Annotated in this window: 47 protein-coding genes (2 of these 47 cut by a window edge); 25 read left to right on the plus strand and 22 right to left on the minus strand. The window is 75.5% G+C overall.

The features are described from left to right. The 5 genes from A2CP1_RS08520 to A2CP1_RS08540 all read right to left on the minus strand — a co-directional run. Positions 1-956: the 5' portion of a tripartite tricarboxylate transporter substrate binding protein BugD gene (locus tag A2CP1_RS08520; protein WP_245530017.1), read on the minus strand. It extends 25 nt beyond the left edge of the window; the window shows 956 of its 981 coding nt (coding positions 1-956); its start codon is at positions 954-956; the stop codon falls past the left edge of the window. 11 nt (positions 957-967) lie between these two features. Further along, the gene (locus A2CP1_RS08525; protein ID WP_012632968.1) at positions 968-2,470 is read right to left on the minus strand and encodes a tripartite tricarboxylate transporter permease; all 1,503 of its coding nucleotides are present in this window, start codon (positions 2,468-2,470) and stop codon (positions 968-970) included. Between the two features lie 7 nt (positions 2,471-2,477). Continuing rightward, entirely contained in the window at positions 2,478-2,930 is a 453-nt protein-coding gene (locus A2CP1_RS08530; protein WP_232288401.1) for a tripartite tricarboxylate transporter TctB family protein, read from the minus strand. A gap of 363 nt (positions 2,931-3,293) precedes the next feature. Continuing rightward, the gene (locus A2CP1_RS08535; RefSeq protein WP_041450657.1) at positions 3,294-3,566 is read right to left on the minus strand and encodes a DUF2277 domain-containing protein; all 273 of its coding nucleotides are present in this window, start codon (positions 3,564-3,566) and stop codon (positions 3,294-3,296) included. A 7-nt stretch (positions 3,567-3,573) separates the two neighbouring features. Then, positions 3,574-4,368, minus strand: coding sequence for a hypothetical protein (locus tag A2CP1_RS08540; RefSeq protein WP_012632971.1), 795 nt, complete (start codon positions 4,366-4,368; stop codon positions 3,574-3,576). Positions 4,369-4,636: 268 nt separating this feature from the next. On the opposite strand from A2CP1_RS08540, the gene A2CP1_RS08545 reads away from it, so the two are divergent. Continuing rightward, on the plus strand, positions 4,637-6,139 hold the full coding sequence (locus A2CP1_RS08545) for a CoA-acylating methylmalonate-semialdehyde dehydrogenase (protein ID WP_012632972.1): 1,503 nt from the start codon (positions 4,637-4,639) through the stop codon (positions 6,137-6,139). Between the two features lie 17 nt (positions 6,140-6,156). On the opposite strand, the gene A2CP1_RS08550 is transcribed toward A2CP1_RS08545, so the two are convergent. Continuing rightward, positions 6,157-6,447, minus strand: a complete 291-nt coding sequence (locus A2CP1_RS08550) for a DoxX family protein (RefSeq protein ID WP_245530018.1) — start codon at positions 6,445-6,447, stop codon at positions 6,157-6,159. 201 nt (positions 6,448-6,648) lie between these two features. Then, positions 6,649-7,437, minus strand: a complete 789-nt coding sequence (locus A2CP1_RS08555; RefSeq protein WP_012632973.1) for an MBL fold metallo-hydrolase — start codon at positions 7,435-7,437, stop codon at positions 6,649-6,651. A gap of 88 nt (positions 7,438-7,525) precedes the next feature. On the opposite strand from A2CP1_RS08555, the gene A2CP1_RS08560 reads away from it, so the two are divergent. The 9 genes from A2CP1_RS08560 (at position 7,526) to A2CP1_RS08600 (ending at position 19,825) form a co-directional block, all read left to right on the plus strand. Next, the gene (locus tag A2CP1_RS08560; RefSeq protein ID WP_012632974.1) at positions 7,526-8,434 is read left to right on the plus strand and encodes a LysR family transcriptional regulator; all 909 of its coding nucleotides are present in this window, start codon (positions 7,526-7,528) and stop codon (positions 8,432-8,434) included. 38 nt (positions 8,435-8,472) lie between these two features. After that, positions 8,473-9,324, plus strand: a complete 852-nt coding sequence (locus A2CP1_RS08565; RefSeq protein ID WP_012632975.1) for a hypothetical protein — start codon at positions 8,473-8,475, stop codon at positions 9,322-9,324. A gap of 297 nt (positions 9,325-9,621) precedes the next feature. Continuing rightward, on the plus strand, positions 9,622-10,905 hold the full coding sequence (locus A2CP1_RS08570; RefSeq protein WP_245530019.1) for a two-component system sensor histidine kinase NtrB: 1,284 nt from the start codon (positions 9,622-9,624) through the stop codon (positions 10,903-10,905). After that, positions 10,880-12,271 carry a sigma-54-dependent transcriptional regulator gene (locus tag A2CP1_RS08575; protein WP_012632977.1) on the plus strand — a complete coding sequence of 464 codons (1,392 nt, stop codon included), beginning with the start codon at positions 10,880-10,882 and terminating at the stop codon, positions 12,269-12,271. The genes A2CP1_RS08570 and A2CP1_RS08575 overlap by 26 nt, the downstream gene beginning before the upstream one ends. A gap of 178 nt (positions 12,272-12,449) precedes the next feature. Then, positions 12,450-13,772 (plus strand): TolC family protein, encoded by a 1,323-nt coding sequence (locus A2CP1_RS08580; RefSeq protein WP_012632978.1) that lies wholly within the window; start codon positions 12,450-12,452, stop codon positions 13,770-13,772. A gap of 49 nt (positions 13,773-13,821) precedes the next feature. Further along, entirely contained in the window at positions 13,822-14,955 is a 1,134-nt protein-coding gene (locus A2CP1_RS08585; protein ID WP_012632979.1) for an efflux RND transporter periplasmic adaptor subunit, read from the plus strand. A gap of 1 nt (position 14,956) precedes the next feature. Next, positions 14,957-18,100, plus strand: coding sequence for an efflux RND transporter permease subunit (locus A2CP1_RS08590; RefSeq protein ID WP_012632980.1), 3,144 nt, complete (start codon positions 14,957-14,959; stop codon positions 18,098-18,100). A 23-nt stretch (positions 18,101-18,123) separates the two neighbouring features. Continuing rightward, positions 18,124-18,699 carry a hypothetical protein gene (locus A2CP1_RS08595; protein WP_012632981.1) on the plus strand — a complete coding sequence of 192 codons (576 nt, stop codon included), beginning with the start codon at positions 18,124-18,126 and terminating at the stop codon, positions 18,697-18,699. Between the two features lie 166 nt (positions 18,700-18,865). Further along, the gene (locus A2CP1_RS08600) at positions 18,866-19,825 is read left to right on the plus strand and encodes a chromosomal replication initiator protein DnaA (RefSeq protein ID WP_012632982.1); all 960 of its coding nucleotides are present in this window, start codon (positions 18,866-18,868) and stop codon (positions 19,823-19,825) included. Positions 19,826-19,831: 6 nt separating this feature from the next. On the opposite strand, the gene pdxR is transcribed toward A2CP1_RS08600, so the two are convergent. After that, positions 19,832-21,274 carry a MocR-like pyridoxine biosynthesis transcription factor PdxR gene (pdxR, locus tag A2CP1_RS08605; protein ID WP_041450473.1) on the minus strand — a complete coding sequence of 481 codons (1,443 nt, stop codon included), beginning with the start codon at positions 21,272-21,274 and terminating at the stop codon, positions 19,832-19,834. Between the two features lie 80 nt (positions 21,275-21,354). Between pdxR and A2CP1_RS08610 the strand changes: the two genes are divergently transcribed. Together A2CP1_RS08610 and A2CP1_RS08615 are read left to right on the plus strand one after the other, a co-directional pair. Continuing rightward, the gene (locus A2CP1_RS08610; RefSeq protein WP_012632984.1) at positions 21,355-21,786 is read left to right on the plus strand and encodes a cupin domain-containing protein; all 432 of its coding nucleotides are present in this window, start codon (positions 21,355-21,357) and stop codon (positions 21,784-21,786) included. Continuing rightward, positions 21,783-22,235 (plus strand): MauE/DoxX family redox-associated membrane protein, encoded by a 453-nt coding sequence (locus A2CP1_RS08615; protein WP_012632985.1) that lies wholly within the window; start codon positions 21,783-21,785, stop codon positions 22,233-22,235. Before A2CP1_RS08610 ends, A2CP1_RS08615 begins: the two co-directional genes overlap by 4 nt. Positions 22,236-22,264: 29 nt before the next feature. On the opposite strand, the gene A2CP1_RS08620 is transcribed toward A2CP1_RS08615, so the two are convergent. Further along, positions 22,265-25,387 carry an amidohydrolase family protein gene (locus A2CP1_RS08620; RefSeq protein WP_012632986.1) on the minus strand — a complete coding sequence of 1,041 codons (3,123 nt, stop codon included), beginning with the start codon at positions 25,385-25,387 and terminating at the stop codon, positions 22,265-22,267. 199 nt (positions 25,388-25,586) lie between these two features. Between A2CP1_RS08620 and A2CP1_RS08625 the strand changes: the two genes are divergently transcribed. The 5 genes from A2CP1_RS08625 to mdh all read left to right on the plus strand — a co-directional run bounded on the left by A2CP1_RS08625 (position 25,587) and on the right by mdh (position 31,399). Beyond that, positions 25,587-25,925, plus strand: a complete 339-nt coding sequence (locus A2CP1_RS08625) for a cupin domain-containing protein (protein WP_012632987.1) — start codon at positions 25,587-25,589, stop codon at positions 25,923-25,925. Positions 25,926-26,060: 135 nt separating this feature from the next. Next, entirely contained in the window at positions 26,061-26,519 is a 459-nt protein-coding gene (locus A2CP1_RS08630) for an ester cyclase (RefSeq protein WP_012632988.1), read from the plus strand. 111 nt (positions 26,520-26,630) lie between these two features. Then, complete coding sequence (locus tag A2CP1_RS08635; protein WP_041450474.1) at positions 26,631-27,941, plus strand: SAM-dependent methyltransferase; 1,311 nt, start codon at positions 26,631-26,633, stop codon at positions 27,939-27,941. A gap of 238 nt (positions 27,942-28,179) precedes the next feature. Then, positions 28,180-30,411, plus strand: a complete 2,232-nt coding sequence (locus tag A2CP1_RS08640; protein WP_012632990.1) for an NADP-dependent isocitrate dehydrogenase — start codon at positions 28,180-28,182, stop codon at positions 30,409-30,411. A 37-nt stretch (positions 30,412-30,448) separates the two neighbouring features. After that, positions 30,449-31,399 (plus strand): malate dehydrogenase, encoded by a 951-nt coding sequence (gene mdh / locus A2CP1_RS08645; RefSeq protein ID WP_012632991.1) that lies wholly within the window; start codon positions 30,449-30,451, stop codon positions 31,397-31,399. 84 nt (positions 31,400-31,483) lie between these two features. Here mdh and A2CP1_RS08650 read toward each other — a convergent pair whose 3' ends face one another. From A2CP1_RS08650 to aceA, 4 genes are all read right to left on the minus strand, one after another. Further along, entirely contained in the window at positions 31,484-32,710 is a 1,227-nt protein-coding gene (locus A2CP1_RS08650; protein WP_012632992.1) for an FAD-dependent oxidoreductase, read from the minus strand. 281 nt (positions 32,711-32,991) lie between these two features. Continuing rightward, positions 32,992-34,095, minus strand: coding sequence for a WD40/YVTN/BNR-like repeat-containing protein (locus A2CP1_RS08655; protein ID WP_012632993.1), 1,104 nt, complete (start codon positions 34,093-34,095; stop codon positions 32,992-32,994). A gap of 3 nt (positions 34,096-34,098) precedes the next feature. Next, positions 34,099-34,368 (minus strand): MoaD/ThiS family protein, encoded by a 270-nt coding sequence (locus tag A2CP1_RS08660; RefSeq protein WP_012632994.1) that lies wholly within the window; start codon positions 34,366-34,368, stop codon positions 34,099-34,101. Positions 34,369-34,457: 89 nt separating this feature from the next. Continuing rightward, a complete protein-coding gene (gene aceA, locus A2CP1_RS08665) occupies positions 34,458-36,704 on the minus strand; it encodes an isocitrate lyase ICL2 (protein WP_012632995.1) in 2,247 nt (748 codons plus the stop codon). Positions 36,705-36,879: 175 nt separating this feature from the next. Between aceA and A2CP1_RS08670 the strand changes: the two genes are divergently transcribed. Together A2CP1_RS08670 and A2CP1_RS08675 are read left to right on the plus strand one after the other, a co-directional pair. Beyond that, positions 36,880-37,839, plus strand: coding sequence for a 5'-3' exonuclease (locus tag A2CP1_RS08670; RefSeq protein WP_012632996.1), 960 nt, complete (start codon positions 36,880-36,882; stop codon positions 37,837-37,839). Further along, complete coding sequence (locus A2CP1_RS08675) at positions 37,836-38,270, plus strand: hypothetical protein (protein WP_012632997.1); 435 nt, start codon at positions 37,836-37,838, stop codon at positions 38,268-38,270. Before A2CP1_RS08670 ends, A2CP1_RS08675 begins: the two co-directional genes overlap by 4 nt. Positions 38,271-38,349: 79 nt before the next feature. Here the strand turns inward: A2CP1_RS08675 and A2CP1_RS08680 are convergent, their stop codons facing one another. Next, entirely contained in the window at positions 38,350-39,873 is a 1,524-nt protein-coding gene (locus tag A2CP1_RS08680) for an ammonium transporter (protein ID WP_012632998.1), read from the minus strand. A 272-nt stretch (positions 39,874-40,145) separates the two neighbouring features. Here A2CP1_RS08680 and A2CP1_RS08685 point away from each other — a divergent pair, with 272 nt between their 5' ends. Next, a complete protein-coding gene (locus A2CP1_RS08685; protein ID WP_012525704.1) occupies positions 40,146-40,484 on the plus strand; it encodes a P-II family nitrogen regulator in 339 nt (112 codons plus the stop codon). Between the two features lie 89 nt (positions 40,485-40,573). Here A2CP1_RS08685 and A2CP1_RS08690 read toward each other — a convergent pair whose 3' ends face one another. Then, positions 40,574-43,270, minus strand: coding sequence for an OmcA/MtrC family decaheme c-type cytochrome (locus A2CP1_RS08690; RefSeq protein WP_012632999.1), 2,697 nt, complete (start codon positions 43,268-43,270; stop codon positions 40,574-40,576). Between the two features lie 239 nt (positions 43,271-43,509). After that, a complete protein-coding gene (locus tag A2CP1_RS08695; RefSeq protein WP_012633000.1) occupies positions 43,510-44,139 on the minus strand; it encodes a nitroreductase family protein in 630 nt (209 codons plus the stop codon). A 76-nt stretch (positions 44,140-44,215) separates the two neighbouring features. Between A2CP1_RS08695 and A2CP1_RS08700 the strand changes: the two genes are divergently transcribed. After that, positions 44,216-45,121, plus strand: a complete 906-nt coding sequence (locus tag A2CP1_RS08700) for a LysR family transcriptional regulator (protein WP_012633001.1) — start codon at positions 44,216-44,218, stop codon at positions 45,119-45,121. Positions 45,122-45,130: 9 nt separating this feature from the next. Here the strand turns inward: A2CP1_RS08700 and A2CP1_RS08705 are convergent, their stop codons facing one another. Continuing rightward, positions 45,131-46,375, minus strand: coding sequence for an MFS transporter (locus tag A2CP1_RS08705; protein ID WP_012633002.1), 1,245 nt, complete (start codon positions 46,373-46,375; stop codon positions 45,131-45,133). Between the two features lie 82 nt (positions 46,376-46,457). On the opposite strand from A2CP1_RS08705, the gene A2CP1_RS08710 reads away from it, so the two are divergent. After that, positions 46,458-47,348, plus strand: coding sequence for a LysR substrate-binding domain-containing protein (locus A2CP1_RS08710; RefSeq protein WP_012633003.1), 891 nt, complete (start codon positions 46,458-46,460; stop codon positions 47,346-47,348). An 18-nt stretch (positions 47,349-47,366) separates the two neighbouring features. Here A2CP1_RS08710 and A2CP1_RS08715 read toward each other — a convergent pair whose 3' ends face one another. The 5 genes from A2CP1_RS08715 to senA all read right to left on the minus strand — a co-directional run bounded on the left by A2CP1_RS08715 (position 47,367) and on the right by senA (position 52,928). After that, positions 47,367-47,750: a tautomerase family protein gene (locus A2CP1_RS08715; protein WP_012633004.1), complete on the minus strand. Its 384-nt coding sequence runs from the start codon at positions 47,748-47,750 to the stop codon at positions 47,367-47,369. Positions 47,751-47,848: 98 nt separating this feature from the next. Beyond that, on the minus strand, positions 47,849-49,750 hold the full coding sequence (locus A2CP1_RS08720; RefSeq protein WP_012633005.1) for an ATP-binding response regulator: 1,902 nt from the start codon (positions 49,748-49,750) through the stop codon (positions 47,849-47,851). Further along, positions 49,744-50,727, minus strand: coding sequence for an ABC transporter substrate-binding protein (locus tag A2CP1_RS08725; RefSeq protein ID WP_012633006.1), 984 nt, complete (start codon positions 50,725-50,727; stop codon positions 49,744-49,746). The genes A2CP1_RS08720 and A2CP1_RS08725 overlap by 7 nt, the downstream gene beginning before the upstream one ends. 126 nt (positions 50,728-50,853) lie before the next feature. Then, positions 50,854-51,807, minus strand: a complete 954-nt coding sequence (gene senB, locus A2CP1_RS08730; RefSeq protein WP_012633007.1) for a selenoneine biosynthesis selenosugar synthase SenB — start codon at positions 51,805-51,807, stop codon at positions 50,854-50,856. Beyond that, a complete protein-coding gene (gene senA, locus A2CP1_RS08735) occupies positions 51,804-52,928 on the minus strand; it encodes a selenoneine synthase SenA (RefSeq protein WP_012633008.1) in 1,125 nt (374 codons plus the stop codon). The genes senB and senA overlap by 4 nt, the downstream gene beginning before the upstream one ends. A gap of 134 nt (positions 52,929-53,062) precedes the next feature. Between senA and A2CP1_RS08740 the strand changes: the two genes are divergently transcribed. From A2CP1_RS08740 to A2CP1_RS08750, 3 genes are all read left to right on the plus strand, one after another. Continuing rightward, positions 53,063-54,442: an FAD-dependent oxidoreductase gene (locus tag A2CP1_RS08740; protein ID WP_012633009.1), complete on the plus strand. Its 1,380-nt coding sequence runs from the start codon at positions 53,063-53,065 to the stop codon at positions 54,440-54,442. A gap of 107 nt (positions 54,443-54,549) precedes the next feature. Then, positions 54,550-55,410, plus strand: a complete 861-nt coding sequence (locus A2CP1_RS08745) for a pirin family protein (protein ID WP_012633010.1) — start codon at positions 54,550-54,552, stop codon at positions 55,408-55,410. A gap of 359 nt (positions 55,411-55,769) precedes the next feature. Next, a protein-coding gene (locus A2CP1_RS08750) for a PKD domain-containing protein (protein WP_012633011.1) crosses the window boundary here: on the plus strand, positions 55,770-56,816 show its 5' portion. The gene runs 861 nt beyond the window's last position; only the first 1,047 of its 1,908 coding nucleotides appear in the window; it begins with the start codon at positions 55,770-55,772; its stop codon lies off the right edge, out of view.

A 56,816-nucleotide genomic window follows, 5' to 3' on the forward strand; every position in this document is an offset into this window, starting at 1 on the left:
AGCACCTTGTTCCAGCGCGCCACCTCGCTCTCGACCAGCTTCTGCAGCCCCTCCGGCGTGCGCGCGGCGGTGTTGGAGAGGTCGCCGCCGAGGTCGAGCAGCCGCTTGCGCGTGGCCGCGTCGTCGAGCGACGCGAGCAGCGCCTGGGAGAGCCGCTTCACCACCGCCGGCGGCGTCCCCTTGGGCGCGAACACCGCGTTCCAGGCCGTCACCTGGAACTCCGGCAGCCCGCCTTCCTTGGTGGTGGGCACGTCGGGCAGCGCCGGCGAGCGCTCGGGCAGCGCCACCGCGTACGCCTTGATGGTGCCGGCCTGGATCTGCGGCACCAGGTTCACGATCTGGTCGCACATGTAGTCCACCTGGCCGGCCACCAGGTCGTTCAGCGCGGGCCCGGTGCCGCGGTACACCACGCGCGTCGGCTTCGCGCCGAGCAGCGAGTTGAACAGCGAGCAGGTGGTGAACGAGACCGAGCCGACGCCGGCGTGCGCCTCGTTCAGCTTCTCCGAGTCCGCCTTCACCTTCGCGACGAACTCCTTGAAGTCCTTGGCCGGGAAGTCCTTGCGCGCGACCACCACGATGGGCGTGCCGGCGGCGAGCCCGATGGGCGCGAAGTCCGTGCGCGGATCGTACTTCAGGTCCGGGTACACGGCCGGCGCGGCGCCGTGCGTGCCCATGTGGCCCATCATGATGGTGTAGCCGTCCGGCGCTGCCTGGGAGGCGCGCAGGATGCCGGTGGTGCCGCCGGCGCCGGCCACGTTCTCGATCACCACCTGCTGGCCGAGCGTGCGCGACATGTGCTCGGCCACGATCCGCGCCACCACGTCGGTGGGGCCGCCCGCGGCGAACGGGACGATCATGGTGATGGGGCGCTCCGGGTAGGCGGCGCGGGCCGGGGTCGCCGCGAGCGCGGCGGCCGCGAGGAGCGGGACGGCGAGCCGGGCGGCGGCTCGGTGCATGCGATTCGGGCTCATTCGACGAACACCTCCTTGCGGCGCGTGCGCACCGCGGGCAGCACTGCGAGGACCAGCACGACGAGGGCGAGCGCGAGGAAGGCCGCGCTGATGGGACGCTGCACGAACGCGGCGGCGCTGCCGCGCGAGATGGCGAGCGCGCGCCGCAGGTTCTCCTCCATGAGGCGGCCGAGCACGAAGCCGAGCAGCAGCGGCGCGGTCTCGAGGTCGAGCCGCACGAACGCGTAGCCGGCGAGCGCGAACGCGGCGGTGAGGAGCACGTCGGCGGCGGAGTTGTTCACCGAGTAGATCCCGATGCAGGAGAAGACCAGGATCGCGGGGAACATGAGCCGGTAGGGCACCTTCAGGAACCGGACCCACACGCCCACCAGCGGCAGGTTGATGACGAGCAGCATCAGGTTCCCGATCCACATGCTGGCGATGACGCCCCAGAAAAGCTGCGGGCTGCGCGTCATCACCAGCGGGCCGGGCACGATGCCGTGGATGGTCATGGCGCCGACCATGAGCGCCATCACCGCGTTGGGCGGGATGCCCAGCGAGAGCAGCGGGATGAAGGACGTCTGCGCCCCGGCGTTGTTGGCCGACTCCGGGCCGGCGACGCCCTCGATGGCGCCGCGGCCGAAGCGGCGCGGGTCGCGGGCGAGCCGCTTCTCCACCGCGTAGGACGCGAACGGCCCGAGCACCGCGCCGTTGCCGGGAAGGATCCCGAGGATCGCGCCGAGGAGGCTGCCGCGGACGATCGGCAGCGCCGAGCGCCGGAGGTCCTCGCCGCTCGGCAGCAGCCGGCCGATGGGCCGCCGCACCACGTCGCGCTGCTCGGTGAGGTCGAGGTTGCGCAGCACCTCGGCGAACCCGAACACGCCCATGGCCAGCACCGCGAAGTCGATGCCGTCGGCGAGCGGCGACCAGCCGAACGTCATGCGCTCGGCGCCGGTCTCGAGATCGGTGCCCACCGTGGAGAGCAGCAGGCCGAGCAGGATCATCACCAGCGCGCGCGGCACCGAGCCGCGCGCGAGCACCACGGCGAACGCCAGGCCCGCCAGCATGAGCGAGAAGTACTCGGCCGGCCCGAACAGGAGCGCCACGCGCGTGAGCGGCGCGGCGAGCGCGGCCACCACCAGCGTGGCGACGCACCCGGCGAAGAACGAGCCGATGGCGGCGATGCCGAGCGCGGCCCCGGCGCGCCCCTGCTTCGCCATCTCGTGCCCGTCGAGCGTGGTGACCACCGCGGTGACCTCGCCCGGGATGTTCACCAGGATGGCGGTGGTCGAGCCGCCGTACTGCGCGCCGTAGTAGATGCCGGCGAGCAGGATGATCGCGCCGGTGGGCTCCACGCCGTAGGTGATGGGCAGGAGCATGGTGATGGTGGCGATGGGGCCGACGCCGGGGAGCACGCCCACCAGCGTGCCGATGAGGCAGCCCACCAGCGCCAGCCCGAGGTTCTGGAGCGTGAACGCGACCGAGAAGCCGAGCGCGAGGTGCGAGAGCAGGTCGCCCATGCCGGCCCTAGAGGCGGAACCCTGGGAGGATGAGCACCGGGATGGGCAGCCCGAGCGCGAAGCGGAACAGCCCGGCGCAGGCGACGGTGGTCACCACCGCGAAGATGGCCAGCTCCTTCCAGCGCACCTCCGGCGAGGCCGCGCCGCCGAGCAGCATCACCAGCGGCCCCGCCAGCGCGAGCCCGACCGTGCGGATGGTGAGCGCGAACGCGATCACCGCGAGCGAGATGAACACCGGGCCGCGCAGCGACCAGCGGCCGATCGGCTCCCCGTCCTTCAGGAACGCGGCGGCGATCAGCGCCAGGCCGGCGAGGCCCAGGATGGCCGCGACGGCGCGGGGGAGCATGCCGGGGCCCATGGCGCGCAGCCGGCCCGGGTCCAGGTCGCCGGTCGCGAGCAGGGCCACCGCCGCGATGCCGGCGACGAGCACGCCGGCCGCGAGATCGCGCGGCGCGCGCACGTGCGGGCCTCGGCGGGCGGGAGCGGGGTGCTCCGTGTCCTCTTCCAAGCGGCCTCCGGTGCCGCGGCCCGAGGCGAGCGAAGGGCCGGACGGCGAGCAGGGGGTAAACGGATGGTTCGATGATGCTGAACGGCGCGGCCGGGCGCGCCGTCCCGCGTGGGGCCCGCGAACGCACGACGCCTGCGACGCAGCGGGTCATGGCGCGGCCGCGCCGGTCGTGCAGGCCGGGGGCGGCGAGCGGGCCACTTCGAAGGCGACCCGCAGGACGCCGCTCACCCGGTTCAGCACCCGGGGCCCCCAGGCTCACCGGGCTGCGCCCGCGGCGCGAGCGCGGCCCACACCGCCCCGATCCGGGGGCTCGGATCACGGAGCGTGGAAGCGGCGCGCGGCGCGGGCGCGCGCCTTCTCGCGCTCGCCCTCGCGCGTGCGGACGGCGGTGCGCGCGCGCAGGGCGCCGAGCAGCCGGCGCGTGGACGCGGCCACCTCGTCCACCGCCCGGCCGAACGCCTCCGCGTCCGCGGCCGCGGGCTCCCGCACCCCGCTCACCTTGCGCACGTACTGCAGCGCGGCGTCGCGGATCTCGCCGTCGGTGGTGGGCGGGTCGAAGTTGTGGAGGACGCGGATGTTGCGGCACATGCCGCGGTCATAGGGCGCGGCCGCCGGCGCGGCCACCCCTGCGCGGGCGCGCGGGGAGGGTAGGGGTCGTGGCCTGCGCCCTGGCCCGGGCAGCCTCCGCGGCGGCGCTCGCCGCCTCGGCTTCGGCCCGGGCCGCCTGCATGGCGCGCTGCGCCCGCTCCACCTCCTGCGCCGCGCGGCGCAGGCGCTCGGCCGCCCGCTTCCGCGCACGCTCCAGCCGCTCCGCCTCGGCCCAGGCGCGCCGACGCTCGCGCTCGCGGCGCGCCGCCTCGGCCCGCGCGCGCTGCCCGGCGCGGTCCTGCTCGCGCGCATCCCGGGACCGCCCGCGAGGCGGCGGCTCCGGCGCGGCGCCCGCCTGCGGCGCGAGCCCGCCCAGCAGCGCCAGGCCACCCGCCTCGGGCAGCCGCTCCAGCACGCCGGCCCGCAGCGCGGCCCGCTCGGCCGGCGCGGCGGTCGCTGCCGCCCGCAGCCCGCGCTCCACCGGCCCGAGCTGCGCCGCCGCGGCCCCGCGTCCCGCGGCGTCCGCGATGGCCCGGACCGCCCCGAGCGCCTCGGCGATCGCGTCGTGCAGCGCCGCCGCCGCCTCCCGCAGCGCGCCGCCGTCGCCGCGCACCGCGCGCGCCTGCGCCTGCCGGAGCCCGTCGCCCGCCTCGAGCACCGCCGCGAGCGCCTCGGGCCGCTCGCGGGCGAGCGCGTTCAGGAGCCAGGCCGCGAGCGGCGGGCGCCGCAGCCGGCGGACCCGGGCGGCCTCCGGGCTGCGCTCGCCGTCGAGCTCGCGCGCCAGCGCGTCGCGGCGGGCCACGAAGTCGGCGGGCGGTGCGGCGAACAGGGCGCGGACGCGCGCGTCGGGGCCCGCGGCAGCTTCGATCGGTCGGGATCTGGTGCGTCGGGAGGCCACGGCCGGCGCCGGGGCGCCTGCGCCAAACGTGGGGCCGACGACGTCGCGCCGGCACGGCCGCGGGGCTCGGCGCCCCATCCGGCGGGCGGGGCCGGGACGACGTCGAGCGCGGGAGCGGGCATCATTACCGCGTGGCATGCGGCCCCACTCGCCGCCCTCGGAGGGACCTCCCGTGACCGCTCCCCTGCTCGACCTCTGGATCGCCGGCCGGCGCACCGCCCCCCGCAGCGCCCGCACCGGCGAGGTGTTCGACCCTGCCACGGGCGAGGTGGTCCGGCGCGTGCCGCTCGCCGGCGCCGACGACGTCGCCGCCGCGGTCGCGGCGGCGAAGGCCGCGTTCCCGGCGTGGCGCGACACGCCCCCGCTCCGGCGCGCCCGCGTGCTGGCGCGCTTCCGCGAGCTGCTGGAGGCGAACCGCGACGCGCTCGCGGCGCTGGTGTCGGAGGAGCACGGCAAGACGCTGGCGGACGCGGGCGGCTCGGTGCAGCGCGGCATCGAGGTGGTGGAGTTCGTGTGCGGGGCGCCCCACCTGCTGAAGGGCGAGCGCGCCGAGGACGCGGGGCGCGGCATCGACGTGCACTCCACGCTGCAGCCGCTCGGCGTCTGCGCCGGCATCACCCCGTTCAACTTCCCGGCGATGGTCCCGCTGTGGATGTTCCCGGTGGCGATCGCGTGCGGGAACGCGTTCGTGCTGAAGCCCTCGGAGAAGGTCCCCTCCACCAGCCTGCGGATGGCGGAGCTGTTCCACGAGGCGGGGCTGCCGGAGGGCGTGCTGAACGTGGTGCCCGGGGACGCCGAGGCGGTGGACGCGCTCCTTGCCCACCCGGACGTGGCGGCGGTCTCGTTCGTGGGCTCGACGCCGGTGGCGCGCCACGTCTACGAGACCGCGGCGAGGCACGGCAAGCGGGTGCAGGCGCTCGGCGGCGCGAAGAACCACGCGGTGGTGCTGCCCGACGCCGACCTCGGCTTCGCCGCCGACGCGCTCGCGGGCGCGGCGTACGGCTCCGCGGGCGAGCGGTGCATGGCCATCTCGGCGGTGGTCGCCGTGGGGGAGGCGGCCGATCCGCTGGTGGAGGCGCTGGCGGAGCGCGCGCGGCGGTTGCCGGTCGGGCCCGGGACGGCGCCGGGCGTCGAGATGGGGCCGGTGATCACCGCGGCGCACCGCGACCGGATCCGCGGGTTCATCGACGCCGGCGTGCGGGAGGGCGCGCGGCTGGTGGTGGACGGGCGCGCGCGGGAGGTGCCGGGCGGCGGGCGCGGCTTCTTCGTGGGCCCGACGCTGTTCGACCGCGTCACCCCGGAGATGTCGATCCACCGCGAGGAGATCTTCGGGCCGGTGCTGGTGGTGCTGCGCGCCGCGAGCCTCGACGAGGCGCTCGCGCTGGTGAACCGCAACCCGTACGGCAACGGCACGGCCATCTTCACCCGCTCCGGCGCCGCCGCGCAGCGCTACGCGCGCGACGTGGAGGTCGGGATGGTGGGGGTGAACGTGCCCATCCCCGTGCCCATGGCGTTCTTCTCCTTCGGCGGCTGGAAGGCGTCCCTGTTCGGCGACCTCCACGTGCACGGGCCGGAGGGGATCGCGTTCTACACGCGGAGCAAGGTCGTCACGAGCCGCTGGCCCGCCGGCGCCGGCGAGGCGCGCGGGCACTTCGCCATGCCGACGCACGCGTAGCCGCGGCCGCGTGCACCTCAGGGCGCGTCCTTCCCGCGCAGCCCGTCCAGGCTGAAGCGGCCCGGCCCGGCGGCGGCGAGGTAGAGGAACACGAACGCGAACAGCGCCGCGGGCGTGCCCTGGTTCAGCACCGGCCAGAAGCCCTGCGGCGCGTGCCCGTAGAAGTAGGCGACCGCCATCTCGCCGGAGAGCAGGAACGCGACCGGCCGGCTGAACAGCCCCACCAGCAGGAGCGCGCCCCCGAACGCCTCGATGGCGCCGGCGATCCCGGCGAGCGACGCGAGCGGCGCGGTGCCGCCGCCGGGCATGACGGGGCCGGGGGAACGCGAACAGCTTCGCGGTCCCGAACTGCAGGAACAGGAACGCGGCGACGATCCTGAGCACGCCGAGCAGGTGCGGGGCCCAGGAGCGAGCCCGGGGCGCGAGGTCGGGGTAGTCCATGGCTGCCTCCTTCGCCGGGAGAGGTAGCCGCGGCGCGCGCGCCGTTCCGTGGAATCCGCCGGGCGCGGTCAGGCCCCGGGCGCCGGCACCGCGATCTCGGCCGTCTGCCCGCGCGCCAGCGGCACGAGACGCGCCTGCTGCCCCAGCGCCGCGAACGAGCGCTCCAGGTCGGAGGCGGACTCGGTGAAGTGCGCCCAGCCCTCGTTGTGCACCGCCACCAGCGCCGCGCCGGGGAACGCGCGCGCGGTCTCGAGCGCGTCGTTGACGCTCATGGTGAGGTGGAAGGGGCCGCGGGTGCGGGCCGCGCCGGTGAACATGAGCACCACCGCCGGCCGGAAGCGGCGCGCCACCTCCGCCACGCCCTCGTAGAACACCGTGTCGCCGGTCACGTAGACGAGGTCGCGCCCCTCCGGCTCGCTCACCACGAAGCCGGTCACCTCGCCCGAGAGCGGCTCGATGCCGGGCGGCCCGTGGCGCGCCGGCGTGGCGGTCACGAGCAGCGCGCCGGGGCCGGCGGCGAGGAGGCGCCGCTCCCACGGCGCCAGCCCCTCGGTGCCCGGCAGCCGGCCCGCGGCCTCGCGGGTGGTGAGGACCCGCCGGGCGCCGCGCAGGAAGGCCCGCCCGGCCGGGTCGAGGTTGTCGGCGTGCTGGTCGTGGCTGAGCAGCACCGCGTCCACCGCGCCCACGGCGTCGGCGGCGAGCGCGGGGCCGGTGCGCTTGGTGAGCGTGACGGCGCCGCCCGACGACGGATAGCTGCCGGGCGCGTCGAACGTGGGATCCGTGACGAGGCGCAGGCCGCCCACCTCGAGGAGCACGGTGGGACCGCCCACCAGCGTGATGCGAACCGTCCGGGACATGAGGACCTCCGGGGCGGGCTCCGGGGATCGGAGGGGCCGCGCCGCACGCCGGAACCTGCCCCGCCGGCGCCTGTGCGACAATGCGCAGATGCGCACCATCGCTGATCGACATCGCACAGCCACGCTCGACTGGGAGGACGTCCGCTGCTTCGCGGCGCTGGCGCGGACGGGGAGCCTCTCCGGCGCGGGCCGCGCGCTCGGCGTGAACCACGCCACGGTGGCACGGCGGGTGGCCGCGCTGGAGCGGGCCCTCGGGCGGCGGCTGCTGGAGCGGCGCCCGGACGGCGTCCGCCTGACCGCCGCCGGCGCGGCCGCGCTGGAGCGCGCCCGGGACATGGAGCGCGCGGCCACGTCGCTGGCGGCGGACCGCGGGGCGGCGGAGGCGGCCGCGGTGGTCCGCGTCACCGCCACCCGGCCCGTGATCGACGCGTTCCTCCTGCCCCGGCTCGCCCGCGTCCAGGAGCGCCTGCGCGGCTGCGAGCTGGAGCTCATCGGCGAGTCGCGCGCGCTCAGCCTCGCGCGGCACGAGGCCGACCTCGCCGTCCGGCTCGGCTCGCCGCGCGGCGAGGACCTGGTGGGCCGCCGCATCGCGACGTTCGCGTACGGCCTCTACGCCGCGCCGGCCGTGGCCCGCGCCATCGCCGGCGGCGCGCGGCCGCGCTGGATCGGCTTCGACGAGGGGAGCGCGCACCTGCCGGAGGCGGTGTGGCTCGCCGAGGCGCACCCGGAGGAGCGGCCGTCCTTTCGCACCAACGGCTTCGGCTCGCAGCAGCTGGCCGCCCGCGCGGGCCTGGGGCTCGCGCTGCTGCCCTGCTACATGGGGGATCCCGATCCCGCGCTGCGCCGCGTCGAGGGGCCGGTCCCGCCGCCGCGGCCGGTGTGGCTGCTGCGCCGCGCCACGTCGCGCGGCGATCCGGCCATCGGGGCGGTGGCGGCGGCGCTGACGCGGCTGTTCACCGGGGCCCGGGCGCTGTTCGCCGGTGACGCCACCGGGTGAGGCGGCGCCCGCCGCGCCGGCCGGCGTACAATCCCCGCATGCGCGAGCGCCCCGGCGCCCGGGAGCTGGAGGCGGCCGCCGCGGCCCGGCCCCCGCGGGCGGGCCGCGCGCGCGCCCCCGCATCGGAGCCGCTCGCGATGCTGGTCCGCCGCGGCCTCGACCCGCGGCTGTCCCGCCCCGACCTGCCGTTCGACCCCGCCCTGCCGGCGCCCGCGCTCGACGCCATCGCCGCGCGCCTCGGGCACTACGCGTTCCGGCTGTTCCTGCGCGGCGCCATCCTCGCGCCGGCCGGCTTCCTGCCGTCGGAGGCCACCCGCTACGTGGACGCGGCGCGCGCCCGCGCCATGGCCGAGGACTGCGTGGCGCTCGGCCTGGCCGAGCGGCGCCCGCGGGGACGCTACCGCCTCCTGCGGCGGGCGCGGTCGTTCGGCGGGACGCTGGAGTGGTGGGTGGCGCGCGAGCTGTCCTCGCGGCTGGGCCTCCAGGTGGCGACCGGCGTGCGGAGCGGCGCGCCGGGCGTCGGCGGGGACCTCGACGTCGTCGCCGCCGCGGAGGGCAGGCTCGTCTACCTCGAGCTGAAGTCCGGGCCGCCCAAGCACCTCATGCCCGCCGAGGCCGACGCGTTCGTGCGGCGGCTGCGCGCGCTCCGGCCCGACGTCGCCCTGTTCGCGATCGACACCGCGCTCCGCCTCGGCGACAAGGTCCTGCCGCTGCTCGGCCGCGCGCTGGTGGGCCCCGGCGGCGCGGCGCCCGAGCCTCGGCGGGTGGTGCGCGACACCTGGGCCCTCGGACCGCATCTGTACGTCGCCAGCGCGAAGGAGGATCTCATCGAGAACCTCTCTCGCGCGCTCGCGGAGGGGCTGCGCGCGCTCGCGCCGGATCCGCCGTGAGCCCGCCGGAGCGCGCGGGGTCGGGAGGCGGCGAGCGATCGTGCGGGCGGCCCGCCGGGCGTCGCCGGGGCGACGGGACCTGCTCAAGGCTTGAGCAGGTTGTTGGAGTTCTGCGCGGCGAGGCGGAAACGGCCGTTGGTCACGTTCCGGGGCGAGCGCGTGCGTTCAGGGCCGGGTTAATCGAGCTGGGCCATGGTCAGAGTCCTCTCCGCCGGCCCGGATCTTGCCTTTCGCTCCGGGGACGTGGTCGCCCCTCCGCGCACACACCCGCTGGTCGCCTCCGCGCCGCCCTGCCCGATGACGGCGGCCGCGCCGTCGCGGGAGCGCGCCGACCGGTGGCCGCGCCGGGAGGACCTGTTCGCGATCGCCTACTACCTCGCGGCGGCGGGGGTGCTCGCGTGGGCGGGCTACGCGCCCTGGAGGATCGGCGTGGTGCTGGCGGGCGGCGCCGTGCAGCAGGTGGGCGTGCGCGGCTGCCGGCGGGGCGACGCCAGCCGGTGCGTGAACGCGACCTTCGACCGGATCGCCCTCTACGTCGTCCTGGGACAGGCGTCGTTCTTCCTGACGACCGCGCTCGCGGCGGCGGTGACCGGCGGCGAGCAGAGCCCGCTCATCCTCCCGTTCCTCGGGTCGTACTTCGTGGCGGTCTCGGTGGTGGGGGACCGCGTCGCCACGCGCGGGCTGCTCGCCGCGACGGCGCTCGGCGGCGCCGTGCTGGCGCTCCTGCCGGACGCGGTCGCCGGTCCGGAGCTGCCCGCGCTCCAGCGCGGCGTGCTCACGGTGGTGAGCGTGCTCGGCGTCGGCGCGCTGCTCGCGCCGGCGCACGCGGAGACGCGGCGCAAGCGCGACCAGGTGGCCCGCGCCCGCGCCGAGATGGTGTCCGACGCGCTCAGCCGGGCGCAGGGGCTGGAGCAGGTCGGCGCCAAGGTGGCGCACGAGCTGAAGAACCCGCTCACCGGCGTGAAGGCGCTCGTCCAGCTCGGGCTGCGCAGCCCGGCGGAGGCGGCCTCGCACGAGCGGCTCGAGGTGGTGGACCGCGAGGTCACGCGGATGCAGGAGATCATCCAGAACTACCTCTCGTTCAACCGGCCGCTCCAGTCGGTCAACCCGCGGCAGGTGGCGCTCGGGCCGCTCGTCTCCGACACGCTGCTGGTCCTCTCCGCCCGCGCCGACGAGGCGCGGGTGCGGCTCTACGCGCGCGGCGACGCGTCGCTCGAGGCGGACCCGCGCCGCCTGAAGGAGGCGCTGCTGAACCTGGTGGCGAACGCGATCGAGGCGACGCCGGCCGGCGGCGAGGTGGTGGTGGAGGCGCGCGAGCTGTCCGGGGACGACATCGAGCTGGTGGTGCGGGACACCGGGCGCGGGATGCCGCCGGAGACGCTCCGGCGCATCGGCACCCCGTTCTTCACCACCCGCGACGACGGCACCGGGCTGGGCGTGGTGCTGGCGCGGGCGGTGATCGTGCAGCACGGTGGTACCCTGCGCTACGAGAGCGAGCCGGGGAGCGGGACGAAGGTGCTCGTCACGTTGCCGCGCGCCGCGAAGAGGAGCGGGGATGTCGCGCGTGCTGCTGGTGGATGACGAGCCGTCGGTCCGCGCCGCGCTCAAGGAGCTGGTGCAGGGCCGCGGCTGGGAGCCGGTGCTCGCGTGCTCGGCCTCGGAGGCGCTGGAGCAGCTCGAGCGCGCCGACGTGCTGGTGACCGACTTCTCCATGCCGGAGATGGACGGTCTCGCGCTGCTCCAGGCGGTGCGCGAGCGCGACGAGTGGCTGCCGGTCATCCTGCTCACCGCGCACGGCTCGGAGCGCCTGGCGGTGCGCGCCATGAAGGCGGGCGCGTACGAGTACGTGCCGAAGCCGTTCGACGTGGACGAGCTGGCGCTGGCCATCGGCCGCGCGCTGGAGGCGCGGCTCCTGCGCCAGCGCAACCGCCAGCTCACGGTGGAGCACGCCATCGGCCGGCGGCTGGTGTTCGAGTCCGCGAACATGCGCCAGGTGCTGGCCGCCACCGCCCGGGTGGCGGCGCGCGAGATCACCGTGCTGGTGTGCGGCGAGACCGGCACCGGCAAGGAGCTCATCGGGACGCTGCTCCACGCGCTCAGCAAGCGGGCCGCCGGGCCGCTCGTCCGGTTCAACTGCAGCGCCATCCCGGCCGAGCTGGCGGAGGCGGAGCTGTTCGGCCACGTGCGCGGCGCGTTCACCGGCGCCGTGCAGGCGCGGCCCGGGTTCTTCGCGCAGGCCGACGGCGGGACGCTGGTGCTCGACGAGGTCGGCGAGCTGCCGCTCGGGATCCAGGCGAAGCTGCTCCGGGCGCTGCAGGAGGGCGAGATCCAGCCGGTCGGCTCGGGCCGGGTGGAGCGGGTGGACGTGCGGATCGTCGCGTGCACGCACCGCGACCTGCGCGCCGACGTGCAGGCGGGGAGGTTCCGCGAGGACCTGTACTACCGGCTGGCGGTGGTGGAGCTGACCGTCCCGCCGCTCCGGGATCGCCGCGAGGACATCCCGGCGCTGGCCCACGAGTTCGCGCTGCGCTACGCCGAGCGCTTCGGGTCGGAGGACGTGCGGCTCGCGCCGGCCCTGATCGAGCGGCTGGTCGAGGCGGACTGGCCCGGCAACGTGCGGCAGCTCGAGAACGTGGTGGCGCGGATGGTGGCCCTGAGCGGCGGGGGCGAGATCGGCCCCGACGCGTTCGAGGCGACCAGCGTCCCGGCGGACCGGCCGGCCGCCGTCGCGCGCGGCGGCGAGGAGACGCGCACGCTCCGCGAGCAGCTCGACGAGCTGGAGCGGGCCGTCATCGCGCGGACCATGGCCGCCGTCCGCGGGAACCAGTCCGAGGCGGCGCGGCGGCTCGGCATCAGCCGGAACACGCTCACCGAGCGGCTGCGGCGCTACGAGCTCGTCACCGACGCCGTCGAGGGCGCGGCGGCGACCGCCGGCGCCGTCCGCTGAGCGCCGGATCGCGCCCGCATACCCGAACGCGGTGCTCAAGGGTTGAGCGGCCCCGTCGGACCTCGGTACGGCGGCGGCGCGGGGGCGCCGCGCCGGGGCACGCGCCGTCCAGCGGAGTCCTTGCGTTTCGCGCGTGGCGTGAGCGCTGGCGCGACCGGTGCAAGGTCGCCGGCGAACCATGTCGAGCCTCCATCTTCGAATCCTCAAGTTCGGTCTCGCGGCGGCGGTCCTCACGCTCGCCGGACGGGCGAGCGCGCTGCAGCCGCTCGAGTCCTTCCTGCGCGGCGCGCGCGACGCCAGCCCCGACAACGCCGAGGCGCGCGCGGCCCGCGCGCAGGCGTCGGCCGGTACGCAGGCGGCCCTGGGCCGGGCGCTGCCCGGCGTGTCGCTGCTCGGGACCTACACCCGCAACCAGTACGAGACCCGCATCCCGAGCGCGACCGGGCCGGTGGTCCTCACGCCGCGCGACCAGCTCGACGGCTACGCGACCATCCACGTGCCGCTGGTCGACCTCGCCACCTTCGCGCGCATCGGCGCGGCGCGCGCCGCCTCCGGCGCCGCCGCCGAGCAGCAGGACGCCACCGAGCTGCGCGTGCAGTCGCTCGTGTCGCGCGAGTACCACCAGCTCGTGGCCAGCCAGGCGCTGGTCCAGGCCTCGCGGCGCGCGCTGGACGTCTCGCGGGCCGGCCTGCGGATCGCGGAGGCGCGGCACGGGGCGGGCTCCACCGCGCTGCTCGACGTGGACCGGGCCCGCGCCGAGGTGGAGCGCAACGTCCAGCAGGTCGCGACCGCCGAGCTGCAGGTGTCGCTCGCCGCGCGCGCGCTCCGGTCGCTGAGCGGGATGGAGCCCGAGCTGGAGGGGGAGGTCGCGCTCGGCGACGACCTGCACGAGGAGGCGCCCATCGAGTCGTTCCAGGCGCGCGACGAGGACGTCCCGGCCATCGCGGCGGCGGTGCGCGCGCGCGTGGCCGAGGAGCGGGAGGCCTGGGCGCGGCGGCTGGTGCTGGTGCCGAGCCTCTCGGCGAGCGCCACCGAGCACGCGACGGACTACACCGGCCTGGCGGGCCACGAGCGGACCTGGCAGGCGGTCGTGTCGCTGAGCTGGTCGTTCGACCTCACCACGCTCGCGAACATGCGCGCGCAGGACGCCGTCGCGGACGGCGCCCGGGCGCGCGAGGAGCGGGCGCGGCTCGCGGCGCACGACGACGTCCACAGCGCGTGGATGACCGTCCGCACCGACATCGCGCGCAGCCGGTCGGCGCGCGTGCAGGCCGAGGTGAGCCAGCGCGCCGCCGGCCTGGCGCTGGAGCGCTACCAGGCGGGCGCGGCCGACCAGCTCGACCTGCTCCAGGCGCAGCGCGACGCGTTCAACGCCGACGCCGCCCGCATCCAGGCGGACGCCGAGGTGTCCGACGCGCGGGCGCAGCTCCGGCTCGCGGCCGGCCGGAACCTCCTCGACGCGCGGGAGCCCCCGCCGGCCTCCCCGCAGGCTTCCCCATGACGGGGCGTCACGCCCTGACCTTCACACTCGTCTTCCAGCAGGAGCGCACATGAAGAGCAAGAAGCAGTGGGCAGTGTTCGCGGTGGGCCTGGTGGTGGTGCTCGCCATCCTGGTCGGGGTCAAGGCCGGGCAGATCGTCACCATGGTGCGCGCCGGCGAGGCGTTCGTGCCGCCCCCGGAGTCGGTCACGTCGGCGAAGGTCGAGGCGACCGAGTGGGAGGCCTCCCGGGCCGCGGTCGGCTCGCTGGTGGCGGTGCAGGGCGTGACGCTCGCGGCCGAGCTGCCCGGCACCGTGCGGCAGATCGCGTTCGAGTCCGGGAGCAACGTGCGCCGCGGCCAGGTGCTGGTCCGGTTCGACACCTCCGCCGAGGAGGCGCAGCTCGCCGCGGCCACCGCCGACGCGGCGCTCGCGAAGGTCAACCTGGAGCGCGCCCAGCGGCTGCGGCAGGGCGAGGCGAACGCGCAGGCCGACCTCGACGCGGCCGACGCCAAGGCGAAGCAGGCCGACGCGACCGTCCGCAACCTCCAGGCGATCATCGCCAAGAAGACCATCCGCGCGCCGTTCGACGGCCGCATCTCCATCCGCCAGGTGGAGCTCGGCCAGGTGGTGTCGCCGGGCAGCCCCATCGCGTCGCTGCAGTCGGTGACGCCCATCCACGCGGACTTCTGGCTGCCGCAGCAGGCGCTGGTGGACCTCGCGGCGGGGCAGAAGGTGCGGCTGCGGACGGACACGTTCCCGCGCGCCGACTGGACCGGCGAGATCACCACCGTGAACCCCGAGGTGGACCCGGTCACCCGCAACGTGCGGGTGCGCGCCACCTTCCCGAACAAGGACGGGCGGCTCCGCCCCGGCATGTTCGTGAACGTGGCGGTGCTGTCGGCGGACAAGCACAAGGTCCTCGCCATCCCCGCCACCGCGGTGATGTTCGCCCCCTACGGCGACTCGGTCTACGTGATCGAGCAGAAGAAGGACGCGAACGGCAAGCCGACGCTGGTGGCCCGCCAGCAGTTCGTCCGCACCGGCGAGCGGCGCGGCGACCTGGTGGCGGTGCTGGACGGTCTCAAGGGCGGGGAGACCGTGGTCAGCAGCGGCGTCTTCAAGCTGCGCAACGGCGCCGCGGTGGCGGTGAACGACTCGCTGGCGCCGCGCGCGCAGCTCGCGCCGAAGCCGACGGAGAACTGAGATGAAGCTCACCGACCTGTTCGTCCGGCGCCCGGTCATCGCGGTCGTCGTCAACCTCGTCATCGTCATCGCGGGCCTGCAGGCCATCCGCACGCTGAACGTGCGGCAGTACCCGCGCAGCGAGAACGCGCAGATCACCGTCACCACCACCTACGTGGGCGCGAACGCCGAGCTGGTGCGCGGCTTCATCACCACGCCGCTCGAGCGCGTCATCGCCTCCGCGGACGGCATCGACTACCTGGAGTCGGAGAGCAAGCAGAACGTCTCGATCATCCGGGCGCGCCTGCGGCTGAACTACGACTCGAACCGCGCCCTGGCGGAGATCGGCTCCAAGATCGACCAGGTGCGCGGCGACCTGCCGCCCGAGGCGGAGGTCCCGGTGGTCGGCATCGAGACCGCCGACAGCCAGTTCGCCTCCGCGTACCTGAGCTTCTCGTCCAGGTTCCTGAAGCAGAACGAGATCACCGACTACCTGGTCCGCGTGGTGCAGCCGCGCCTCTCGTCCATCGAGGGCGTGCAGCGGGCCGACATCCTCGGCGCCCGCACCTTCGCGATGCGCGTCTGGCTGCGGCCGGACCGCATGGCCGCGCTCAACGTCAGCCCGGCGCAGGTGCGGGAGGCGCTCGCCCGCAACAACTACCAGGCGGCGGTCGGGCAGACGAAGGGCTCGCTGGTCCAGGTGAATCTCACCGCCAACACCGACCTCCGCTCGGTGCGCGAGTTCCAGCAGATGGTGGTGCGCGAGCGCGACGGCGCCACCGTCCGGCTGGGCGACGTGGCCGACGTGGCGCTCGGGGCGGAGGACTACGACGCCGAGGTGAACTTCACCGGCGAGACCGCGGTGTTCGTCGGCATCTGGGCGCTGCCCGACGCGAACTCGCTCGACGTGATCAAGCGCGTGCGCACCGAGATGGGCGCGATGCAGACGCAGATCCCCGAGCAGATCAGGGCGGTGGTGGCGTACGACGCGACCGCCTACATCCAGGACGCCATCAAGGACGTCGAGCACACGCTGGCCGAGACGCTGGTCATCGTGGTGATCGTCATCTTCCTGTTCCTCGGCTCGCTCCGCTCGGTGCTGGTGCCGGTGGTGGCCATCCCGGTGTCGCTCGTCGGCGCGGTGTTCCTGATGCAGGCGTTCGGGTTCACCCTGAACCTGCTCACGCTGCTCGCGATCGTGCTCTCGGTCGGCCTGGTGGTGGACGACGCCATCGTGGTGGTCGAGAACGTGGAGCGCCACCTGCGCGAGGGGAAGACGCGGATGGAGGCGGCGCTGGCCGGCGTCCGGGAGCTGGTCGGCCCGGTGATCGCCATGACCATCACGCTCGCGGCGGTGTACACGCCCATCGCGTTCCAGGGCGGCCTGACCGGCTCGCTGTTCCGCGAGTTCGCGCTCACGCTGGCCGGCGCGGTGACCATCTCCGGCGTGGTCGCGCTCACGCTCTCGCCCATGATGTCCGCGCACCTGCTGCGCGAGGGCGGCGAGGCGAAGGGCCTGGCCCGCCTGCTGGAGCGCGGCTTCGAGCGGGTGCGCGACGTCTACGCGCGCCACCTGGAGAAGTCGCTGCAGGCGCGCGGCGCCATCTACGCCGCCTGGGTCGCCATCATCCTGCTGGTCGGGGCCATGTTCACCATGGCGCCCCGCGAGCTCGCGCCCACCGAGGACCAGGGCGTGGTGATGGGGATCGTGAACACCCCGTCGAACTCCACGCTCGAGCAGCTCGTGCCGAACACCAAGGCCGTGAACCGCTCGCTCATGGAGATGCCGGAGGCCGGGTTCACGTTCCAGATCACCCAGCCCACCGGCGGCTTCTGGGGCGTCGGGCTGAAGCCCTGGACCGAGCGCAGCCGGACGGCGGCCGAGGTGCTGCACGAGGTGCAGGGGCGCCTCGCGGTCATTCCCGGCATCCAGACGTTCGCGATCCTCCCCCCGGCGCTGCCCGGCGGCGGGAACTTCCCGGTGGAGATCGTCCTCGCCTCCACCGCCGACACCCAGGAGATCCTCGGGTTCGCGCAGCAGCTCCAGGAGAAGGCGGCGAAGAGCGGCATCTTCGCGTTCCCGCCGCTCATCGACGTCAAGATCGACCAGCCGTCCTCGGAGATCGAGCTCGATCGCGAGAAGGTGGCGGAGCTCGGCCTCGACCTGCGCACCGTCGGCCAGGACCTGGGCTCCGCGGTGGGCGGGAACTACGTGAACCGCTTCAACGTGGGCGGCCGCAGCTACAAGGTGATCCCGCAGCTGCTGCGCTCGGAGCGGCTCAACCCCGAGCAGCTCGAGGACATCCACGTCACCGGGCCGGACGGGCGGCTCATCCCGCTCGCGTCCATCGCGCGGATCCGCGACCAGGTGACGCCGCGCTCGCTGAACCGCTTCCAGCAGCTCAACGCGGTGAAGCTGAGCGGCGTCGCCATCCGCCCGCTCGACGAGGCGCTCACGTACCTGGAGGACGAGGCCGGGAAGATCCTGCCCGCCGGGTACGTGATCGACTACACCGGCGAGTCGCGCCAGCTCCGCACCGAGGGGAACAAGTTCCTCCCCGCGTTCCTGCTGGCCATCGTGCTCATCTTCCTGGTGCTGGCCGCCCAGTTCAACAGCTTCCGGGACCCGCTGGTGATCCTGGCCGGCTCGGTGCCGCTCGGCATGTTCGGCGCGCTCGCGCTGGTGTTCCTGAAGATGCCCAACCCGCAGATGCCGTTCTTCACCGACGGCTGGACCACCACGCTCAACGTCTACTCGCAGGTGGGCCTGGTGACGCTGGTGGGCCTGGTCGCGAAGAACGGCATCCTCATCGTCGAGTTCGCGAACAAGCTCCAGGAGCAGGGGCTCTCGAAGGTGGAGGCGGTCCGGCAGGCGGCGGTCACGCGCCTGCGGCCCATCCTCATGACCACGTTCGCCACCGTGTTCGGGCACCTCCCGCTCACCTACGTGACCGGCCCCGGCGCCCACGCCCGCAACAGCATCGGCCTGGTGCTGGTCGCGGGCATGACGGTCGGCACCGCGTTCACGCTGCTCTTCCTCCCGTCGATCTACGTGCTGATCGCGCGCGACCACCGGAAGGAGGCGCTCGCGGCGCGCCCGGTCGAGCTGGAGGCGCCGGTGAACGTGCCGCTCCACCCGCAGCTCCCCTCGGGCACCGAGCCCTGAGGGGCGGAGAGGAGATCATCATCATGGACTGGATCTATCCCATCTCGGTGTTCGCCCACGTCGCCGGCGCGGTGCTGCTCGGCGTCGCCGGCGGGATCGAGGCGGTGGCGCTCGCGAGGCTCCGGCGCGCCGTCACGGTGGACGAGGCGAGGACCTGGCTCGGGCAGCTCGCGCTGCCGGGGCGGCTCGGCCAGCTCGCCATGCTCGCCATCCTCGCCTCGGGCATCTGGATGACGGTGTCGGTCTGGGGCCACGCGCCCTGGATCGCGAGCGGCTTCGCCGGCATGGTGCTGATGGGCGCGCTCGGCGGCGCGGTGACGGGGCGGTGGCTGAAGCGGGTCGGCCCGGCGGTGCGGCAGGAGCGCGGGCCGGAGCTGACGCCGGAGCTGCGCGCACGGCTCGCGAGCCCCGTGCTCGACGCCTCGCTCCGGCTCCGCGCCGCGCTCGGCGTGGGCGTGCTCGCGCTCATGGCGATGAAGCCGACCGGCGGCCCGGCCGCGACGGTCCTCCTGGCGGCCTCGGCGGCGCTCGGGCTCGCCTGGGCGGCGGGGCCGCTCGCCGCCGCGCGGGGCAAGGGCGCGCAGGCGGGCGGCGCCTGACGATCCGCCGGACCACATCGGCGCCGCCCGGCGCCGGTGTGGGGCCGGGGCGCGGAGAAACTCGGGGATCGCGCGGCGGGGCATGAATCCCCGGGTTCGCCGGTTCGTCCCTCCATCGGTGCTCGTCTGGCCCGCTGGAGGGCCGCGGCTCCGACAGGAGGTCGAGATGCGCTGGTTGCCCGTCGCGTTCGCGCTGCTGCTCGCCCCGCTGGCCCCCGCCCGCGCCCAGGTCAGCGTGGGCATCGGGATCACGGCGCCCGGCGTCTCCATCGGCATCAACGTGCCTGCGTACCCGGAGCTCGTCGCGGTGCCGGGCTACCCGGTCTATTACGCCCCGCGCCTCCCGGCGAACTACTTCTTCTACGACGGGCTGTACTGGGTGTACGCGGACGACACCTGGTACGCGAGCAGCTGGTACGACGGCCCGTGGGACGCGGTGGACCCGTACTACGTGCCTGCCTACGTGCTCCGCGTTCCGGTGCGATACTACCGGGCGCCGCCGCCGTACTTCCGCGGCTGGCACGCCGCCGCGCCGCCGCGCTGGGGCCACCACTACGGCCACGACTGGGAGCACCGCCGCGCGGGCTGGGATCGGTGGGATCGCCGCGCCGTCCCGCGCCCGGCCCCGCTGCCGAGGTATCAGCGCGGCTACGCGGGCGATCGCTACCCGCGCGCCCTCGAGCAGCAGCGCTCGATCCGGAGCACGAGCTACGGGTACCGGCCGCGGGAGGACTTCTCGCAGCGTCACGACCCGGGCCCGGGCCCGGGCCACCGCGGCGGTCCCGCCGCGCGTCCGCACGACGCGCAGGGCTGGAGCCGCGGCGAGCCGCAGCCGGCGCGCGGCCCCGGCGGTCCCGGCGGCCGCGCCGACGGGTGGCAGCGGCAGCAGCCGGAGCAGCGGTACGATCGTGGCGGCGGGCCGGATCGCGCCGGCCAGGGCGGTCGCCCGCAGGAGCGCGGCGGCGCCGCGGCCCCGCGGTACGACCGCGGCGGGCCGGGGCGCGACGCCGGTCCCGCGCCGCAGCGCGGCGGCGATCGCGGACCCGACCGCGGCGATCGGGGCGGTGACCGCGGCGGCGATCGCGGCGGGCGCGGGCACGACCGCGGCGGGCCGGAGCGCGGATAGGGCGGCTCACCGGCGCGCGCGCACCGCGGGCGGCGGCTCCAGCGCCGCCGCCAGCCGGCGGACGCCCTCGTCGATCCGGGCCGCGGGGATGATCCCGTAGCCGAGCGCGAAGCCGGGCCGTCCCGGCCGCGCGTGGTACGGCGCGAGCGGCTGGACGGCCACGCCCAGCGCCTGCGCGCGCCGGACCACCCCCGCCTCGTCCGCGCCTGCGTCGGCGAGGAGGAAGCTCCAGTGCAGGCCAGCCGAGGCCGGGAGCGCGATCACGCGGCCGGCGAGGTGGCGCTCGACGGCGGCGGCGAGCCGGTCGCGGCGCTCCCGGTACACCCGGAGCACGCGGCGGACGTGGCGGGCCAGGAGCCCGTCGTCCACCAGCTCGGCGAGGGCGCGCTGCAGCTCGAGCGGCCCGTGGGAGTCCGCCAGGGCCTTCGCGGCGCGCAGCGCCGGGACGAGCGAGGCGGGGGCGACCAGGAACCCGAGCCGCAGCGTCGGCAGCAGCACCTTCGAGAGCGAGCCCACGTAGACGACGCGCCCCTGGCGATCCAGCGCCTGCAGAGGCTCGAGCGGCCGGCCGTCGAAGCGGAACTCGCTGTCGTAGTCGTCCTCGACGATCGCCGCGCCGGTCCGCTCGCTCCAGGCGAGCAGCGCCTGCCGCCGGCGCAGCGACATGGGCATGCCCAGCGGGAACTGGTGCGACGGCGTGACGTAGACGAGCCGCACGTCCGCGGGCAGCGCCTCCACCACCAGGCCCTCCGCGTCCACCCGCACCGGCACCGCGCGCGCGCCGAGCGCCTCGAACGCGCCGCGGGCGGGCGGATACCCCGGATCCTCGAGCGCGACGCGATCGCCGGGCGCGAGCAGCACCCGCCCCACCAGGTCGAGCGCCTGCTGCGCGCCGGAGGTGAGGATCACGTCCTCCGCGCCGGCGCGCACCGAGCGGGCCACGCCCAGGTGGCGCGCCACCGCCGCGCGCGCGCCGGGATCGCCCTCGGGCGGCGGGTAGCCCGCGCGCGCCCGCCGGCCGCGGAGCTGGCGCGACACCCGCCAGCGCCAGGCGTCCCACGGGAACAGCGCCGGGTCCGGCGCGCCGACCTGGAAGTCGTAGGGCGCGGGACGCGGGGGAGGAGCCGGCGGCGGGGGCATCGACGCCCAGGCCGCGCGCGGCTGCAGCGCCGCGCCGACCGGCGCGCGCCGGCCGGCGGCGCCGGCGCGGACCCCTTCCGCCACGTAGGTCCCCGCGCCCGCGCGGCCGACCAGGTAGCCTTCCGCCGCGAGCCGCTGGTACGCGTGCAGCACGGTGTTGCGCGAGACGTCCAGGCGCCGGGCCAGGTCGCGGGTGGCGGGCAGCCGGTCGCCGGCGCGCAGGCGGCCGTCCAGGATGGCCTCCCGGAGCTGGCGGTAGGCGTCGGCGGCGAGCCGGCCGCGGCGGTGAAGGGAGACGTGCAGGTCCACGCTCCCGGACGGTAATGGATCCATTGGATTTCGCCAGTGTGGACCTGTGAGGGAGCCACTGCGGCCGCTACCTGGAGGGCATGACCCACGAACCGAACCACCCGGACGGAACCGATCACCTGCCCTGGGCCGAGGTGTCGCCCGGCTTCTCCCTGAAGCTCCTGCGCGGCTCGGCGGACGGCGACACGCGCGCGCTGCTGCTCCGCCTGGAGCCCGGCACCCTGGTCCCGCGGCACCGGCACGAGGACGAGGTCCACGCGCTCAACCTGGCAGGCCACCGGAAGCTGCTCGACACCGGCGAGGTGGTCGGCCCCGGCGGCTACGTGTACGAGCCGCCCGGGAACGTGGACAGCTGGATGGCGGTGGGCGACGAGCCGGTGGTCGTCTTCGTGACCGTGCGCGGCGCCATGGAGACGCTCGACCCGCAGGGCGGGGTGGCCGAGCGGAGCACCACGGCCGGCATCGCGGCCTTCTACCGCGGCGTGCTCGCCGGGCGCGGAGCCGACCGATGACCGGCCGCGCGGCCCGCTGGGCCATCGTGTACGCGCGCCTGGCCCTGGCGGCGGCGTTCCTGTCGGCGGTCGGCAGCCGGCTCGGGCTGTGGGGGCACAACGACTTCGACGCGTTCGTGCGCTACACCGCCGAGGTGAACGCGTTCCTGCCCGCGGCGCTCGCGCCGTTCCTGGCGCGCGCGGCGACCGTGGCCGAGACCACGCTCGGCCTCGCGCTCCTCGCCGGCGTGCGGCTGCGCTGGGTGGCGCTCGCCAGCGCCGGCCTGCTGGCGGTGTTCGGCGCCGCCATGGGGATCTCGTTCGGCCCGAAGTCGCCGCTCGACTACTCGGTGTTCTCCGCGTCCGCCGCCGCGCTCCTGCTGGCGCTGGCCGCGCCGGCCCCGGTCCCGGCCCGCGGCGAGGCTCGGCGAGCCGGGACCCCCGGGGTGGAGCCCGCCGCCGGCCGGTGAGGCCGGAGCGGGCCCCGCCCGCCGGGCCGCTACCGGTGGTCCTCCTCGACCATCGCCTCCGGATCGTGCCACCACCGCGCCGGCGTCACCGCCACCCCGGGCGCGGCCGGCAGCCGCCGGTGCGCGACGGCGGACGCCGCGGCACCGCCGGTGAACGGCGCCATCAGCTCCGCGACCGTGTGGAGGCGGCCGTTCTTCATCACCAGCTCCACGTTGGCCGCGTCGGCGACGTCGGCCAGCGGATCGCCGCGCACGAACACCACGTCGGCGAGCTTGCCCGCCTCGAGCGTCCCGAGGTCCGCGTCCACCCCGAACGCGCGGGCGGGCAGGGCGGTGGCGGTGCGCAGCGCCTCCCAGGGCGCCAGGCCGCCGAGCTTCACCTGCGCCCGCAGGTTGAGGTGCAGCGCGGTCGCGACGTTGTCGATGGGCGAGTCGGTCCCGGCGAGCATGGTGCCGCCGGCGCGCAGCACCGCCGCGAGCGTCTCCTCCTCCCGGCGCAGGCTCTCCAGGCTGACGGTCTGGTCGGTGGTGAGCGCGCGGTCGCGCTTCCCGCGCAGCAGCACCTGGTCCCACGGCGTGTTGAGCGCGAGCAGGCGCGGGTCGTCCACCATGGCCGGGTCCTCGGCGTAGAGCGAGGAGTTGAAGGTGGTGGAGATGTCGAACATGCCGGAGCGCGCGAACAGCGTGCGCACGTCGCCGTAGCTCACCCCGCCCGACGAGCGGGTGTAGGCGAAGCCGAGGCGGGTGGTGGCGCTCACGTGCGTCTGGCCGTCCATCCCGTACGACATGCCGGGCAGCATGTAGTGCGAGCCGACCCACACGCCCATCTCCTCGTGCGCGAAGCGCACGGCCTTCGCCTGCCACTCGTGCTTCATCCGGACGTAGGTCTTCACCATGTCGTAGTCGAGCGCCTTGGCGCGCGCGAGCTCGAGGTCGAGCTGCGCGTCCGTCGTGGTCGGGCGCATGAAGTTGTAGTAGACGCGCTCGCCGTCGATCGCCTCGCCGCTCGCGAAGAACCGCGGGCCGACGCGGGCACCCGAGGCGTAGGCCTCGCGCGTCTCCACCGCGCGGTAGTCCGGATCGCCGAGCGAGTGGGCCGAGGTCACGCCGTAGGACAGCCACAGCCGGCCGAGCCGTGCGCCGTAGAACTTGCCGCTGATCCACTCGTGCGTGTGCGACTCCCACAGGCCCGGGATGGCGGTGAGCCCCGACGCGTCCACCACGCGCTGCCCCTGCGCGGCGGCGCGCGCGTGGGCGTCGGCGCGGTGCGGGAGGATGGCGCGGATCCGGTTGCCGGCGACGAGCAGATCCACGTCGTGCTGGACCTCGGGCCCCCGGCCGTCCCACAGCCGCCCGGCGTGCACCAGCACGGTGCCCTCCGGACGCTCCGGGCGCCAGCGCAGCTCGACCGGCACGGTCGCCGGCGCGCCGCCCTCGCGGGCCACCATCCGCAGCGTGCCGCTCGACAGGTAGAGCAGGCGGCGGGAGTCGCCGCTCCAGGTGGGCGCGTCGGTGGGCTCGGAGGTGATGCGCACCGCCGGCCCGGCGGCGCGGCCGGACGCGTCCACCGGCATGACCCACAGCGTGCTCTGCATCACGAACGCGAGCGCGGTCCCGTCCGGCGACCACACCGGGCCGTCGTCGCCGCGGGTGCTCAGCGACTCGAACGGCGCCGCCTCCTGGTAGCGCGTCGCGCCGGACTCCACGTCCACGGTGAGGATCTGGCTGGTGCCCTCGCGGAAGCGGCGCGTGTATGGCTTCAGCGCGGCGAGCGCCAGCGTGCGCCCGTCCGCGGACCAGGTCGGGCGCCCCGGTGCGAACAGCGGCGCCACCACCTGGCGCACCGCGCCGGTGGCGAGATCGAGCACGTGCGTGGCGCCCGCCTGGTCCTGGAACGCGAGCCGCCCGCCGTCCGGCGACCACGCCGGCGCCACCTCCGCGCCGGGCAGCGAGGTCACGCGCTGCTCCGCGCCGGTGACCACGTCGAGCACGTACAGGTCGGCGGTGCCGCCCTTGTCCGAGGCGTACGCGATGCGGGTGCCGTCGCGCGACCAGGCCGGATCCTGCGCGTAGTACGGGCCCTCGGTGAGCGGGCGGGGCGCCCCGCCCACGTCCATCAGCCACAGGCGGTTCAGCGCCTGGAACACCACCCGCGTGCCGTCGGGCGACAGCGCCGGCGCGACGATGCCGAGCGCCCGGCGCGGCGCGGTGCGGTCGAAGTCGAAGCGCTTGCGCTCCCAGGCCGGGCGCACCAGCCGGAACGTCGCCTGGAACGCGACCTGCTCGCTGGTGCCGGCGTCGAGATCGGTCACGCGGATGCCGCCGTCGGCGGTGTAGAGGAGCGTCCGCGGGGACAGCCAGTGGGCCGGGAAGGGGAACACGTCCTCGAACGGCGAGGCGGGCGCGCCGTCCACCACGAGCCGGCTGCGGTTCGCGGCGAACTGGATCCAGGCGAGGTGCGCGCCATCGGGGGAGATCGACGGAGAGCTCAGGCGCGCGCCGGCGGGCGCGGTCGCGAGCGTGCGGCGGGTGCCGGCCGCGTCCACCGCCTCGATGGCGGTGCCGGTCGAGCCGGCGCCGCTCACGAACGCGATCTCGCCGCCGTCCGGCGTCCAGGCCGGCTCGAACTCGTCGGCGGGCGCCTCGGTCCAGCGCGTCAGCGCGCCGGTCGCCACGTCGGCCACCCACACGTCGTAGCTGCCCTGGAAGGCGCGGTCGGAGGAGAACGCGATGCGCGTCCCGTCCGGCGAGAAGCGCGGCTCGCGGTCGTCGCCGTGGCCCGAGGTGAGCTGGCGCACGTCGGTGCCGTCGGGCCGCATGGTCCAGATGTGGAACGTCCCGCCCGCGTACGCCTGGAACGCCACCAGGTCGCCGCGCGGCGAGTAGTCGGGGCGGGCGGGCTCGAGCAGCCCGTCGGTGAGGCGCCGCGCCTCCCCGCCGCCGCGCGGCAGCGACCAGAGCACGCCCTGGAGATCCAGGACCAGGTCGCGCCCGTCGGGGGAGGCGGTGACCGCGACGTTGGTCCCTTCGTGGACGGTGATGTCGCGCACCGCGGCCCGGCTGCCGCCCTGGAGCGAGGCGGCGCCGAGCGAGGCGGCGGCGACGGTGGCGAGTGTGACTGCGGCGATCCGGGAACGGCGGGTGAGCGGCATGCATCCTCCGGGGGGAACGGGACGGCGGGAAGGGGCTCTCCTGTTCGTCCTGCGGCGGAGGTGGCAACGGGCCGGCGGGGGCGTACCATGCACGGAGCGCCCGAGGTGCGGCGTGACGCCAAGCGTTGCTACGCAAACGATCGATGACGCCCCGGCCGCCTCCCGAGAGGCGGCGCCGCGACGCGGGCGAGGAGCTCCGATGGCCAAGGACGACCTGCTGCCGCCCGCCGTGTCGCACCGCTTCGTCGAGCTGCTCGGCTACGCCGAGCACGGCATCGCCAGCCGCGTGCTCGCCAAGAAGGGGACGAGCAACGTCACGCTGTTCGCGTTCGACGCGGGGCAGGGGCTCACCGAGCACACCTCGCCGTTCGACGCCCTGGTGGTCGTGCTGGAGGGCGCCCTGACCCTCACGATCGGCGGGGAGCCGGTCGAGGCGCCGGCGGGCAGCCTCACGCGCATGCCGGCGAACGTGCCGCACGCGGTGGACGCCGTCTCGCGCACGCGGATGCTGCTGGTGATGCTGCGCGATCCGAAGTGAGCCCTCCGACGGCGGATCCCACCTGTCCTTCATCGCGGGGGTCAGCGGCCGTTCACGGCGCGCGCCCCGCGACGACGCCCTACCTCAGGACCGCCTCCCCCGTCGACGATCTCCGGGGAGGTGAAAGGACGAACCATGGCCGTGGACATCAAGCAGTCTCACCGGCGGCTGTTCGAGGAGGCGTGGGGGAAGGGGAACCTCGAGGTGTTCGACGAGCTCTGCGATGCAGGGTACCGGAGCCACGACCCGGTGAACGGCGACGCCGATCTGGCCAAGTCCAAGGAGACGTGCCGCGCGTACCGCGACGCGTTCCCGGACCTGAAGCCCACGCTCCTCGCGTCGTTCACGGAAGGTGACTCGGTCACGACGCACTGGCGCATGACCGGCACCCACCGCGCGGCGCTGCTCGGCATCGCGCCCACCGGAGCGCGCTGCACGGTCGAGGGGATCACCATCGCCCGGTTCCGCTCGGGCAAGGTGGCGGAGGAGTGGACGCAGTGGGACGCGCTCGGGCTGATGCGCCAGCTGGGCGTGTCGCCCACCGCGCAGCCGGGCGCGGAGGCGCGCGGGCCGGAGGCTCGCCCACACGCCTGATCGGCTCGGGGGCGAACCGCGGGTGCGCCTGGCATCCGCGGGGCGCCCCTCCGCCGCGGCGCCCCCGCCGGCGCCCCTCGCCCGGCCACTCGCTCGAGTATGCTGCCCCCCATGGACCCGGCCCGGGTCGCCGCGGCGATGTTCGACTCCGAGTCCCGCACGTTCGCGGTCCGGCTCTGGGACGGCACGCTGCTCCCGCCGGCGCGCGACGCGGGCGTCCGCGGTGTGGTGCTCCTGCGCGATCCCGCCGCGCTCGACGCGCTCGTGCCCCCGGCCGCGGAGCGGCGCCTCGCGGAGGCGATCCTCGACGGCCGCATCGAGCTGGAGGGCGACGCCATCGCGCTCGTGGAGGCGGCGGCGCGGTGGACCGGCCCCCGGCCGCACCCGGCGCTCGCCGCGGCCATCGCGGGCGCCCTGGCCCGCCGCGCGCTCCACGCGCTCGGTCCGGCGCCGCTCGAGGCCCGGCTGCACGGGGGACGGCACAGCGTGCGCCGCGACCGCGACGCGGTGCGCCACCACTACGACGTCTCCGACGCGTTCTACCGGCTGTTCCTGGGCGAGGACCTCGTCTACTCGTGCGCGTACTTTCCGACCGGCGGGGAGGGGCTGGAGGAGGCGCAGCGCGCCAAGCTGGAGCTGGTGTGCCGCAAGCTCGCGCTCGCGCCCGGCGAGCGGTTCCTCGACGTGGGCTGCGGGTGGGGGGCGCTGATCGAGCACGCGGCCGTCCGCCACGGCGCGCGCGCCACCGGGATCACGCTCAGCCAGCACCAGCTCCGCACCGCCGAGGCGCGCGCGGAGCGCCTGCGCGGGCGGGCGGACCTCGCGGTGCGGTCGGAGGACTACCGGACGCTCCGCCCCGAGGCGCCCTTCGACAAGGTGGCGAGCGTCGGCATGATGGAGCACGTCGGGCGGGCCCGGCTCGACGCGTACTTCGCGGCGGTGCACCGGCTGCTCCGGCCGGGGGGGCTGTTCCTCAACCACGCCATCGCGTCGGTGGACGGGCGGGGGCCGACGCTGCCCTGGGCCGGGCAGCGCGGCGGCGGGTTCATCTGGCGCTACGTGTTCCCGGACGGCGAGCTGGTCCCGATCGCCGAGGTGATCGCCCGGGCGGCGCTGGCCGGGTTCGAGGTGCGCGACCTGGAGTGCCTCCGGGAGCACTACGCGGAGACGCTCGCCGCCTGGCTGGGGCGGCTGGAGGAGCGGTACGGGGAGGCGGTCGGCCTGGTGGGCGAGCGGCGGGCCCGCCTGTACCGGCTCTACCTCGCCGCCTCCGCCGCCGGGTTCCGGCTCGGGCGCATCAGCGTGTTCCAGCTCCTGCTCGCCCGGCCGGACGCCGAGGGGCGGGCCGTCGGGACGCCGCGCAGCCGGTCCGGGTGGTATGCAGAGCGGGCCAAAGGGCGCCCCGAGCGCGCGCGCGGCTGAGCGCCCGAACGGGCCGCGACGGACGGCGCACCGGCGCCGCCGGAGCCCCGCGGAATCCATGGCGCGGCGGGGCTGTTCGTAGACGTTGGCAGTCCACTTTCCGGCCAAAGATCCGTGACTTCCATCATTGATCTCGCGTGAGGAATCGTGGCATGTCGGGCACCTCACTCGGGACGGGGCCGGCGCTGCCGTGGTGGTCGCCGACGACGAGGATCACGCAAGCCAAGGACGAGGGAAAATGACGACGAAGACCTCCACGATCATCTGGACCGAAATCGACGAAGCGCCGGCGCTCGCCACCTACTCGCTGCTGCCCATCGTCCAGGCCTTCACCAAGGGCACCGGCGTCGACGTCCAGACGCGTGACATCTCGCTCTCCGGCCGCATCATCGCGGCGTTCCCGGAGAAGCTCACCGAGGCGCAGCGGATCCCGGACTACCTGGCGCAGCTCGGCGAGCTCACCCAGAGCCCCGACGCGAACATCATCAAGCTCCCGAACATCAGCGCCTCGCTCCCGCAGCTCAAGGACGCGATCAAGGAGCTGCAGGGCAAGGGCTACGCGGTCCCGGACTACCCGGAGGCCCCCAAGGACGAGGCCGAGAAGGCCGTCCAGGCGCGCTACGCCAAGGTGCTGGGCAGCGCGGTGAACCCGGTGCTCCGCGAGGGCAACTCGGACCGCCGCTCGCCGCTCTCGGTGAAGGCGTTCTCGAAGAAGCACCCGCACAAGCTGGGCGCGTGGAACCCGGAGTCGAAGGCCCACGTCGCGCACATGACCGCGGACGACTTCTACGGGCACGAGACCTCCACCACGGTCGCGAAGGCCACCACCTTCCGCATCGAGCACGTGGCGCCGGACGGCGCGGTGACGGTGCTGAAGAAGGACGCGCCGCTCCTCGACGGCGAGGTCATCGACTCGACCATCATGGACGTCCGCGCGCTCCGGAAGTTCTACGCGGAGCAGATCGAGGACGCGAAGCGCCAGGGGGTGCTGTTCTCGCTGCACCTCAAGGCCACCATGATGAAGGTCTCCGACCCCGTCATGTTCGGGCACGCGGTGACGGTGTTCTTCGAGGACGTGTTCGCGAAGCACGCCGAGACGTTCAAGCAGCTCGGCGTGAACCCGAACCTCGGCCTGGGCGACCTGTACAAGCGGCTCGAGGGCCTGCCGGCCGCGAAGAAGGCCGAGATCGAGGCCGACATCAAGGCGACCTACGCGAAGCGCCCGGCGCTCGCGATGGTGGACTCGGACAAGGGCATCACCAACCTGCACGCGCCGAACGACATCATCATCGACGCGTCCATGCCGGTGGTGGTCCGCGAGTCCGGCAAGATGTGGAACGCCGAGGGCAAGCTGCAGGACGCCAAGGCGGTGATCCCGGATCGCTGCTACGCCACGATCTACAAGGAGATCGTCGAGGACTGCCGCAAGCACGGCGCCTTCGACCCGGCCACCATGGGCAACGTGCCGAACGTCGGCCTGATGGCGCAGAAGGCCGAGGAGTACGGCTCGCACGACAAGACGTTCATCGCGGGCGCCAAGGGCAAGATCCGGGTGGTGGACGGCGCCGGCGCGACGCTGCTCGAGCAGGCGGTCGAGGCGGGCGACATCTTCCGCATGTGCCAGGCGAAGGACATCCCGATCCGCGACTGGGTGAAGCTGGCGGTGAACCGCGCCCGCGCCACCGGCACGCCGGCGGTGTTCTGGCTGGACAAGAACCGCGCCCACGACGCGCAGATGATCGCGAAGGTCCAGAAGTACCTGAACGACCACGACACCCGCGGCCTGGAGATCAAGATCCTCGCGCCGGTCGAGGCGATGCGCTACTCGCTGGAGCGGATCCGCAAGGGCCAGGACACCATCTCGGTGACCGGCAACGCGCTCCGCGACTACCTCACCGACCTGTTCCCCATCCTCGAGATCGGCACCAGCGCGAAGATGCTGTCGATCGTCCCGCTGCTCGCCGGCGGCGGGCTGTTCGAGACGGGCGCCGGCGGCTCGGCCCCCAAGCACGTCCAGCAGTTCGTGAAGGAGGGCTACCTGCGCTGGGACTCGCTGGGTGAGTTCTCCGCGCTGGGCGCGTCGCTCGAGCACATCGGCCGCGCCGGCGGCAACGCCAAGGCGGCGGTGCTCGCCGAGACGCTCGACCAGGCCATCGGCAAGTTCCTCGACAACAACAAGTCCCCGGCCCGCAAGGTCGGCCAGATCGACAACCGCGGCAGCCACTTCTACCTGGCGCTGTACTGGGCCGAGGCGCTCGCCGCGCAGTCGAAGGACAAGGAGCTGCAGGCCCGCTTCGCGAAGCTCGCGAAGCAGCTGGCGGACAACGCCGCGAAGATCGACCAGGAGCTGCTCGCGGCCCAGGGCAAGCCGGTGGACATGGGCGGTTACTACCGGCCGGATCCGGTGAAGACCGGGAAGGCGATGCGTCCCAGCGCGACGCTGAACGCAATCATCGACGCGATGGCGTAACTGCAGGAATCCAACCAGTCAGGCGAGGGAGACGAACATGGCCAGGTCCAAGATTGCACTGATCGGCGGTGGGCAGATCGGCGGCGTGCTGGCGCAGCTCGCGGCGCTCCGCGAGCTGGGCGACGTGGTCCTCTTCGACATCGTCGAGGGGCTGCCGCAGGGGAAGACGCTGGACATCGCCGAGGCCGCGCCGGTCGACGGCTTCGACGTCAGCCTCAAGGGCACGAACACCTACGAGGACATCAAGGGCGCGGACGTCGTGATCGTCACCGCCGGCCTGCCCCGCAAGCCGGGCATGAGCCGTGACGACCTCATCGCGGTGAACTCGAAGATCATGACGACCGTGGCCGAGGGCATCAAGCAGTACGCCCCGAACGCCTTCGTCATCGTGATCTCGAACCCGCTCGACGCGATGGTGACGCTCTGCCAGCGCATCACGGGGTTCCCGCACAGCCGCGTGGTCGGCCAGGCCGGCGTGCTCGACTCGGCCCGCTTCGCCGCGTTCATCGCGTGGGAGCTGGGCGTCTCCGTCAAGGACGTCACCGCGGTCACCCTGGGCGGCCACGGCGACGACATGGTGCCGCTGGTCCGCTACACCAGCGTCTGCGGCGTCCCGGTGATGGAGCTGCTCGAGCAGAAGTACGGCGCCGCCAAGGCCGCCGAGGTGATGGCCGCGATGGTGAAGCGGACCCGCGGCGCGGGCGGCGAGGTGGTCGCGCTCCTCAAGACCGGCAGCGCGTTCTACTCGCCGGCCTCCAGCGCCATCGCGATGGCAGAGTCGTTCCTGAAGGACCAGAAGCGCGTGCTCCCGACCTGCGCCTTCCTGAAGGGCGAGTTCGGCGTGGACGGCCTCTACGTCGGCGTGCCGGTGGTGATCGGCGCGGGCGGCGCGGAGCGCGTCCTCCAGCTCAAGCTGAACGCCGAGGAGCAGGCCATGATGGACAAGTCCGTCAAGGCCGTGAAGGACCTGGTCGCCACGCTGAAGTAGCGACCGCCGCGGCCTCGCCGCGGAGCAGGACCCGGGCCCCGATCGCCGCCAGGCGGTCGGGGCCGCTTCGTTCAGGGGGGGGCGCTACGCCAGCCCGAGCTGCGCCTGCGGCTCCGGCTCGTCGAGCAGCGCCGCGATCGCCGCCGCGTCGCACGGGCCGAACGGCCCCAGCCCCACCGGATCCGGCAGGGCGGGATCGCCGGCGAGCAGGCGCGGCAGCACCCGCGCGCGCCGCGCCGCCGCCTCGGGCCCGGGCGTCCAGACCAGCCGGTCCATGGCGTCGAGGATGCGCCGGAGCGCGCCCGCGTACGCGTCGTGCTCGCCGGCCCAGCGCTCGAGCGCCTCGGCGTCGGAGCCGCCCGCGCCGAGCGCGGCCGCGAGCCGCTCCGCGTCCACCAGCGTGAGCGCGAGGCCGCAGCCCCAGCTCGGATCCGAGGACGCGGCCGCATCTCCGATCAGCGCCACGCCGTCACGGCACGGGTGGTCCACCCAGCGCTCGGCCCCGGAGAACTGCGCCAGCGGCCCCGCCTGCCGGACGCGCGCCAGCCACGCCGCGGGCACGCCGGTCGCGCGGCAGGCCTCGACGAACGCCCCGAAGCGGCGGTCGCCGGTCAGGCCCGGGCGGCCCGCCGCGGCCGGGGAGACGAAGTACAGGCGGGCACGGCCGCCGCCGAGCGGGCCGAGCAGCATCGCGATCCCGTCGCCGAACGCGAGGTGGATCGAGTCCTCGGGCGCGGCCGACGCCTCCACGAGCACGCCGGCGATCTCGAGCAGCTCGGGCTCGCGCCGGACGTCGAAGCCGGCCCAGGCCCGCGCGCGCGAGTCGCGCCCGTCCGCCGCGACCAGCACCGGGGCCACCTCCGTCCGGCGCACGCCGCCCTCGGTCCAGGTGACCGCGGGCGGCCGATCGTCGGCGCACGCCAGGGCCACCACCGTCGCGCCGCGCCGGACCGTGGCGCCGCGCGCCGCGGCGCGCGCCAGCAGCGCCTCCTGCATGGCCGGGTGGTAGGCGTCCAGCGCCGGGTCCGCGCCGGGCGTGGTGGACGGCAGGTGCCGCCGCCGGACCACCTGCCCGCCCGCGTAGTTCGTGAACCAGGGGACGAGGATCCCGCCCGCGCCGACGAGGTCGCGATCGATCCCCAGGCGGCGCGCCGCCGCGACACCCCAGGGCAGCAGGTTCTCCCCGCGGACCCGATCCCGGAACCGGGTCTCGCGCTCGAGCACCAGCACCTCACGCCCGCCGCGGGGGAGCGCGCCCGCGAGCGCCGCGCCGCCGATCCCGCCGCCGACCACGATCACGTCGAACGCCATGGCTGCCTCCCCCGGCCGCGCGGCGCACTGGTGCGCCCGGCCGGCGTCGCGCCGGTGCATGCGCGAGACGGCGCCGCGTCGAAACGGCCGCGAGGGGCGAAAGCGTCGCGCTGCGCGCGGCGGCCAGGCGGGCGCTCGCAGCGCAGGCCGGCGCGCCAAAGGCGCAGGTGCAGCCCCGCCCTCGCGTGGCGCGTGGACTCGGGGAAGAACTGCCCGCAAGGCGCCTGTCGGCCGGGCTCGCCGCGAGGGCCGTCCGACCGGGGCGACCTCGCGAAGGCGACCTACCCGAGGGCGACCTGCCCGAAGGCGACCTGATAGATGGGCGGCAGCCTCGCGGGGTGCTGCACCCAGCGATCGCCGCCGTCCTCGGAGATCCATAGCCCGCCGGTGGTCGAGCCCATCGCCAGCCGGTCGCCGCCCGCGTCCACCGCCAGCCCGTGGCGGTACACGAGGTCGTACGCGTGGTCCTGCGGGAGCCCGTCGCGCAGCACCTCGAACGTGTCGCCTCCATCGCGCGTGCGCGCCACCACCAGCTTCCCGTCCACCGGCACGCGCCGCTCGTCCTTCACCGCCGGCACGAACCAGGCGGTGCGCGGATCCCGCGGGTGCACCGCCAGCGCGAAGCCGAACTTGGAGGGCCGGATGGCGGTGATCTCCGTCCACCGCTCGCCGCCGTCGGCGCTGCGGAACACGCCGTTGTGGTGCTGCGCGTACAGGCGCTCCGGCGCGGTGGGGGCCTGGACCAGGCGGTGGACGTCCTGCGCGTTGGGATCCTCGCGGCGCTCGGGCGGCATGTACTCTGCGTACATGCCGGTGGCGCGCAGCGCCCAGGTCTCGCCGTCGTCGGCGGTGCCCCAGACGCCGCCGGTGGAGATCGCGCACAGGAGCCGCCGCGGGTCGCGCGGATCCACCGCGATCGAGTGCAGGCCGGGCTGGTCGTAGCCGCCGCCGCCCCAGTCCTTGCGCTCGGGGCGGTCGGACAGGCCGCGGACCAGCGTCCAGGACGCGCCGCGATCGCCGGAGCGGAACAGCGCCGCGGGGATGGTCCCGGCCCACAGTGCGCCGGGCCGGTCCGGGCCGGCGGGCTCGAGCGCCCAGATCTGCTGCACGCTGGGCGCGTCGCTCGCGCCCCCGGGCTCGGGCGGGAACGCGGGGGCGGGGAGCTCGGTCCAGGTCCGGCCGCGGTCGTCGGAGCGGTGCAGCTTCACGCCGAAGTGGCCGAGCGCCAGCGCGGCGTAGAGCGTCCCGTCGCGCGGATCGTCGAGCACCAGGCTGACCGGATCCCCGAGGAACGCGCAGCGCTCGATCTCCCAGCCGCGCGCGCCCCGCTCCAGCAGGAACAGCCCCTTGCGCGTGGCGACGCTCAGCCGATCGCTCGTGCCCATGCCTCACCCTCCCGAGAGCGCCTGCATGACGTGGATGCCGCTCCCGGGGCGCACCGGGTCGGCGAGGCCGTCGCGGTCGATCACCAGCGCGCCGTCCACGAACACGGCCACGTGCTTGCGCAGGCGGCCCTGGTCGTCGAGCACGTAGCCGCGCAGGCGCGGGTTGCCGCGGAACGCCGCCTCGAGCGCCTCGCGGACGGTCCCGCCCGGCACCTCGGCGGGCGGCGCGTCGAGGTGGCGCCGGAGCGTCGCGGTGAAGGTCACGAGCGGCATGCGGGCCTCGGGGAAGCGAGGCTCACGCATGGTGGACGTGACCCGGCGCCGCAACGCGCCGGTCGGGGCGCCCCGCGCAGGGGCGGGCGTCAGGCGCCGAGGAGCGCCTTCAGCGCCACGTGGTCCCGCGCGGCGAGCGCCTTCACCCGCGCCCGGTCCACGTCGGCGACGATGATCGCACCGACCTCCTGCGCCACCGAGCGGAACAGCCCGAGCGCCTTCATGCCCTCCGCCTGCCGCTGGTTGTCCTCGGTGGGCGTGACGTAGTGCGCCGAGTCCACCCGGTAGCGGTGGAACAGGAACAGCTGCGCGAGCGTCATGAGCCGCTTGCGCCGCAGCGCCAGGTCGTGCGTGTTCTGGTCGCGGACCGACAGGATGCTGCGCCCGCGCCGGTCGGTGATGCTCGCGAAGGTGACGTCGAGCTTCCGCTCGCCGTCGGCCGAGGTGACCACCAGCTCGAGCAGGTCGGAGCCCGCGGTGACCGGCCGGAGCGCCGCGCGCAGCTTGCCCTGGACGCCGTGCCGCTCGCGCCAAAGGTCGAGCCAGTCCTCCAGCAGCCGCGGCGGCACCTCGGTCTGGACCAGGTGCTGGTGCTGGGTCGAGCCCTGGCCCATGGCCTTGGTGGTGGCGGTGCGGCCGGAGACGGCCATGAGCGCCGCGTCGAGGCGCGGTCCGCCCACCAGCGTCTGCGGCGTCCGGTAGCCCGACTCGAGCAGGCGGAACTTCCGCTGCAGCCGCGCCAGCGCCAGCATGCCGTCCTCGCGCAGCGCCGTCGCGAACTCCTCCGCCGCCAGCCCGTCGATCTGGTGGCCGCCGTAGGTGATGAAGTCGAAGACGTACCCGAGCTTGCCGAGCTCCTCGGGGAAGCGGCGCATCTGCTCGTCGTCCATGCCGGTCGTGTCCCAGTTGAACGACGGGGACAGGTTGTAGGCGAGCATCTTGTCCGGGTGGACCGCGTGGATGGCGTCGGCGAAGCGCCGCGCGTCGGCGAGGTCGGCCGTCTTGGTCTCCATCCAGAGCAGGTCGGCGAACGGCGCCGCCGCGAGCGACTTCTGGATGGCATAGTCGATGCCGCCGCGCACCTGGTAGTAGCCGTCCGGCGTCTTGGCGTGCTCGCAGTCCCAGGGCGTGTCGATCCCCATGGCGCGCGCCTTCTCGCGCGCCCGGTAGAACGGCGCGCGCGCTGCGAACGCCATCCACTCGTCCCGCCGCATGGTCGGGTGCTCGCCCTCGTGCTCGCGGAACGCGATCGCCTGCGCCACCGCCTCGGCGTAGGTGCAGACGCCGGCCTCCTGCTGCCACGCGTCCACGAACCGGTCGAACACCCGGTCGAGCGCGGCGTCCACCGCGAGCGCGCCGCGCTGGTGCTCGGCGGCGGCGGCGGCGATGGCCTTGTCGAAGCCGGTCCGCTCCAGCCAGGCGTCGGCGGCCGCGTACTCCTCGTCGCACACCGCGTACAGCTCGTGGCCGGAGAGCTCCTCCACGCCGGCGCGGCGGAACCGGCGCAGGATCGCCAGGAACGCCGCGCGGAACGCCGGGACCGCGAGGTTGCTCGCGCCCAGGATGAACGGCTGGTCGCGCTCGTCGCCGCGGCCGTCGAGCAGCGTGGCCGACTCCGCGTCGGTGCGCGCCACCACGATCCCGGGCACGCCCATGAGGTCGAGCTGGAACCGCGCCGCGGAGAGGCGCTTCAGCTGCTCGTCCTCGGCGACCAGCACCTTGCCGCCCTGGTGCCCGCACTTCTTCACGCCCGGCTTCTGGTCCTCGATGTGGTAGCCGGGCACCCCGACCTCGACGAAGCGGCGGACGAGGTTGCGCACCTGCGCGTCGCCGCCGTGGCCGGTGTCGGCGTCGGCGATGATGAACGGCCGGAAGTCCACCGCCGGGGTGGCGCGCCGCTGCTCCTCGGTCATGCGCGAGCGGGCGTGGTGCTGGTTCCGGTCCGCCGTGAGCAGCGCGCGCACGATGGGCGCCGCCTCGTCGGGCACCTGGCTGAGCGGGTAGCTGGCGAGGTCGGGGCCGGGGTCCTCCTGCACCGAGCCCTTGGCCGAGGTGGCCCAGCCGCCCAGGTAGATGGCCTCGATGCCCATCTTCTTCATGGCCACGGCCTGCCCGGGCGAGTAGGGGCCGAACGTGGTGATGCAGCGCCGCTGCTGGAACAGCTCGCGCAGGCGCGCGTGGAACGCCTCGGCGGCCTCCCGCGCCACCGGGTAGTCCTGGCGGATCGTGCCGCGCTGCTCCATCACCTCGCGGGCGGTGTGGATGCGCCGGATGCCCGCGAACCGTGGGCTCTCGAACCAGCGGCGCAGGGCCGCGACCTCCTGCTCGAAGTCCATGTGTCGTCTCCTGGCGCCGTCGGCGGCGCGTCCCGACAGGCTGGACCCAGACGGTCCGGGAGGCCACCGCGCATCGGGGGCGCACGCGCGGGGTGCGGGCCACGCAGGTACCAGCCAGGGCGCGGCGGCGCGCGCACGCCCCGGGCGCGGGTTCGCGGAGCGTATACTTCGCGCCATGAGGCTCCACCTGGTGGACGGCACCTACGAGCTGTTCCGCGCGCACTTCTCGGGGCGGCCGGGCCACCGGGCGCCCGACGGCCGCGAGGTGAAGGCGACGCTCGGGATGGCCGCCTCGCTCCTGGCGCTGCTGCACGAGGCCGGTGAGGCGGTGACGCACGTGGCGGTGGCGTTCGACCGGCCCATCCGCTCGTTCCGCAACGACCTGTGGGCCGGCTACAAGAGCGAGGAGGGCGTCGAGCCCGAGCTGCTCGCGCAGCTCGAGGCCGCGGAGGAGGCCGCCCGGGCGCTCGGGCTGGTGGTGTGGTCGATGGACGCGCTGGAGGCCGACGACGCGCTCGCCACCGCGGCGGCCCGCTTCCGCGACGAGGTGGAGCAGGTGCGGATCCTCACCCCGGACAAGGACCTCGGTCAGTGCCTCCGCGGGCGGCGGGTGGTCCAGGTGGATCGCATGCGCGGGCGCGAGACCGACGAGGCGGCGCTGCTCGCGCGCCGCGGCATCCAGCCGGAGAGCGTCCCCGACTGGCTGGCGCTGGTGGGGGACACCGCGGACGGGATCCCGGGGCTGCCCGGCTTCGGCGAGCGCACCGCGTCGGCGCTGCTCGCCGTGTACGGGCACCTGGAGGACGTCCCGGCCGACCCGGCGCGCTGGCCGGCGGGCGTGCGCGGCGCGGCGAAGCTGGCCCGGGCGCTGGAGGAGGGGCGCGAGGCGGCGCTGCTGTACCGGCGGCTCGCGACGCTTGTCACCGACGCGCCGCTGGCCGAGGGGCTCGAGGCGCTGCGCTGGCCCGGGCTCTCGCGCGAGCGGCTCGGCGCCTGGGCGGCGTCGCTCGGGGCCGAGCGGCTGGTGCAGGGGCTGGAGGCGCGACCGGCGCGGTGGGCGGGCCCCGGTGGCGCGCCGCCGCCGGCGGCGGGGCAGGGCGAGGCCCGCGACGTGGCGGGCCGGGAGGGGACATGACGCTCCGCCGCGACTTCATCCAGCGCATGCTGGAGCAGCTCGGCTGGGCGCTCGCCGGGGTGCTGAAGCTCCGCCGGGCCGGCGCGCACGAGCAGGCGGTGCAGCAGCTCGAGTCCACCGCCACCGGCCTCGTCGGCATCGACCTGCGGATGGTCGCCTCGGTGGAGTCGGCCACCGCGGCCGCGCTGGTGGCGGAGCCGGAGCGGCTGCTGGTCCTCGCGCGGCTGTGCCTGGAGCGCGCGGAGATCGCGCGGGAGCAGGCCGATCCGCTGGAGGCGGGGTGGCGCCGGCGCGCGGTGGAGCTGTGGCTGGAGGCCGCCGGCCGTGGCGCACCGCTCGACGCGGAGTCCCGCGCCGCGGTGGAGGCGGAGCCGGAGGAGGCGCTCTCGCCGCGCGCCCGGACGCTTCGCGCCGCGCTGCCCCCGCGGTAGCGCGCCGCGGCCCGGATGCGCGGAGGCGGGACCCGCCGTGCGACGGGCCCCGCCTCGCGTCCGTTCCCCCCGCCCCAGGTCAGTAGGCCGGGGTCGTCTTGCCGACCGCCGCGACCGCGACCGGCGCGCCGTCGTGAGACGCGGTGCCGCCGAACGCGCCGCCCGAGCGGATCTGGAACTCCGGGTAGGCGGAGTTGCCGTGCTCGCCGACGTCCAGGCCCTCCAGCTCCTCCTCGGCCGTCACGCGGATCCCGCCGGACAGGAGCTTCGTCACGTACCAGGCCGCCAGCGACAGCGTGAACACGGACACCGCCACCACCCCGACGCCCAGGAGCTGCGGGCCGAGCTGCGCCATGCCGCCACCCAGGAACAGGCCGGGCTTCGCGACCGCCGCGCACGGCGCGACGGTGGGATCCGCGAACAGGCCGAGCGCGATCGTGCCGAAGACGCCGTTCGCGAGGTGCACCGCGGTCGCGCCCACCGGGTCGTCCACGCGGATCCGGTCGAAGAACACCACCGCCGCGACCACCAGCACCCCGGCGACGAGGCCGATGACGAGCGAGCTCAGCACGCTCACGAACGCGCAGCCGGCCGTGATGGCCACCAGGCCCGCCAGGCAGCCGTTCAGCGTGATCCCGAAGTCCGGCTTCTTCAGGAAGATCCAGGCCGCGAGCATGGAGGAGACGGTGCCCGCCGCGGCGGCCACGTTGGTGGTGGTGGCGATGTGCGCGATGGACGCGCCGTCCGCCGCCATGGTCGAGCCGGGGTTGAAGCCGAACCAGCCGAACCACAGCACGAACACGCCGATGGCGGCGCTCGTCATGTTGTGGCCGGGGATGACGTTGATCTGCTTGCCGGGGCCGTACTTCCCGAGGCGCGGCCCGAGCACGAGGATGCCGGCGAGCGCCGCCCAGCCGCCGATCGAGTGCACCACCGTCGAGCCGGCGAAGTCGAGGAAGCCCTTGCTGGCGAGCCAGCCGCCGCCCCAGATCATGTGGCCGCCGACCGGGTAGACCACGCCCACCAGGAACAGCGTGAAGACGATGAAGGCCTTGAACTTGATCCGCTCGGCGACCGCGCCGGACACGATGGTGGCGGCGGTGCCGGCGAACACGAGCTGGAAGAAGAACTTCGCCCACAGCGGCACGCCGGTCCAGTTGAGCGCGTGGTAGACGCCCTGGTACGCGTCGCCGAGCGCGGGGCTGTTGTCCGCGCCGGACGCGAACAGGAGCCCGCTCGTGCCGAAGAACGGGTTGCCGTCCCCGAACATCAGGCCGTACCCGATCACCAGGAACGCGAGCGACGAGATCGCGAACACCACGAAGTTCTTGAACAGGATGTTCACGGTGTTCTTCGCGCGGCAGAAGCCGGACTCGACCAGCGCGAAGCCGAGGTTCATGAAGAAGACCAGGAACGCCGCGATCATCACCCAGATCGTGTCGAGCCCGACCTTCTGGGCGGCGATGGCGTCGGCCATGCCCTGCGTGAACGCGACCGGCGCCGCCGCGGCGGCGTCGTCGGCGCGCGCGGCCGGGGCGTGGAGGAGCAGCGCGGCCGGGGCGGCCAGCGCTGCGAGGAGGAGCAAGGCTCGGAGCTTCTTCATCGGCGGAGTTCTCCCGTGCTGTGGGCGGCCGCACGCGGTCGCGTTGGATGGGACGGGAGGCGCCTCTGCAGCGCGCGTACCGGAACCCGCCGAGGCCGGTTCCAGGCGGTTTCCGGCGCGATCGCGCCCTCCGGCCGGGGCTGCTGCCGCGAGGGCGAGCAGCCCGGTGCACGGGGAGGCGGCGCGGCGAGGCGGTCCGGGCGCGCGGGCGCGGCCCGCAGCGCGCGCAGTGCACGCACGGTGATTGCACCTGCGCTCGCGCGGAGGTGTCCATGAAGCGGATCGAGGCGATCATCCGGCCGTCGCGCGTCGAGCAGGTGCGCGCCGCGCTGGCCCACCCGTGGATCTCGGGGATGACGGTCTCCGAGGCGCGCGGCTTCGGGCGGCAGCGCGGGCACGTCGAGCTCTACCGCGGCGCCGAGTACACCGTCGAGCTCGTCCCGAAGCTGCGGATCGAGCTGGTCGTCCCGGACCCGCTCGTGCCGCGCCTCGTCGCCGAGCTCGAGGCCTGGGTGCGGACCGGCCGGATCGGCGACGGGAAGATCTTCGTCACGCCGGTGGACGACGCGGTCCGCATCCGCACCGGCGATCGCGGCGAGGACGCGCTCTAGCGGGCCCGCCGCGCCGGCGCGGAAAAGGGAAGGGCCCGGCGGGCGGCCGAAGCCGCCTCGCCGGGCCCGGGGTTCAGCCGTCGCCGGGCCTAGTGGCAGGCCTGACAGGACTCCTGCTCGTCACCGCTCCACGGGTTGGCCGGGGTCGGGTCGAGCGTCTGCAGCGCCATGTGCGCCTTGGCCGCATCGCCGTCGTGGCAGCCGCCGCAGGCGAGCCGGTTCGGGCGCGCGGCCCAGGTGCCGCTCGACGTGCCGTCGGGGTGGCACGCCTGGCAGTTCCGGACGTCCTGCGGGAACGTGATGTCCCAGTTCCGGCCCGCGACCGGGTCGCCGTTGGAGTAGGCGACGGTGGCGAGCGGGGTGAACAGGCTCGACCCGAAGTGCACGGCGTGGACGCGCTTCGAGATGGGGTGACCGCCGAGCCAGGCGCCGGTGGCGGAGCCGGGCTGGTAGTCGTGGCAGGCGCCGCACTGGTCCACGGCGTCGTCGGAGAAGATCTTGTTGTGGCGCGAGAAGTCGAGGACGAAGCCCCGGCCGTCGGCGCTCTGGTGGCAGGAGTTGCAGTTGCTCGCGATCGGCTTCTCCACCGCCGCGGTCTTCACCTGGAACGCGACCTTCGCCACCGTCGGCGTGCGGTAGTTGGTCTCGCTCACGCGCCCGAGCCGCGAGATCTCGACGCTCGCGACGTAGGTGCCGGGGGTGAGGTCGTCCACCGGATCGAGCTGGTAGGTGATCGACCCGGCGGTGCGGGTCACCTTGCGGTCGTTCGCGGCGCCGGGCGCGGCGTTGAACGCGAGCGTGTTGGACGGGTAGTAGCCGCCCGGCAGCTTCAGGGCCGTGTCGCCCGCGAACACCGCGGCCGTCACCGCGCTGGGATCGAGCTGGATCGCGTAGAGGCGGCCCAGGTTGCGGCTGCGGATCCCGAACCGGCCGGCCTCGACGTAGGCGATGGCGCGGCGGCTGAAGGCCGGGATGGCGTTCAGGCCGGCGGCCAGCTCCGCGGGCGTCGCCGCGGCGGGGTTCGCGAACGCCGACGCGGGCACGGTCACCGAGATCGTCCCGGACGCGACGAAGTCACCGCCGGTCTGGTTGTACATCGTGACGTCTCGGCCGCTGTCCACCTTGAGCGCCAGCGCGGCGCCGCCGGACAGGTCCCAGGAGGCGGGCGCGGCGACCTCGATCTTGGCGCGCGCGGTGCTGGTGAGCACCGGGTTGCGCGTGGCGCGCGGGCCGCTCACGAAGAACGCCGTGTTCGCGAACGTGGTGGCGCTGGTCGGGGCCGGGCAGCCGGTGGGGAGGCACCCGAGCGCCGCGCCGGTGACGAGGTCGTGATCGATGGGCGTCCCGGTGGCCTTGTCCTTCAGGACCAGCGTGACGACCGGCGCCTCGCCGGCCACGTAGTACTTGCCGTTCGCCGGGGCGGACAGCGACAGCGCCGCGTCGAACTCGGGGACGTTGCGCGGGTCCTTGGTGGTCCAGTCGTGGGCGGGCACGATGGGCGCCCAGCCGGTGGTGGCGCCGTGGCAGGTGGCGCAGCCGGAGTCGTCCGCCTGCGCGCCGCCGGCGTGGTTCGCGCCGGTGGCGAAGTCCACCGTGTCGTGGCAGGAGCCGCACGCCTGCCGGGTGGGGTTCGTCTTCCAGTTGTCCACCTGCGCGCCGGTGCCGGTGTGGCACTTCTGGCAGTTCGCGAGCACGGCCGGGAACTCGGCCTTCCACCATTCGTGCTTGGTGTTCCGGTAGCCCCAGATCGCGTACTCGCCGTTGTCGGCGGACTCGTCCGCCGCCGTGCTCGGGTCGTCCCAGATCTTGCCGTCCGCGCCGGGCAGGCTGGCCAGCTCGCCGCCCGCGTGGATCTTGTGGATCATGACCGCCAGGTCGAGGCTCTGGCCGCCGTTCGCGTCGGTGGTGCCGGGCACGTGGCAGGTGGCGCAGTTCTCGACCGAGAGGCGGTTGCCGCCGTGGCCGTGGAACTCCTCGCCGTGGCAGGCCTTGCACGCGGCGGTCTGGACGATGTTGCGGGTGGTGGTGATCGCGGAGCCGTCCGGCACGAAGTCGAAGGAGGCCTCGCCGGTGGGCCCGTCGTGGCCGCCGATCATCACCGAGACGCGGTGCAGCAGGTTGCGCTGGTAGCCGACCGGCGCGCCCTCGGTGGTCGCGGCCGCGAGGTTCGTGGCGAACACGTAGGTGTAGCTGCCGTCACCGTGATCGGTGAGCGCGCCGTTGCCCTCGGTGTTGCCCTGGACCGCGGTGGTGCCGGCCGGGTTCGGCCAGTCGCCGGCGGTGGCGGTCTCGATGCGCGTGATGTACGGCACGAAGCGCGAGGCGCGCTCGGTGGCGGTGCCGGGGACGAGCTTCGCCACGTCGGCCGTGATCGCCGCGATGCCCGGGACCGGCTGCCCGCCGGCGCCGGGGGTCGCGGCGGTGAAGTTCACCGTCAGGGTGCCGTCGGCCGCCGCGGTCGCGCCGGTGATGGCGACCTTCACGTCGAACTTGCCGGTGGCGTACTCGCCGCTCGACTTCAGGAACGCGGCGCCGTGGAAGTCGCTGATCGCGACGTTCCCGCCGGTCGCGCCGTTCGACACGGTCACCGACGTGCCGTCGGTGCAGGTGATGGTGTGGGTGCCGTCGTGGTTGTCGGTGACCGTGCAGGACGTGCCGTTGCTGCCGTCCTGACCGTCCTGCCCGTTCGTGCCGTCGCGCCCGGGGGCGCCGGCAGGGCCCTTCGCGCCCTCGCAGGCGACGACCGAGAGGCCGAGCGCCGCGAGCAGCAGTGTCCGTCGGATCATTGCGTCTGGCTCCTTGAGGCGCGCATTCGACCGCACCCATAGGTTGGACTATCGCCTTGATAGTCCCGTCGGGGCCAGCGTGATCTTGATTTACGTCAACGCGCGCGCGCTTTTCGCGGCGTGGTGTCGCAGTGGGTCGGCGGCGACCGCCGACTTCGCGGAGGCTCCGACCCATGGCGATCGGTCGCGCGGCAAATCGTGCGCGAGACGCCGCCCGATCGCCGCGCGTCAAAGGCCGCTTACGTGCCGGCGCCCTCGAACCCGCCCTCGAACGCGAGCGCGGAGAGCGGGAGCCGGTCGCTGGGGCGCTCACGCGCGCGCAGCGCCTCCGGGAGCGCGGCCGCGTCGCCGCGGCGGCCGATCGCCACGAACGCGTGCAGCGCGAGGCCGTCCGGCAGCGCCAGCGCCTCGCGGGCGCGGGCCGCGTCGAAGCCGCCCATGGCATGGGTGGCCCAGCCCCAGCGCTGCGCCTGGAGCGCGAGCTGCGCCCACGCCGCGCCGGCGTCGAAGGCGTGGCTGGCGTTCGGCACCGGACCCGGGCGGCCGGGCAGCTCCATGGCCTCGCGGGACGCCACCGCCACCAGCGCCGCGGCGTTGCGCGCCCAGGCCTGGTTCGCGGGCGCGAGCGCGGACAGGAAGCGGTCGAACGCGGGCGTGCCCCGGCGCGCCCAGGCGAAGCGCCAGGGCTGCGCGTTCATGGCGGAGGGCGCCCAGCGCGCCGCCTCGAGCAGGCCGAGCAGCGTGTCGCGCGGGATCGCCTCGTCGGTGAACGCCCGCGGCGACCAGCGGGCGAGGAACGGCGCGTCGATGGGGTGCTCGGGCCGGCGGGCCGTCGCGGCGGCGGTCGGGGTGGCGGTCACGGTGGTCATGGTGCGCAGGCTAGGCCGTTGCGGGAGAGTGGACTAGATAGTGAAGTCGGGAAAGACCGATGCGCGAGGAGCAACGATGGACCTGAACCGGATCGCGGTGTTCGCGCAGGTGGTGGAGGCGGGCAGCTTCACCGCCGCGGCGGCGTCGCTGGGCCTGCGCAAGTCGTCGGTGAGCCGCGCGGTGGCGGCGCTCGAGGCCGACCTGGGCATCCGCCTGCTGCAGCGGACCACCCGCCGGCTCAGCCTCACCGACGCGGGCCGCGCCTACTACGAGCGGACCCGCGACGCGCTGGCCGGGCTGCGCGAGGCGAGCGAGGAGGCGGCGGCGCTCGGCGCGGAGCCGCGGGGGACGGTGCGGGTGACCGCGCCGGTGGACCTGGCGCCCGACCTGGCGCGGCTGACGGACGCGTTCCTGCGCGCGCACCCGCAGGTGCGCGTGGAGGTGTCGCTCACGGCGCGGTACGTGGACCTCGTGAAGGAGGGCTTCGACCTGGCCATCCGCGCCGGCGTCCTCGCCGACTCCTCGCTGCTCGCGCGGAAGCTCTCGGACAGCGCCCTCGCGCTGTTCGCCGCGCCGTCCTACCTGCAGGCGCGCGGGCGGCCGCGGCGCCTCGCCGACCTGGCCGGGCACGACTGCCTGCTCTACCGCGCCGGCCCCGAGACCGCCGTGTGGCGGCTCACCGGCCGTCGCGGCGAGGAGCAGGTGACGGTGCACGGGCGCGCCGCCGCCGACGAGTTCGCCTTCGTGCGCGGCATGCTGGTCGCGGGCGCGGGGATCGCCCTGGTGCCCACCGGCATGGTGGCCGCCCCCCTGCGCGAGGGCGCGATCGAGCGGGTGTTGCCGCAGTACGTCCGGCGCGGCGGCCCGGTGAGCGTGGTCTGGCCGAGCCGGCGGTACGAGCCGGTGGCGGTGGCGCGCTTCCGCGACGCGATCGTGGCCGCGCTGGGCGAGCCCGGCGCCGGGGCGGAGGCGCGCGGCTGAGCGACGCCGTCAGGCGGCGGGGCGCCAGGCGCGGTGCGCGAGCGCGACGGTGCCGAGCTGGACGGCCACCACCATGGCCACGCACGCGCCCCAGCCGCCCGCGTGCCAGGCGAGCGCCGGCGCGACGCCGCCGGCGGCGCCGCCCAGGTAGTAGCTCGAGACGTACAGGCCGGACGCGGACGGCCGCAGCCGCGGCGGCGCGGCGGTGCGCAGGAACGCGGTCGAGGCGGACTGGCTCACGAACACGGCGGTGCAGACCGCGGTCAGGCCCGCCACCACCAGCGTCACCGAGGGCGCCAGCGTGACGAGCGCGCCCGCCGCCGCGACCGTGAGCGCGAGGGTGACCGCCCGCCGCGAGCCGACCCGATCGATCCAGCGCCCCGCGAACGGGGTCACCGCGGCGCCGATCAGGTACACGGTGAAGATCGACGAGAGCGCGGCGGTGCCGAGCCGGTAGGGCGGGGAGGCCAGGTGGAAGGTGACGTAGGTGAACACCGCCACCTGCGTGAAGAGCACGTTGAAGCCGACCGCGAACGTCGCGAGCAGGCGCGGGGCGCGGAGCAGGTCGCCGGGACGGGCGCGCGGCGCCGGGCCCGCGGGGCGCGGCCGGCGGGCCCGAGGGAGCAGGCGCGCGGCGGCCACGGCGGCGGCGGCGGTGACCAGCCCGAGCACCACGAACGCGGCGCGCCAGCCCCACCGCGCCGCGACGAGCCCCGAGAGCAGGCGGCCGGTGTACCCGCCGATCACGCTGCCGGTCACGAGCGCGGACATGGCGCTGCCGAGCGCGGCGGGCGGCCACTCCTCGGCGAGGAACGCCACGCCCACCGCGTAGATGCCGGGGAGCGCCAGCCCCTGCACGAAGCGCCAGCCCACCAGCACCGGGACGCTCGGGGACGCCGCGGCGAGCAGCGTGGGGATGGGCAGGAACAGCATCGAGCCGACGATCACCGATCGGTGGCCCCAGCGCCGGATGGCCCACCCCGCGAACGGCGAGGCCAGCGCCACCGCGATCGTCGGGGCGCTGACGGTGAGCGCCGCCCCGGCCTTGGAGACGGCGAACACCCGCTCCAGCAGCGGGAGCAGCGGCTGGGTCGCGTAGAAGCCCAGGAACGCGCACACCCCGGCCAGCCCGATCGCGAACAGCCCCGCCGCCGGCCGGGCCACCTCCGCCGCGGCCTCCGGCACCGGCGCGGCCGGGGCCGGGTCCGCGGGGGAGAGGCGGGGGATGGGGACGGAGCGCGCGGCCTCGGGCATGGGCCCGGGAACATGCGGAAGGACCGTCGAGACGTCCAATATATCTTTGCTCTCGTGTCGAGACCTCGTAGATCTCGATGGCATGGAGCTCCGGCACCTGCGGTACTTCGTGGCGGTCGCGGAGGAGCTGCACTTCGGCCGCGCCGCCGCGCGGCTCGGGATCGCGCAGCCGCCGCTCAGCCAGCAGATCCGCCAGCTCGAGCGCGAGCTCGGCGTCGAGCTGTTCCTGCGGGCCCGCCGACGCGTCGAGCTCACCGAGCCGGGGCGGGTGCTGCTCGGGCACGCGCGCGCCGTCCTGCAGCGCGCGTCGCAGGCGGCGGAGGACGTCCGGCGGGCGGCGCGGGGCGAGACCGGGGCCCTCTCGGTGGGCGTGGTGGCGTCCGCCACCTATGGCGTCGTGCCGCGCGTGTTTCGCACGTTCCGCGCTCGCCACCCCGACGTGGCGCTCGGCGTGGCGGTGATGAGCACCGGCGCGCAGGTGGCCGCGCTCCGGGCCGGGCAGCTCGACCTCGGGCTGGCGCGCACGCCGTTCGGGGACGAGACGCTGGTGGCCGAGACCGTGCTGGAGGAGCCGGTGGTGGTGGCGCTGCCGGCGGGGCACCCGCTCTCGGCGCGCCGCGCGCTGCGCCTGGCGGCGCTGGCGCCAGAGCCGTTCGTCCTGTTCCCGCGCGACCGCCGGCCGGGCTGGTACGACTTCGTGCTGGGGCTGTGCCGCGAGGCCGGCTTCCGGCCCCGGGTGGCCGAGGACGCCCCCGAGCTCGCCACCGCCATGGCGCTGGTGGCGGCGGGGATCGGGGTGACGCTGGTGCCGGCGTCGGTGAAGGACCTGCGGCGGAGCGGGGTGGACTACCGCCCCATCGCCGCGCCGCGGGCGCGCACGCGCCTGGTGGCGCTGCGCCGCCCCGGCGAGCCGTCGCCGCTGGTGGTCCGCTTCGTCGAGGTGGTGCGCGAGGTGCTCCGCCGCGGCGGGTAGCCGGCGGGCGGCGCCGCCTCAGGTCGCGTACTGCGCCTCGCCGTTCCCGAAGGACCAGTTCTCCTTCGCCACCTCGACCAGGCTGACGATGACGTCCTCGCGGCGCACGCCGACCGCCGCGTGCAGGTCGTCGGCGATGCGCCGGAAGAGCGCGCGCTTCATCTCCACGGTGCGCCCGGCGTTGGCGGTGATCTGCACCACCACCACGTCCTCGCCGTGGTCGATGCCGAGGTAGCTCGGGGCGATGCTCAGCCCCTCGTCGCCGTGGCCGGCGATCACCTGGAAGCGATCGTCGGGCGGGACCTTGAACGTGTCCACCAGGGCGCGGTGCACCGCGTCGCCGGCGGCGCGCCGCTGCCCGGGGCCGAGGCGAAGGGTGGTGTCGATCCGGACGAGCGGCATGGGAGATCCTCCGAGCCCGCCTGTCTAGCACGGCGCGCGCCGGCGCGTCGCCGGTCGCGCGGGGCGCGGCGGCCCGCCGGTGCTCGGACGGTGCGCCGTCAGCCGCCCGCGCCGGCGCGGATCCCGGCCGGCGGCGACGCGACGGCCCGCTCGACCTCGTCCGGCCGCGGCGGCTTCGCGAGGTGCCGGTCGAAGCCGGCCTCGTGGGCGGCGTGCACGTCCTCGGGCAGCGCGTAGCCGCTGATCGCCACCAGCAGCAGGCCCGGCCCGCGCTCCCGCCGGAGCGCCCGCGCCACGTCGTAGCCGCTCATGCCCGGCAGGCCGATGTCGCAGAGCACCACGTCGGGCGCGCCGGCGCGCGCCGCCGCCAGCGCGCCCGGACCGTCGTGCGCGATGGCCACCTCGTGCCCGGCGTGGCGGAGCAGCTCGGCGAGCGTCTCGGCCGCGTCCACGTTGTCGTCCACCACCAGCACGCGCCGCGGCCCCGCCGCGCCGGCCGGCGCCGCCGGCGGCGCGAGCAGCGGCTCGGCGCCGCCGGCCGCCAGGGGCAGCTCGATCACCAGCTCGCTGCCGGTGCCGGGCCCGGCGCTGCGGGCCTCCACCGCCCCGCCGTGCAGCTCCACGATCCCCTTCACCAGCGACAGCCCCAGCCCGAGCCCGCCCGCGCTCCGCGCCAGCGACCGATCCGCCTGGACGAACGGCTCGAAGATCCGCCCGAGCAGCTCCGGCGGCATGCCCACGCCGGTGTCGATCACCCGGATCACCGCGCGCCCCTCGCGCGCCGCCGCGCGCACGGTGACCCGGCCGCCGGGGGGCGTGAACTTGGCCGCGTTGCTGAGCAGGTTGCCGACCACCTGCGCCACGCGGGTGGGGTCGGCGTCCGCCCAGAGCGGGCCGGCGGACAGCTCGACCTCGAGCGCGATGCGGCGATCGTCGAGCAGGTCGCGGTAGTCCTCGGCGGTGCGGGCGATCACCTCGGAGAGGTCGATGCGCTCCCGGCGCAGCTCGATCTTCCCCCGCGCGATGCGGGTGACGTCGAGCAGGTCGTCCACGATGCGGGTGAGGTGGTCCACCTGCCGGGCGATGACCTGCAGGGCGCGCCGGCCCTGCGCCGGGCTGGCGGCGGGGTGCGAGAGCAGGTGCAGCGCGCTGCGGATGGGCGCGAGCGGGTTGCGGAGCTCGTGCGAGAGCATCCCCAGGAACTCGTCCTTGCGCCGGTCGATCTCGGTGAGGCGGGCGTTGGCGCTGACCAGCCGCCCGGTCATCCGGTTGAAGGCGCGGGAGAGCGTCCCGATCTCGTCGGGCCGCTCCGCCCCCGCCACCTCGGCGGGGAGGCTGGTCTCGGCGATCCGCTCGGCGGTGCGGGCGATGTCCTCGAGCGGCCGCACCACCGCGCGCGCCGCCAGCAGCGAGAGCGCCGCGGCGGCGAGCAGGCCCACCACCACCGTGGCCGCCGAGATCCACAGGGCCCGGGCGCGGCGCGCCTGCAGCTCGACCACGATCCGGTCGAGGAAGCGCAGGTAGTAGCCGGACACGTCCTTCAGCAGCGCCTCGCTGCGGAACGACATCAGCCCCCAGCGCTCGAGGGCGCGCTCGAGCGCCGGCCCGCCGCCCGGCGCGGCCCGGCGGATCTCGGCGCCGAGCGCGTCCTGCGCGGCCCGGACCTCCACGTACTCGCGCCACACGTCCCCGACGCGCGCCGGCAGCGGGAGCGCCTCGATCTCGCGCATCAGCCCGGCGATGCGCGCGCCGGCCTCGTCGAGGCGCGTCTCCTGCACGCCGCCGGGCGAGCGCGGCAAGGTCAGGAACCAGCGCTCCTCCTCGTGCGTGGCGTCGCCGAGCGCGAACGCCAGCGAGATGGCGGTCCGCACCGCCCGGGCGTCGCGCTCCAGCGTGCGCGCCTGCTGCGCGGACGACCACGCCGCGTAGGCCAGCGCCGCGCAGGCCACGGCGGCGAGCAGCGTGGTGGGCACGAGCAGCCGCCGGCCGACGGTCACCATCGCGCGTCCCCGGGGAGCAGCATGACCGCCTCGGGCGCCACCTGCTCGAGCAGGGCGGGCGCGACGAGCTGGTGCAGGTCGGGCGCGTCGCCGCGCAGCGCGCCCGCGGCGGTGAGCGCGTCGCGCTCGCGGCGCAGCACGTCCAGGAGCACGTTGTCGAGGCCGATCCCCCAGCGCACCCGCTCCAGCTGCGCGGCGAGCGCGGCGTCGCCGGTCTCCGGGAAGCGGCCGCGGATCAGCGCCCGCGCCCCCTCGCGGTCGGCGCGGACGCGCCGCTCGCCGCACGTCAGGCCCCGCAGCAGCGCCCGCAGCGCCGCGGGCCGGGCCGCCAGCACGTCGTCGCGGGTGACGAGGAGCGAGACCTCGACGTAGAGGTCGGTCTGGAACACCTGCGCGTCGGGTCCGAGGCGGCGCTCGGCCTCCTGCGCGGGCGGGTCGGAGAGGACCGCGGCGTCGAGCGCGCCCGCGGCGAGCGCCTCGATCGACTCGGCCGGCGCGCCGGGCACGAGCGCCACCCGATCGCGCGGGACGCCGCCCAGGCGGAGCGCCAGGCCGGCGAAGAAGTCGGCGTTCGTGCCGGGCGCGAGGCCGATCCGGCGCCCGCCCAGGTCGGAGAAGCCGCGGATCCCGCTCGCGGCGCGCACCACCAGGCGCGTGTTGCGGGTCGAGGTGTGCAGGGCGGTGAGCGCGCGGAGCCTGCCGTCGGCGTGGGCGGCCTGGAGCACCGGCGTCTCGAACGCGACCGCCACGTCGGCGCCGCCGGCGCGGAGCAGCGCGAGCGCGTCGCGCCCCAGGTCGAAGGACCGCTCCTCGACGTCCAGCCCCTCGGCGGCGAAGCAGCCGCTGGCGGCGGCCACGAGCGGGAGCGCGGTGGCGGGCTGCCGCACGGAGGCGAGGACCAGGCGCGTCCGCGGCGGCCGGCGATCCCCGCAGGCCACCAGCAGCGCCACGGCCGCGATCAGCGAGGCGAAGCGCACGCGCTCCTCCGCTCAGGTCCGCCCCGGCCTGTGTACCACGCCGGGGGTCCGGGGGAGCGGTGATCCGCCGCCCGTGGCATCGCGCCGCTGGCGCCCGCGGCCGGGCGCTGGGCGCGCGAGGGGACGTCAGCCGGGGAACAGCTCGGCGAGGAGCCGGCGCCAGGCCTCCCGCTCGCGCGCGGGCTCGACGAGCGGGCGGGCGCGCGCCGTCGAGCGACGCAGCTGGAGCAGGAACGCGGGGTCCTCCTCCGCCCGGAGGAGGAGCCCGGCCAGGGCCTGAGGATCGCCCACCGGGAAGTAGCCGGGGTGGTCGGGGCCGAGGAGCCCGACGGTGCCGTCGATGCGGGTGGAGAGCACCGGGACGCCCGCGGCCACCGCCTCGGAGAGCGCGTTCGAGCCGCCCTCCAGGCGCGAGGTGATGACGAGCACCTGGCTTCCGGCCAGGATCGAGAGCGCCTCGCGGCGCCGGTGCTCGCCCAGCCACAGGTATCTCGGGTTCGCCGCCATCTCGGCCCGCGCGGCCGGGGCCGCGTCCGGATCGAGCGCGGCGCCGAGGTGCGCGACCTGGAGGCGCGAGCGGGCGGGGAGGCGGCGCGCGGCCGCGGCGGCGACGAACGCGTCCTTGACCGCGCGCACGTGCGCGAGCAGGCAGGCGCGGAACACGCCGTCCGGCGCCGGCGTGGGTGGCGCCGCGACCGCCGACTGCTCGATCACGCGGGCCCGGGGCCGGATCTCGGGCGGCAGCGCCTCGACGCCGCGCGCCTGCAGGACCGTGACGCGGGTGGCGAGCGCGAGCGAGCGCCGCGCCTCGGGCGACGCGGGCAGGTCCTGGTACAGGTCGGTCCCGGCCATGCCCACCACCAGCGGCGCCTCGGGGCGGGCCTCGCGCCAGCGGAGCACCGAGGCGTGGCTCTTGGTCGCGTGCAGCGCCACGAGCAGGTCGCACCGCTCGCCGGCCCACGCGTCCACGAGGCCCACGTGATGGCCGAGCGCGCGCAGGTGGCCGGCCCAGCGGAGCGCGGTGACGCGGTTGCCCTTGTGCGAGCCGCGGGAAGCCGGCGTGGCGATCGCGATCCTCACGCGGCGCAGGTCCGGAACCCGGCCCAGGGATCGCGGCGATCGGGCGTGTAGAAGTTGCGGAAGGTGGGCCGCAGCAGGCGCGGCGGCGTGGCGAAGCTCCCGCCGCGGAGCACCCGGTGCGTGCCGAACCAGGGCTGCGAGTACTCCCGGTACGGATCGGCGACGAAGCCGGGGTAGGGGAGGAACTCGCTCGCGGTCCACTCCCACACCCGTTGCACGGCGCCGAGCGGGGCGCTCTCCGCGGCAGCGGCCGCCTCCCACTCCGCCTCGCTCGGCAGCCGCCGCCCGGCCCACCGGCAGAACGCGTCCGCCTCGTGGGCGCAGACGTGCGCGACCGGCCGGTCCGCCTGCAGCGGCACGCGCCGATCGAACTCCCGCCGCGTCCACCCGCCCGCCCCGGGCTCCCAGTACGCCGGGTGCTCGGCGCCTTGCGCCTCGCGCCAGCGCCAGCCGGCGGCGCTCCACAGCGCGCTCCGGCGGTAGCCGCCGTCGTCCACGAACTCGGCGAACCGGGCCTCGGTCACCGGGGCGCGGGCGATCCGGAACGGCCGGAGCTCCACCGGGTGCGCCCACTTCTCGTTGTCGAACACGAAGCCGTCCCCGGGCGCCGCGCCGAGCCGGAACGTCCCGCCCGGCAGCGCCGCGTCGCCCTCGGGCCCGGCGCCGGCCGCGGCGGCCGGGAGCCCGGGCGGCGCCGGCCAGCCCAGCGTCTGGCGCGAGAACGCCATCGCCTCCCAGTGCATGTCCTCGTGGAAGACCGAGAGGCGCACGAAGTAGGGATCGGCCTCGCCGCGCTCGAGCAGCGCGAGCACGCCCGCCTCGACCTCGCGCAGGTACCCGATCGTCTCCTCCAGCGACGGGAGCGGCAGGTCCCAGCGCACGTCGTGCGGGATCGCGGTGGAGTCGTACAGCGCGTCGGCGCCGGCCCGGAGCGGCGGCCGGCCCGTGGCGTGGCGCAGCACCCAGCGCTCCTGGAACCAGGCCACGTGCCCGAGCTCCCAGAGCGGCGGGTTGACGATCGCGAGCCGCGGGCCGAGCAGGCCGTCCGCCGGCAGCGACGCCGCGAGCCCGAGCGTCTGCGCCCGCGCGTCCCGCACCCAGGCCGAGAGGATCCGGTCCATCCGCCTCTATGTAGCGGAAGGTCCCGGCCCGGGCGAGGCGTCTTCTCGGGCGCGCGACACCTGGGAGCGGCCTGGCGCGGGCGCCCCGGCGGCGGCAGATCCGCGGGACGCCCACGCGGGCGCGGAGGTGGCGCATGGCAACGGATCTCGACGTGCTGGTCCTCGGCTCCGGCCAGGCCGGCGTGCCGCTCGCGGCGCGGCTCGCCGCCGCGGGGCGGCGGGTGGCGCTGGTCGAGCGCGGCGACCTGGGTGGCACCTGCGTGAACGCCGGCTGCACGCCGACGAAGACGCTCATCGCGAGCGCGCGCGCCGCGCACGTGGCGAGGACCGCCGGGCGGCTCGGGATCCGCGCCGGCGAGGTGCAGGTGGACCTCGGGGCGGCGATGGACCGCAAGGACGCGGTGGTGGCGCGCTGGCGCGAGGGCGTGCGCCAGCGGCTGGAGGCCGCCGCGCCGCGGCTGCGGCTGGTGCACGGCCCCGCGCGCTTCGTGGCCCCGCGCGAGGTGGAGGTCGCGGGCGAGCGGCTCGCGGCGCCGGTGGTGATCGTGAACGTGGGCGCGCGGCCGGCGGTGGCGCCCGTCCCCGGGCTGGACCGGGTCCCGTTCCTCACCAGCACGGGCGCGCTCGCGCTGCGGGCGCTCCCCGCGCACCTGGTGGTGCTCGGCGGCGGCTACGTCGGCTGCGAGCTCGCGCAGCTGTTCCGGCGGTTCGGCGCCGGCGTGACGGTGATCGACCCCTCGCCGCACCTGCTCGCCCGCGAGGACGAGGCGGTGAGCGCCGCGCTGGAGGAGGTGTTCCGGCGCGAGGGCATCCGGCTCGCGCTGGGCGCGGCGGCCGAGGCGGTCGAGGGCGGCGCGGGTGCGGTGCGGGTGCGGCTCGCGGGCGGCGCGGTGGAGGAGGGCTCGCACCTGCTCGTCGCCACCGGACGCCGCCCGAACACCGACGACCTCGGCTGCGACGCGGCCGGCGTGGCGCTGGATCGCCGCGGGTTCGTGGAGGTGGACGCGCGCTACTGCACCAGCGCCGAGGGCGTGTACGCGGTGGGCGACGCGGCCGGCGGCCCGCAGTTCACCCACAGCGCCTGGGACGACCACCGCATCCTGTTCGACCTCCTGCTCGGCCGCGGCCGGCGGACGCGCGACGACCGGCTGGTGCCGCACGTGGTGTTCACCGATCCGCAGGTCGGGGTGGTCGGGCTGACCGAGCGGGAGGCGCGGGCGCGCGGCGTCCCGTTCGAGCTCGCCACGCTGCCGTACTCGGCGGTGGCGCGCGCCGTCGAGGTGGACGAGCCGGACGGGGTCGTGCGCGTGCTGGTGGACCCGCGCGACGAGCGGATCCTGGGCGCGGCGGTGGTGGGGGCGGAGGGAGGGGAGCTCGTGCACGTCCTCGCCGCGCTGATGCAGGCGGGCGCGAGCGCGCGGGCGCTCGTGGACATGGAGATGGCCCACCCGACGTTCTGCGAGGGGCTCCAGTCCGCGGTGATGACGCTCGAGCGCTTCGCGCTGCGGCCCTGATCGGAGCCCCTCGGGCGCGGCCGTTTCGCCCCGCGCAACGATCCGGTGCGCCCCCGGACATTGCGCCGGACCGGGCCGGCCGGCACATCCCGGGGCAGGAGATCGCCATGACCGAACGCGGACTCGAGACCGTCGTCACCCCCATCGCCGCCAGCGACGGCGCCGGCGTGCGGCTGAAGCGCAGCATCGCCACCCGGACGCTCGACCACCTGGATCCGTTCTTCCTGTTCGACCACTTCGGCTCGGAGAACGCGAACGACTACATCGCGGGCTTCCCCATGCACCCGCACCGCGGCATCGAGACCATCACCTACATGCTCGACGGCAGCGTCGCGCACCGCGACAGCATCGGGAACTCGGGCGTGATCGGCGCCGGCGACGTGCAGTGGATGACCGCCGGCAGCGGCATCCTGCACGAGGAGATGCCGAAGGTCGGGCCGCGCCGGCTCGACGGCTTCCAGATCTGGGTGAACCTGCCGGCGAAGCTGAAGATGACGCGCCCGCGCTACCAGGACGTGCCGGCGGCGCGCATCCCCGAGGTGGCCCGGGCCGGCGGCGCGCGCGTGCGGGTGGTCGCCGGGGAGGTGGACGGGGTGGCCGGCGCGGTGAAGGACATCTTCGCCGGCCCGACCTACCTCGACGTCGCGCTGCCCGCGGGCGAGACCTTCGAGCAGCCGGTGCCGCGCGGCCACACCGCGCTGCTGTACGTGTTCGAGGGCGAGGTGACCGTGGGCGGCGCGCAGGCCGGCCGCGCCGCGCAGGCGGTGGGCGCACCGCGGCTCGCCGTCCTCCGGGACGGCGAGGTGGTCCGCGTGCACGCCGGCGCGGCGCCGGCGCGCTTCCTGCTGCTCTCGGCGCAGCCGCTGAACGAGCCGTACGCGCGCTACGGGCCGTTCGTGATGAACACCGAGGAGGAGATCGAGCAGGCCCTCCACGAGCTGCGCAGCGGGACGTTCATCCAGCGCTGAGAGAGCGTGAACCCATCCCCTCCCGTCGCCGCGGCGGCCGATCCGCGGCGCATCGCGTCGTTGCTCCTCCCTCACATGCCGACGGGCATGCTCGGTCGTCGCGCCTCGCGCTGCTCGCGGCTCGACCGCCTGGCTCGGTCCCGGGATGGATTCACGCGCTCCGAGCGCCGGGCCCGGGCGCGGTGGTCGGGTGTGCGCGGCGCCGGGTGCGTGTGCGGCGCGGACGCAGCCGCGGCCCGGGCCGCTGGCGTTTTGCGCACGGTGGACGGCCGGCGTTCGCCTAGCATGCACGGTCCGTGTCGGAGGTGGACCGCCGGCGCCATGACGGCGCGCGCGGCTCCGCGTTCCCCGGAGGACCCATGCACCCCGCCCGCCGCCACGTGCCCGCGGCCATCGCGCTCTGCACCCTCCTCGCCTGCAGCGGTGGCGGGAGCGATCGGCCCCCGCTGCCCGTCATCCCTGGGAACGCGCCCCCGATCGCGCAGGCAGGCTTCGATCGCGCCGTCGCGAAGGGCGCGCTCGTCCAGCTCGACGGCTCGGCCAGCCGCGACCCGGAGGGCTTCCCGCTGAGCTACGGGTGGACGTTCGTGTCGCGGCCCGTCGGCAGCGCCGCCACGCTCCAGTCCGCCACCTCCCAGCGGGCGTCGTTCGTCGCCGACGTGCCCGGCAGCTACGTGGTGCGCCTCCAGGTGTCCGACGGGCTGAACGCGCCGGTCTCGGACGACGTGGTCATCACCAGCCAGAACGTGGCGCCGACGGCGGCGGCGGGCGCCGACCGGGAGGGGAGCCGGGGGATCGCGGTCGCGCTCGACGGGCGCGCCAGCTCGGATCCGGACGGCGACGCGATCACCTACGCGTGGGCGCTGACGGCGCGCCCGCCCGGCAGCACCGCGGCGCTCACCGGGGCCGGGCTCTCCCAGGCCTCCTTCACGCCGGACGTCTACGGCAGCTACGTGGTCCGCCTCACGGTGAGCGACGGCGTGCTCGCGGCGCAGGACGACGTGACGGTCACCGTCCGCAACCACGCGCCCGTGGCGGACGCCGGCCCGGATCTCGAGTCCAACGCCGGGGCGACGCTCGCCCTGAGCGCCGCCGCCTCGAGCGATCCGGACCAGGACCCGATCACCTGCGCCTGGGCGCTGGTGACGAAGCCGGCGGGCAGCAGCGCGGTCCTGTCGGATCCGGGCGCGTGCGCCCCGTCGGTCACCTACGACGTCGCGGGCGTGTACGCGTTCTCGCTCGCGGTCCACGACGGCCAGCTCGCCAGCGCCGCGGCGGACCCCGTGCAGGTCACCGTCCACGAGAAGGTGTGGATGCTCGGCCACGCGGTGGCGGACGCGGAGTACTCGCGGGCGCTCGACCGGATCGTGGCGGTGGGCGGCTCGAGGCTGTACGTCGCCGACCCC

The sequence above is a fragment of the Anaeromyxobacter dehalogenans 2CP-1 genome (assembly GCF_000022145.1).
Classification (GTDB): Bacteria; Myxococcota; Myxococcia; order Myxococcales; family Anaeromyxobacteraceae; genus Anaeromyxobacter; species Anaeromyxobacter dehalogenans.

Coding starts and splice junctions, on each gene's coding strand:
- A2CP1_RS08525 (WP_012632968.1), bottom strand. CDS start 2,470: ATGGGCGACCTGCTCTCGCACCTCGCGCTCGGCTTCTCGGTCGCGTTC.
- A2CP1_RS08535 (WP_041450657.1), bottom strand. CDS start 3,566: ATGTGCCGCAACATCCGCGTCCTCCACAACTTCGACCCGCCCACCACC.
- A2CP1_RS08550 (WP_245530018.1), bottom strand. CDS start 6,447: ATGCCCGGCGGCGGCACCGCGCCGCTCGCGTCGCTCGCCGGGATCGCC.
- A2CP1_RS08555 (WP_012632973.1), bottom strand. CDS start 7,437: ATGTCCCGGACGGTTCGCATCACGCTGGTGGGCGGTCCCACCGTGCTC.
- A2CP1_RS08560 (WP_012632974.1), top strand. CDS start 7,526: ATGCGCACCATCGCTGATCGACATCGCACAGCCACGCTCGACTGGGAG.
- A2CP1_RS08565 (WP_012632975.1), top strand. CDS start 8,473: ATGCGCGAGCGCCCCGGCGCCCGGGAGCTGGAGGCGGCCGCCGCGGCC.
- A2CP1_RS08570 (WP_245530019.1), top strand. CDS start 9,622: ATGACGGCGGCCGCGCCGTCGCGGGAGCGCGCCGACCGGTGGCCGCGC.
- A2CP1_RS08575 (WP_012632977.1), top strand. CDS start 10,880: ATGTCGCGCGTGCTGCTGGTGGATGACGAGCCGTCGGTCCGCGCCGCG.
- A2CP1_RS08580 (WP_012632978.1), top strand. CDS start 12,450: ATGTCGAGCCTCCATCTTCGAATCCTCAAGTTCGGTCTCGCGGCGGCG.
- A2CP1_RS08585 (WP_012632979.1), top strand. CDS start 13,822: ATGAAGAGCAAGAAGCAGTGGGCAGTGTTCGCGGTGGGCCTGGTGGTG.
- A2CP1_RS08590 (WP_012632980.1), top strand. CDS start 14,957: ATGAAGCTCACCGACCTGTTCGTCCGGCGCCCGGTCATCGCGGTCGTC.
- A2CP1_RS08595 (WP_012632981.1), top strand. CDS start 18,124: ATGGACTGGATCTATCCCATCTCGGTGTTCGCCCACGTCGCCGGCGCG.
- A2CP1_RS08600 (WP_012632982.1), top strand. CDS start 18,866: ATGCGCTGGTTGCCCGTCGCGTTCGCGCTGCTGCTCGCCCCGCTGGCC.
- A2CP1_RS08610 (WP_012632984.1), top strand. CDS start 21,355: ATGACCCACGAACCGAACCACCCGGACGGAACCGATCACCTGCCCTGG.
- A2CP1_RS08615 (WP_012632985.1), top strand. CDS start 21,783: ATGACCGGCCGCGCGGCCCGCTGGGCCATCGTGTACGCGCGCCTGGCC.
- A2CP1_RS08620 (WP_012632986.1), bottom strand. CDS start 25,387: ATGCCGCTCACCCGCCGTTCCCGGATCGCCGCAGTCACACTCGCCACC.
- A2CP1_RS08625 (WP_012632987.1), top strand. CDS start 25,587: ATGGCCAAGGACGACCTGCTGCCGCCCGCCGTGTCGCACCGCTTCGTC.
- A2CP1_RS08630 (WP_012632988.1), top strand. CDS start 26,061: ATGGCCGTGGACATCAAGCAGTCTCACCGGCGGCTGTTCGAGGAGGCG.
- A2CP1_RS08635 (WP_041450474.1), top strand. CDS start 26,631: ATGGACCCGGCCCGGGTCGCCGCGGCGATGTTCGACTCCGAGTCCCGC.
- A2CP1_RS08640 (WP_012632990.1), top strand. CDS start 28,180: ATGACGACGAAGACCTCCACGATCATCTGGACCGAAATCGACGAAGCG.
- mdh (WP_012632991.1), top strand. CDS start 30,449: ATGGCCAGGTCCAAGATTGCACTGATCGGCGGTGGGCAGATCGGCGGC.
- A2CP1_RS08650 (WP_012632992.1), bottom strand. CDS start 32,710: ATGGCGTTCGACGTGATCGTGGTCGGCGGCGGGATCGGCGGCGCGGCG.
- A2CP1_RS08655 (WP_012632993.1), bottom strand. CDS start 34,095: ATGGGCACGAGCGATCGGCTGAGCGTCGCCACGCGCAAGGGGCTGTTC.
- A2CP1_RS08660 (WP_012632994.1), bottom strand. CDS start 34,368: ATGCCGCTCGTGACCTTCACCGCGACGCTCCGGCGCCACCTCGACGCG.
- aceA (WP_012632995.1), bottom strand. CDS start 36,704: ATGGACTTCGAGCAGGAGGTCGCGGCCCTGCGCCGCTGGTTCGAGAGC.
- A2CP1_RS08670 (WP_012632996.1), top strand. CDS start 36,880: ATGAGGCTCCACCTGGTGGACGGCACCTACGAGCTGTTCCGCGCGCAC.
- A2CP1_RS08675 (WP_012632997.1), top strand. CDS start 37,836: ATGACGCTCCGCCGCGACTTCATCCAGCGCATGCTGGAGCAGCTCGGC.
- A2CP1_RS08680 (WP_012632998.1), bottom strand. CDS start 39,873: ATGAAGAAGCTCCGAGCCTTGCTCCTCCTCGCAGCGCTGGCCGCCCCG.
- A2CP1_RS08685 (WP_012525704.1), top strand. CDS start 40,146: ATGAAGCGGATCGAGGCGATCATCCGGCCGTCGCGCGTCGAGCAGGTG.
- A2CP1_RS08690 (WP_012632999.1), bottom strand. CDS start 43,270: ATGATCCGACGGACACTGCTGCTCGCGGCGCTCGGCCTCTCGGTCGTC.
- A2CP1_RS08695 (WP_012633000.1), bottom strand. CDS start 44,139: ATGACCACCGTGACCGCCACCCCGACCGCCGCCGCGACGGCCCGCCGG.
- A2CP1_RS08700 (WP_012633001.1), top strand. CDS start 44,216: ATGGACCTGAACCGGATCGCGGTGTTCGCGCAGGTGGTGGAGGCGGGC.
- A2CP1_RS08705 (WP_012633002.1), bottom strand. CDS start 46,375: ATGCCCGAGGCCGCGCGCTCCGTCCCCATCCCCCGCCTCTCCCCCGCG.
- A2CP1_RS08710 (WP_012633003.1), top strand. CDS start 46,458: ATGGAGCTCCGGCACCTGCGGTACTTCGTGGCGGTCGCGGAGGAGCTG.
- A2CP1_RS08715 (WP_012633004.1), bottom strand. CDS start 47,750: ATGCCGCTCGTCCGGATCGACACCACCCTTCGCCTCGGCCCCGGGCAG.
- A2CP1_RS08720 (WP_012633005.1), bottom strand. CDS start 49,750: ATGGTGACCGTCGGCCGGCGGCTGCTCGTGCCCACCACGCTGCTCGCC.
- senA (WP_012633008.1), bottom strand. CDS start 52,928: ATGGACCGGATCCTCTCGGCCTGGGTGCGGGACGCGCGGGCGCAGACG.
- A2CP1_RS08740 (WP_012633009.1), top strand. CDS start 53,063: ATGGCAACGGATCTCGACGTGCTGGTCCTCGGCTCCGGCCAGGCCGGC.
- A2CP1_RS08745 (WP_012633010.1), top strand. CDS start 54,550: ATGACCGAACGCGGACTCGAGACCGTCGTCACCCCCATCGCCGCCAGC.